At 71.9% G+C, this 57,405-nt stretch carries 50 protein-coding genes and 1 pseudogene (1 of these 51 only partly in view); 23 read left to right on the forward strand and 28 right to left on the reverse strand.

Annotated elements, in window-relative coordinates:
* Positions 1–141 precede the first annotated feature (141 nt).
* A complete protein-coding gene (locus tag ACIA3K_RS07245) occupies positions 142–1,029 on the reverse strand; it encodes an IniB N-terminal domain-containing protein (RefSeq protein ID WP_396799653.1) in 888 nt (295 codons plus the stop codon).
* A 293-nt stretch (positions 1,030–1,322) separates the two neighbouring features.
* Here ACIA3K_RS07245 and ACIA3K_RS07250 point away from each other — a divergent pair, with 293 nt between their 5' ends.
* From ACIA3K_RS07250 to ACIA3K_RS07285, 8 genes are all read left to right on the forward strand, one after another.
* Positions 1,323–2,594, forward strand: a complete 1,272-nt coding sequence (locus ACIA3K_RS07250) for an Hsp70 family protein (protein WP_396799654.1) — start codon at positions 1,323–1,325, stop codon at positions 2,592–2,594.
* A 5-nt stretch (positions 2,595–2,599) separates the two neighbouring features.
* The gene (locus tag ACIA3K_RS07255; RefSeq protein ID WP_396799655.1) at positions 2,600–5,167 is read left to right on the forward strand and encodes a LuxR C-terminal-related transcriptional regulator; all 2,568 of its coding nucleotides are present in this window, start codon (positions 2,600–2,602) and stop codon (positions 5,165–5,167) included.
* Positions 5,168–5,192: 25 nt separating this feature from the next.
* Complete coding sequence (locus ACIA3K_RS07260; RefSeq protein ID WP_396799656.1) at positions 5,193–7,169, forward strand: nitrate- and nitrite sensing domain-containing protein; 1,977 nt, start codon at positions 5,193–5,195, stop codon at positions 7,167–7,169.
* Positions 7,166–7,615 carry a roadblock/LC7 domain-containing protein gene (locus tag ACIA3K_RS07265; protein WP_396799657.1) on the forward strand — a complete coding sequence of 150 codons (450 nt, stop codon included), beginning with the start codon at positions 7,166–7,168 and terminating at the stop codon, positions 7,613–7,615. Before ACIA3K_RS07260 ends, ACIA3K_RS07265 begins: the two co-directional genes overlap by 4 nt.
* On the forward strand, positions 7,593–7,973 hold the full coding sequence (locus ACIA3K_RS07270; RefSeq protein ID WP_355050084.1) for a DUF742 domain-containing protein: 381 nt from the start codon (positions 7,593–7,595) through the stop codon (positions 7,971–7,973). Before ACIA3K_RS07265 ends, ACIA3K_RS07270 begins: the two co-directional genes overlap by 23 nt.
* Before the next feature lie 71 nt (positions 7,974–8,044).
* Positions 8,045–8,779, forward strand: coding sequence for a cellulose binding domain-containing protein (locus ACIA3K_RS07275; protein ID WP_396799658.1), 735 nt, complete (start codon positions 8,045–8,047; stop codon positions 8,777–8,779).
* A gap of 68 nt (positions 8,780–8,847) precedes the next feature.
* Positions 8,848–9,228, forward strand: a complete 381-nt coding sequence (locus ACIA3K_RS07280) for a YccF domain-containing protein (protein ID WP_355050086.1) — start codon at positions 8,848–8,850, stop codon at positions 9,226–9,228.
* Between the two features lie 108 nt (positions 9,229–9,336).
* Positions 9,337–10,134: an SAM-dependent methyltransferase gene (locus tag ACIA3K_RS07285; RefSeq protein ID WP_396799659.1), complete on the forward strand. Its 798-nt coding sequence runs from the start codon at positions 9,337–9,339 to the stop codon at positions 10,132–10,134.
* Positions 10,135–10,167: 33 nt separating this feature from the next.
* On the opposite strand, the gene ACIA3K_RS07290 is transcribed toward ACIA3K_RS07285, so the two are convergent.
* The gene (locus ACIA3K_RS07290) at positions 10,168–10,911 is read right to left on the reverse strand and encodes a cellulose binding domain-containing protein (protein WP_396799660.1); all 744 of its coding nucleotides are present in this window, start codon (positions 10,909–10,911) and stop codon (positions 10,168–10,170) included.
* Positions 10,912–11,265: 354 nt separating this feature from the next.
* On the opposite strand from ACIA3K_RS07290, the gene ACIA3K_RS07295 reads away from it, so the two are divergent.
* Positions 11,266–12,333, forward strand: coding sequence for a hypothetical protein (locus ACIA3K_RS07295; protein WP_396799661.1), 1,068 nt, complete (start codon positions 11,266–11,268; stop codon positions 12,331–12,333).
* A gap of 95 nt (positions 12,334–12,428) precedes the next feature.
* Positions 12,429–13,355 carry an acetamidase/formamidase family protein gene (locus ACIA3K_RS07300; protein ID WP_396799662.1) on the forward strand — a complete coding sequence of 309 codons (927 nt, stop codon included), beginning with the start codon at positions 12,429–12,431 and terminating at the stop codon, positions 13,353–13,355.
* Positions 13,356–13,372: 17 nt separating this feature from the next.
* Here the strand turns inward: ACIA3K_RS07300 and pdxY are convergent, their stop codons facing one another.
* The 4 genes from pdxY to ACIA3K_RS07320 all read right to left on the reverse strand — a co-directional run bounded on the left by pdxY (position 13,373) and on the right by ACIA3K_RS07320 (position 16,601).
* Positions 13,373–14,224 carry a pyridoxal kinase PdxY gene (gene pdxY / locus ACIA3K_RS07305; RefSeq protein WP_396799663.1) on the reverse strand — a complete coding sequence of 284 codons (852 nt, stop codon included), beginning with the start codon at positions 14,222–14,224 and terminating at the stop codon, positions 13,373–13,375.
* 153 nt (positions 14,225–14,377) lie between these two features.
* A complete protein-coding gene (locus ACIA3K_RS07310; RefSeq protein ID WP_396799664.1) occupies positions 14,378–15,163 on the reverse strand; it encodes a S1 family peptidase in 786 nt (261 codons plus the stop codon).
* Between the two features lie 208 nt (positions 15,164–15,371).
* Positions 15,372–15,515 (reverse strand): hypothetical protein, encoded by a 144-nt coding sequence (locus tag ACIA3K_RS07315; protein WP_396799665.1) that lies wholly within the window; start codon positions 15,513–15,515, stop codon positions 15,372–15,374.
* 144 nt (positions 15,516–15,659) lie between these two features.
* The gene (locus ACIA3K_RS07320; RefSeq protein WP_396799666.1) at positions 15,660–16,601 is read right to left on the reverse strand and encodes a hypothetical protein; all 942 of its coding nucleotides are present in this window, start codon (positions 16,599–16,601) and stop codon (positions 15,660–15,662) included.
* A 279-nt stretch (positions 16,602–16,880) separates the two neighbouring features.
* Between ACIA3K_RS07320 and ACIA3K_RS07325 the strand changes: the two genes are divergently transcribed.
* Both ACIA3K_RS07325 and ACIA3K_RS07330 read left to right on the forward strand, forming a co-directional pair.
* Positions 16,881–17,861 carry an ATP-binding cassette domain-containing protein gene (locus ACIA3K_RS07325; RefSeq protein WP_396799667.1) on the forward strand — a complete coding sequence of 327 codons (981 nt, stop codon included), beginning with the start codon at positions 16,881–16,883 and terminating at the stop codon, positions 17,859–17,861.
* Positions 17,858–18,685, forward strand: a complete 828-nt coding sequence (locus ACIA3K_RS07330) for an ABC transporter permease (protein WP_396799668.1) — start codon at positions 17,858–17,860, stop codon at positions 18,683–18,685. Before ACIA3K_RS07325 ends, ACIA3K_RS07330 begins: the two co-directional genes overlap by 4 nt.
* Here the strand turns inward: ACIA3K_RS07330 and ACIA3K_RS07335 are convergent.
* The gene (locus tag ACIA3K_RS07335) at positions 18,667–21,864 is read right to left on the reverse strand and encodes an AfsR/SARP family transcriptional regulator (RefSeq protein ID WP_396799669.1); all 3,198 of its coding nucleotides are present in this window, start codon (positions 21,862–21,864) and stop codon (positions 18,667–18,669) included. The genes ACIA3K_RS07330 and ACIA3K_RS07335 overlap by 19 nt on opposite strands.
* A 151-nt stretch (positions 21,865–22,015) precedes the next feature.
* Here ACIA3K_RS07335 and ACIA3K_RS07340 point away from each other — a divergent pair, with 151 nt between their 5' ends.
* Together ACIA3K_RS07340 and ACIA3K_RS07345 are read left to right on the forward strand one after the other, a co-directional pair.
* On the forward strand, positions 22,016–23,467 hold the full coding sequence (locus ACIA3K_RS07340) for an SDR family NAD(P)-dependent oxidoreductase (RefSeq protein ID WP_396799670.1): 1,452 nt from the start codon (positions 22,016–22,018) through the stop codon (positions 23,465–23,467).
* 17 nt (positions 23,468–23,484) lie between these two features.
* Entirely contained in the window at positions 23,485–23,961 is a 477-nt protein-coding gene (locus tag ACIA3K_RS07345; RefSeq protein ID WP_396799671.1) for a heme-degrading domain-containing protein, read from the forward strand.
* Between the two features lie 49 nt (positions 23,962–24,010).
* Here the strand turns inward: ACIA3K_RS07345 and ACIA3K_RS07350 are convergent, their stop codons facing one another.
* On the reverse strand, positions 24,011–25,387 hold the full coding sequence (locus tag ACIA3K_RS07350; protein ID WP_396799672.1) for an FAD-dependent oxidoreductase: 1,377 nt from the start codon (positions 25,385–25,387) through the stop codon (positions 24,011–24,013).
* A 228-nt stretch (positions 25,388–25,615) separates the two neighbouring features.
* On the opposite strand from ACIA3K_RS07350, the gene ACIA3K_RS07355 reads away from it, so the two are divergent.
* On the forward strand, positions 25,616–27,001 hold the full coding sequence (locus tag ACIA3K_RS07355; RefSeq protein ID WP_396799673.1) for a serine hydrolase domain-containing protein: 1,386 nt from the start codon (positions 25,616–25,618) through the stop codon (positions 26,999–27,001).
* A gap of 16 nt (positions 27,002–27,017) precedes the next feature.
* Here ACIA3K_RS07355 and ACIA3K_RS07360 read toward each other — a convergent pair whose 3' ends face one another.
* Positions 27,018–28,238: an MFS transporter gene (locus ACIA3K_RS07360; protein WP_396799674.1), complete on the reverse strand. Its 1,221-nt coding sequence runs from the start codon at positions 28,236–28,238 to the stop codon at positions 27,018–27,020.
* A gap of 41 nt (positions 28,239–28,279) precedes the next feature.
* Between ACIA3K_RS07360 and ACIA3K_RS07365 the strand changes: the two genes are divergently transcribed.
* Complete coding sequence (locus ACIA3K_RS07365) at positions 28,280–29,437, forward strand: ROK family protein (protein WP_396799675.1); 1,158 nt, start codon at positions 28,280–28,282, stop codon at positions 29,435–29,437.
* On the opposite strand, the gene ACIA3K_RS07370 is transcribed toward ACIA3K_RS07365, so the two are convergent.
* The 4 genes from ACIA3K_RS07370 to glsA all read right to left on the reverse strand — a co-directional run bounded on the left by ACIA3K_RS07370 (position 29,413) and on the right by glsA (position 34,010).
* On the reverse strand, positions 29,413–29,790 hold the full coding sequence (locus ACIA3K_RS07370; RefSeq protein ID WP_396799676.1) for a MerR family transcriptional regulator: 378 nt from the start codon (positions 29,788–29,790) through the stop codon (positions 29,413–29,415). The genes ACIA3K_RS07365 and ACIA3K_RS07370 overlap by 25 nt on opposite strands.
* Before the next feature lie 183 nt (positions 29,791–29,973).
* The gene (locus tag ACIA3K_RS07375; protein ID WP_396799677.1) at positions 29,974–31,293 is read right to left on the reverse strand and encodes an ammonium transporter; all 1,320 of its coding nucleotides are present in this window, start codon (positions 31,291–31,293) and stop codon (positions 29,974–29,976) included.
* An 80-nt stretch (positions 31,294–31,373) separates the two neighbouring features.
* Positions 31,374–32,393 (reverse strand): glutamine synthetase, encoded by a 1,020-nt coding sequence (glnII, locus tag ACIA3K_RS07380; protein ID WP_396799678.1) that lies wholly within the window; start codon positions 32,391–32,393, stop codon positions 31,374–31,376.
* 63 nt (positions 32,394–32,456) lie between these two features.
* Positions 32,457–34,010: a glutaminase A gene (gene glsA, locus ACIA3K_RS07385; RefSeq protein ID WP_396799679.1), complete on the reverse strand. Its 1,554-nt coding sequence runs from the start codon at positions 34,008–34,010 to the stop codon at positions 32,457–32,459.
* Positions 34,011–34,844: 834 nt separating this feature from the next.
* Between glsA and ACIA3K_RS07390 the strand changes: the two genes are divergently transcribed.
* A complete protein-coding gene (locus ACIA3K_RS07390; RefSeq protein WP_396799680.1) occupies positions 34,845–35,978 on the forward strand; it encodes a DUF1996 domain-containing protein in 1,134 nt (377 codons plus the stop codon).
* Positions 35,979–36,110: 132 nt separating this feature from the next.
* Here ACIA3K_RS07390 and ACIA3K_RS07395 read toward each other — a convergent pair whose 3' ends face one another.
* Positions 36,111–36,284, reverse strand: coding sequence for a hypothetical protein (locus tag ACIA3K_RS07395; protein WP_396799681.1), 174 nt, complete (start codon positions 36,282–36,284; stop codon positions 36,111–36,113).
* Positions 36,281–36,499, reverse strand: coding sequence for a hypothetical protein (locus ACIA3K_RS07400; RefSeq protein ID WP_396799783.1), 219 nt, complete (start codon positions 36,497–36,499; stop codon positions 36,281–36,283). Before ACIA3K_RS07400 ends, ACIA3K_RS07395 begins: the two co-directional genes overlap by 4 nt.
* Before the next feature lie 428 nt (positions 36,500–36,927).
* On the opposite strand from ACIA3K_RS07400, the gene ACIA3K_RS07405 reads away from it, so the two are divergent.
* Both ACIA3K_RS07405 and ACIA3K_RS07410 read left to right on the forward strand, forming a co-directional pair.
* Positions 36,928–38,055, forward strand: a complete 1,128-nt coding sequence (locus ACIA3K_RS07405) for a helix-turn-helix transcriptional regulator (protein WP_396799682.1) — start codon at positions 36,928–36,930, stop codon at positions 38,053–38,055.
* On the forward strand, positions 38,052–38,681 hold the full coding sequence (locus ACIA3K_RS07410) for an HD family hydrolase (protein WP_396799683.1): 630 nt from the start codon (positions 38,052–38,054) through the stop codon (positions 38,679–38,681). The genes ACIA3K_RS07405 and ACIA3K_RS07410 overlap by 4 nt, the downstream gene beginning before the upstream one ends.
* Positions 38,682–38,773: 92 nt before the next feature.
* On the opposite strand, the gene ACIA3K_RS07415 is transcribed toward ACIA3K_RS07410, so the two are convergent.
* From ACIA3K_RS07415 to ACIA3K_RS07455, 9 genes are all read right to left on the reverse strand, one after another.
* A complete protein-coding gene (locus ACIA3K_RS07415; protein WP_396799684.1) occupies positions 38,774–39,040 on the reverse strand; it encodes a hypothetical protein in 267 nt (88 codons plus the stop codon).
* Between the two features lie 511 nt (positions 39,041–39,551).
* The gene (locus ACIA3K_RS07420) at positions 39,552–40,763 is read right to left on the reverse strand and encodes a helix-turn-helix domain-containing protein (RefSeq protein WP_396799685.1); all 1,212 of its coding nucleotides are present in this window, start codon (positions 40,761–40,763) and stop codon (positions 39,552–39,554) included.
* Between the two features lie 204 nt (positions 40,764–40,967).
* A complete protein-coding gene (locus ACIA3K_RS07425) occupies positions 40,968–41,945 on the reverse strand; it encodes a hypothetical protein (protein ID WP_396799686.1) in 978 nt (325 codons plus the stop codon).
* A 32-nt stretch (positions 41,946–41,977) separates the two neighbouring features.
* On the reverse strand, positions 41,978–43,507 hold the full coding sequence (locus tag ACIA3K_RS07430; RefSeq protein WP_396799687.1) for an OmpL47-type beta-barrel domain-containing protein: 1,530 nt from the start codon (positions 43,505–43,507) through the stop codon (positions 41,978–41,980).
* Between the two features lie 8 nt (positions 43,508–43,515).
* Positions 43,516–47,466, reverse strand: a complete 3,951-nt coding sequence (locus ACIA3K_RS07435; RefSeq protein WP_396799688.1) for a ThuA domain-containing protein — start codon at positions 47,464–47,466, stop codon at positions 43,516–43,518.
* A 19-nt stretch (positions 47,467–47,485) separates the two neighbouring features.
* Positions 47,486–48,490 carry a multicopper oxidase domain-containing protein gene (locus ACIA3K_RS07440; RefSeq protein ID WP_396799689.1) on the reverse strand — a complete coding sequence of 335 codons (1,005 nt, stop codon included), beginning with the start codon at positions 48,488–48,490 and terminating at the stop codon, positions 47,486–47,488.
* A 231-nt stretch (positions 48,491–48,721) separates the two neighbouring features.
* A complete protein-coding gene (locus tag ACIA3K_RS07445; protein ID WP_396799690.1) occupies positions 48,722–49,558 on the reverse strand; it encodes an amino acid ABC transporter ATP-binding protein in 837 nt (278 codons plus the stop codon).
* Positions 49,559–49,563: 5 nt separating this feature from the next.
* The gene (locus ACIA3K_RS07450; protein ID WP_396799691.1) at positions 49,564–50,358 is read right to left on the reverse strand and encodes an amino acid ABC transporter permease; all 795 of its coding nucleotides are present in this window, start codon (positions 50,356–50,358) and stop codon (positions 49,564–49,566) included.
* Positions 50,359–50,436: 78 nt separating this feature from the next.
* Positions 50,437–51,255 (reverse strand): basic amino acid ABC transporter substrate-binding protein, encoded by an 819-nt coding sequence (locus ACIA3K_RS07455; RefSeq protein WP_396799692.1) that lies wholly within the window; start codon positions 51,253–51,255, stop codon positions 50,437–50,439.
* 389 nt (positions 51,256–51,644) lie between these two features.
* On the opposite strand from ACIA3K_RS07455, the pseudogene ACIA3K_RS07460 reads away from it, so the two are divergent.
* Positions 51,645–52,037: pseudogene (locus ACIA3K_RS07460) on the forward strand (multiprotein-bridging factor 1 family protein); the annotation flags it as partial.
* A 112-nt stretch (positions 52,038–52,149) separates the two neighbouring features.
* On the opposite strand, the gene ACIA3K_RS07465 reads toward ACIA3K_RS07460, so the two are convergent.
* From ACIA3K_RS07465 to ACIA3K_RS07475, 3 genes are all read right to left on the reverse strand, one after another.
* A complete protein-coding gene (locus ACIA3K_RS07465) occupies positions 52,150–53,058 on the reverse strand; it encodes a hypothetical protein (RefSeq protein ID WP_396799693.1) in 909 nt (302 codons plus the stop codon).
* Positions 53,059–53,138: 80 nt separating this feature from the next.
* Positions 53,139–53,801: a response regulator gene (locus ACIA3K_RS07470; RefSeq protein ID WP_396799694.1), complete on the reverse strand. Its 663-nt coding sequence runs from the start codon at positions 53,799–53,801 to the stop codon at positions 53,139–53,141.
* On the reverse strand, positions 53,798–54,916 hold the full coding sequence (locus ACIA3K_RS07475; protein WP_396799695.1) for a sensor histidine kinase: 1,119 nt from the start codon (positions 54,914–54,916) through the stop codon (positions 53,798–53,800). The genes ACIA3K_RS07470 and ACIA3K_RS07475 overlap by 4 nt, the downstream gene beginning before the upstream one ends.
* A gap of 216 nt (positions 54,917–55,132) precedes the next feature.
* On the opposite strand from ACIA3K_RS07475, the gene ACIA3K_RS07480 reads away from it, so the two are divergent.
* A complete protein-coding gene (locus ACIA3K_RS07480) occupies positions 55,133–55,516 on the forward strand; it encodes a DUF6223 family protein (protein ID WP_396799696.1) in 384 nt (127 codons plus the stop codon).
* A gap of 55 nt (positions 55,517–55,571) precedes the next feature.
* Here the strand turns inward: ACIA3K_RS07480 and ACIA3K_RS07485 are convergent, their stop codons facing one another.
* Positions 55,572–55,994, reverse strand: coding sequence for a DUF6069 family protein (locus ACIA3K_RS07485; protein ID WP_396799697.1), 423 nt, complete (start codon positions 55,992–55,994; stop codon positions 55,572–55,574).
* A 153-nt stretch (positions 55,995–56,147) separates the two neighbouring features.
* Between ACIA3K_RS07485 and ACIA3K_RS07490 the strand changes: the two genes are divergently transcribed.
* Positions 56,148–56,642, forward strand: coding sequence for a MarR family winged helix-turn-helix transcriptional regulator (locus ACIA3K_RS07490; RefSeq protein ID WP_396799698.1), 495 nt, complete (start codon positions 56,148–56,150; stop codon positions 56,640–56,642).
* A 23-nt stretch (positions 56,643–56,665) separates the two neighbouring features.
* A protein-coding gene (locus ACIA3K_RS07495) for a PLP-dependent aminotransferase family protein (protein ID WP_396799699.1) crosses the window boundary here: on the forward strand, positions 56,666–57,405 show its start. 772 nt of this gene lie beyond the right edge of the window; 740 of the gene's 1,512 nt are visible here — the first part of the coding sequence; it begins with the start codon at positions 56,666–56,668; the stop codon falls past the right edge of the window.

Raw genomic sequence — 57,405 nt, forward strand, 5'->3', positions numbered from 1 at the left:
TCACGCCCCCCCCAACACCCCCCACACACCCCACCATGGTGGTTTTTGCCGCAACTATACCCATCGGGGGCCGCTACCCAACCGGCCTGCGCCGTGGTGGCCCCCCGCCCCCCGGCCCCCCGCTTCCGACGGAAAATCCCGTCAGAGCAGACCGCCGGTGATGCCCAGCAACCCGTGGTCCGACGAGGCGGGCCCCCCGTCGTGCGAGTCGCCGGTCACACCGTCGGTGAGCCCACCCGTGACGCTACCGACCGTGCCGGTGACCCCGGGAAGGAGACTGTCCACGTGGTGCGTGACACCGCCCACCACGGACGGAACGTCCACCGGCGGCACCACGCCACCGACGGCGCCCTCGCCGAGGCCCAGGCCACCCAGGGTGTCGTGGACGCCGAGAGAGCCGACGATGCCGTCGACCTGACCGTGCACGCCGGAGAGGACGCCACCGGTCACGTCACCGCCGAGCACCGGGTCGGTGACGCCGAGCACGCCGGTCGGGTCCCCGACCGTGCCGGTCGCGCCGCCGAGCACCGGGTCGACGATGCCGTCGACCGGCTGCACCACGTCCGCGTCGAGCGTGTGCGCCACGTCGGCCACCCCGGTCAGGTCGGTGTCGAGGCCGCTCGGCCCGACACCCAGGCCGATACCCGGCAGCACGCTCACCCCGGCGGCGACGGTCGACGGGTCGACCGCGATGGCGCCGAGCACACCGGCCTTGACGTCCACACCGGACGGCGAGCTGGTGACGCTGATCTGCTGCGCCACGCTCTGCAACTGACCGACCACGTCGGTGGCGTCGGTCACCAGCGGGTCGAAGCCGAGCTGCCCGACCACCGGGGTCAGCGGCGCGAGGCCCGCGCCCGGCGCGTAGTCGACCACCAGCGGCACCACGTCCTGCACGTCGGCGGCGGTGATGTCGCTGAGCCCTGCGGCGTGCAGCGCGCCCTCCGGGTCGAGGTCGAACGCCGACCGCGCGTCGGGGTTGGTCAGCAGGTCGAGCACGAAGTCGTGGAGGGTCTGTTGCGAGTCCATGTGCCGGTTCTCCTCGGATTGGCATCGGCCGTCGTTCGTCGAGAGGAACGCTATGGCCGGGGGCGGCCCCGGACATCGGGGCTGCGCCCGCAACCGATCACGCCGCGTTAGGGCATTCGCCGGCTCCCCCGTTAGGGGGACTGGGGGAAACCGTCCCGGTCAGATTAGGGTGCCGACCACGCAGTGATCTCTGGTACGAACGTAGGGGCCCGCGGGTTTCGCCGGGGGTGGGTCGCCGGACAGCGCCGACGCCATCGCCATCAGCCGGCCACTCGCGGAAAGAGAAGAGACGGATGCCGTACGTCCTGGGGATAGACATCGGAAGCACCAACACCGCCGCCGCGGTCGCTCGGCGCGACGGCCGCACCTGGACGCGTCCGGAGGCTGTCCCGCTGAACGCCGGCTCGCCGCTCGTACCGTCGGTGCTGCACCTGGCCGAGGACGGCGCGCTGCACATCGGCGGGCCCGCCACCGACGACGGCAGTCGTACCACCAGGGATTTCGTTCGCCGCATCGGTGACGACGTGCCCCTGCTGCTCGGTGGCGAGGCGTGCGCGCCGCAGACGCTCACGGCGGAGTTGGCGGCGTGGGTGGTGGAACAGGTGCATGCCGCGGAAGGCGGCCGGGCCGAGGCGGTGGTGCTCAGTCACCCGGCCAGCTGGCGGCCGTACCGGCGGGAGCTGCTGCGCCGGGCGCTCGTCGACCTCGGGCTGCGCACGGTGACGCTACTCCCCCGCACGGTCACGGTCGCGGAGAGTCACGCGGCGCGTGGCTTCGCGGGCACCACGGCGGCCGTCTACGCGTTGGGCGGCGCCAGTTTCGAGGCGGCCCTGGTCCGGCGCACCCCGCGCGGCACCTACGAGAGCTTCGGCACGCCACAGGGTCTCGACCCGATCGGCGGAGCCGACTTCGACGAGCTGCTGGCCAGCCACGTCCGTACCGTGCTGTCCCGGGAGCTGGCCGCCATCGGGCGGCGGGACCACCACGCGGCCCTGCGTGGCCTTCCGGCCGAGTGTGACCGGGTCAAGCGGGCGCTGACCGTCGAGCCGGCCGCCGACGTGGTGTTGAGCCTGCCGACCGGTCCGGCGCGGATACCGGTGACCCGCGCGCAGTTCGAGGCGATGATCCGCCCCACCGTGCAGGCCACCGTGGACCTCCTGCTGCGCACCGTGCACGGTGCCGGCCTGACGCCGACGCAGCTCGACGGCGTCCTGTTGGCCGGCGGCTCGACCCGCATCCCGCTGGTCACCGAGCTGATCAGCACAGCGCTCAAGGTGCCGGTCGAGGTCGAGCCCGACGCGCAGCTCACCGCCGCCACCGGAGCGGCGAGCGCGGCCTGCCAGGTGGTGTCACCCCGACCGCGCCCTGGTCCCCCGGTCCCGGTCCGCGATCCGGCGCCGGTCCCGGGTGGCGGCCGGGCGAGCCTCCCGGCCCTGCGGCGGCCCCGGGACCACGCCACCGACCCGGGCGAACCGCCACCCCGACCGCCGGTCCGGATCCTGCCCCTTGACCTGCCGAAGGCGTCCCGCCTGGCACTGACGCTCAGCCGGGGACGCGAAGGATGACCACAATGATCATGAACGACCTCGCCGACTCCCGACTGGTGCTGGGCCGGGCGCCCAGGGCCCTGCTGGACAGGGTCGCCGACGATCCGGCCGCGCCGCTCAGCATCGGCCTGGCCGGCCCCGCCGGGCACGGCAAGACCGCCCTGCTCGTCGAGCTGACGCGCATCCAGCAACGGGCCGGCGTCACCGTGCGCACGGGCGTACCCGGGCCCGGCGAGCCCGTCGACCCGGACGACCTGATCCTGGTCGACGACGCGCACCTGCTCGACGACGAGCGGATCGGCGTGCTGCTGCGCCTGGTCGCCACCCGCCGGCACCGGCTGGTCGTCGCCCACCGCCCCTGGCCCCGGTCGGCGGCCCTCACCGAGCTGGTCGACACGCTGCGCCGCGACGGGCAGGCCGTACTGCTCGGGCCGTTCAACCGGGAGCAGACCGGGGCCTGCGTCGCCGCCGTCCCCGAGTTGACCCCGCGTGCCGAACTCGTCGACTTCGTACACACGCAGACCGGGGGCGTCCCCCGCGACGTCGAGCGGCTCACCCGCGGCCTGCGCGCGGCACCGAGCCTGACCACCGCCCCGACCGAGCCGCCCCGGACCGTCGTCCTCGAGTTCGCGCCGGAGCTGGAGATCCAGCCCACCCCCGTACGACGACTGTTGCTCGCGGTCGCGGCCGGCGTACCGCTGCCGGTGGCCATGCTCGGCCCGCTCCTGGATCAGGAGCCGGAGGCGGTCGACGAGCTGATCGCCACGACCCGGGCGGCCGGCCTGATCGGCGCGGACGGCCGGCTCACCCCGCTGGTCCGCCGGGCGGTCACCACGCTCAGCCCGGCCACCGAGCGCAGCGCCCTCTGGCGACGCCTCACCGAGTTGCAGCTCGCCCGGGGCGGCCCGGTGCTACCGCTGGTCCGCTCGCTGCTCGCGGTGGGTGTCCTCGGCGACTGTCCGGCCCCGACACTCGCCGCGGCGGCGCAGGAGGCGCTCGCCGACGAGCCGGCCTTCGCCGCCGAGCTGTTCGCCGCCGCGACCGCGGCCGGGCACCCGACCGGCGCCCGGCAGGCTCTCGCGGCCGCGCTCGCCGGTGACCTCGACGACGCGCTGCGCCTGGCGGACCGGCTGCTGACCACCGCCGACCCGGCGGTCCGCGCCGAGGCGGCCGCGGTGGCCGCGACCGCGCTGGCACACCGGGGCCACGCCGGCCGCAGCGTCGAGCTGTACCGGTGGTCGGGCACCGCCTCGTCGGTGGCGTTCGCCGCCGTGGGCGGGTTCGCCATCGGCGACCTGACCGCCGCCGGGTCGCGCGTGGACGAGCCCGCCGGCGCACCGCCCACCCTGCACGCCAGCGCCGCCCGGCTGATGGCCGACGGCGTACGCGAGGGCGTCACCGGCACGCCGAGCGCGGCGCTCTCCGCGCTCGTGCAGTCCGCCGCCCTGTTGGAGCCGGACGGTCGGGCGGTCCTGCTGCCGGACAGTCCGGCCGCGCTGGCCGCGCTGACCGCCGTGCACTGTGGCGAGCTGGACATCGCCGAGCGGGTCCTGCACCGCGCGCAGGCCGGCGGTGTGGGCGGCCCGCTGATGGCCCGTCGGCACCGGCTGTTGCAGGCCTGGATCCTCATGGTCCGAGGTCAGACGCTCGCGGCCGCCGAGCGCCTCGCCACGGTCACCGCCGACGAACGCCCGTTGGAATCCCGCGACCTGCTCTTCGCCGCCGCGCTGCGGATGGGCATCGCCCGGCGCACCAGCGACCTCGGCGCGCTCAAGCGGGGGTGGGGCCAGGCGCTGGAGGCGGTGGTCCGCCACGGGGTCGACCTGTTCACGCTGCTGCCGCTGGGCGAACTTGCCATCGCGGGCGCGCGGCTCGGTGACGTGGCCCGGTTGGCGCCCTACCTGCGGGAGGGCGCCGCGCTGCTCGACCGACTCGGCACCCCGACCCTGTGGAGCGTCCCGCTGCACTGGAGCGGCCTGCACGCCGCCATCCTGACCGGCGAGCCGACGTCCGCCGACGACCACGTCGCCGCCCTGCTCGCCGCCGCCGAGCACAGCCGCTACGCCGGTGTGGTCGCCGCGGCCGCCGAGAGCTGGGTCGAGGTGCTACGTGGTGTGGTCGACCCGGTGCGGGTCGAGGCCGCCGCCCGGGGCCTGCACGACACCGGGCTGTGCTGGGACGGCGCCCGCCTCGCCGGGCAGGCCGCGATCCGCACCGCGGACCGACGGGCGATGACCACCCTGCTCGAGTGCGCCCGGGTGCTCCAGGGGCGGCCGGCCGGCGCGACCGGTGGGCAGCGCCCGAGCGACGGCGCGACCGCCACGCCCGTCGCCGCCGCCGGCCCCACCCAGCAGGGGCTGAGCGACCGCGAGTACGAGGTGGCCGAGCTGGTGTTGGCCGGGCTGACCTACCGGGAGATCGGTGACCGGCTCTTCATCTCGGCCAAGACCGTGGAGCACCACGTGGCGCGCATGCGCAACAGGCTGCACTGCGCCAACCGGGCGGAGCTGCTGGCGTTGCTGCGGACGATGGTCGCCGACCGGGCCAGCGACGCCGCCGGGCAGCCGTGGCCGCAGCGGTCGGCCCGATGAGCCGGCGCACCGGACGGAGCGCCACGTGACACGCGCACGGCGATCGGGGGTCCGGCTCGTCGCGACGGCGGCGGTGCTGCTCACGTTGTGGTCGTACGCGGCCTGGCTCACCGGCCAGGACGCCGCCGACCTGCTGCGGGTGCGGGCCCTGGCCGACACCCTGGGTCAGCCCATCGACCGGCTGGTCCTGAGCCTGCAGACCGAGCGTCGGGCGACCGCCGAGACGCTGGCCGACGCCGCGCCCGCGCGGGCCACGCTGGCCGGGGCGCGGGCGGCGACCGACGCGGCGGCGGCGCAGGTCCGGGCCTTCGGGAACGGACACGACCTGCGCCTGCTCAGCGCGGGCGCGGTCCGCGACCGGGCCGATACCCTGATCCGGAGGCTGAACGGGCTGGGGGCGATCCGGTCCCGGGTGGACGACAGGCAGCTCGACCAGGCGGGCGCGGTCGACGGGTACGACCAGCTCGTCGACGCCGCCTTCGACGTGTACGGACCGGAGTGGGGCGCGCACGAGAGCAGGCTGGCGGTCGACACCCGCGCGGTGATCGCGCTGGCCCGTGCCCGTGAGCTGCTGGCCCGGGAGGACACCCTGGTCACGGCGGCCGTTCTGAGCGGTCGGCTGAGCGTCGAGGAGCGCCGCCGGCTGGTCGAGCTGGTGGCCGTCCAGCGGTACGCCCGGGCCGAGGCGACGGGCGGTCTGCCGGCCGGCGGCCACAGCGCGTACCAGCGGCTCGTGGCGGGCCCCGAGTTCGCGGGCCTGCTCGCCGTGGAGGACACGCTGCTGCGCACGGACCGGGCCGACGCGCTGCGCGGGGTCAGCGCGCAGGAGTGGCGCGCGGCGGCGGACCCCGCCCTCGGCGCGCTGCACGAGCTGGTGACGACGACCGCCCGCGCGAGCGTCGAACGGGCCACACCCGGCGCCGCGGTGATCGTGGGGCGGACCGGCCTGGTGGTGGGTCTCGGGCTGATCGCCGTACTCGCGGTGCTGCTGGGCTGGGCCAGGGCCGTACGCCGCGGGCCCGGGCACGATGCCCCGCCGGTCGCCGATCAGCCTCGGTCGGAACCGCCGACCGCGCCCGGCGACAATCTGGCGCCGGTTGCCGAGAACGGCGGCGATCAGCAGGGCGGCGGGCCGGCGCGGGAACGTCGCGCGACCGACCTGTTCCTGGGGATCACCCGGCGCAACCAGGCCCTGCTGCGCGACCAGCTCGACCTGCTCGACGCGATGCAGCGGCGGGAACACGACGCCGCGGAGGCCGACGAGCTGTTCCAGCTCGACCATCTCACCACCCGCATCCGCCGCAACGTGGAAAAGGTGATCACCCTCGCCGGGGCGCGGCCCGCGCGCCGCTGGCGACGCCCGGTCCCCCTGCTCGACGTGACGCGCGGCGCGGTCGCCGAGGTGCCGGAATACCACCGGGTCCTGGTGGCGCCGCACTGGCCGTGGTCGCTCGCCGGCCCCGCCGTCACGGACGTCGTGCACCTGCTCGCCGAGTTGATCGAGAACGCCCTGACCTTCTCGACCACCGACACCACGGTCCGGGTCACCGGCGAGCACCGGCCGCACGGCTGCGCGATCGTGGTGGTCGACGACGGCCCCGGCCTCGACGCCGCCGCGCTCGACGAGGCGAACCGCCTGCTCGCCAGCCCGCCGAGCGACCCCCCGAGCAACGCCGGAGGGCTGTACGCGGTCGCGCTGCTGGCCGCCCGGTGCGGCGCCCGGGTCGTCCTGCGGCCCAGCCGACGCGGCGGAACGGCGGCCATCGTGCACCTGCCGGCCGAGCTGGTCACCGTGACGGGCGGGCCGGACGCGACGTCGCCGGGGCCCGCGTACCGGCCGATGCCCGGGGCGGTCGAGGTGCCCGACGCGAGGCCGGCGGGCAGCGCCGACGGGCTGCCGATGCGGATCCGCCAATCCGGGCCGACCGTGCCCGGTCCCGGCAACGCCGGCCCCGAGACCGTCGAGCTGCCGATCACGAGAACAACGAGGAGACATCGATGACGCACGCAGTGGTCACCGAGGACAGCCTGACCGGTGCGCTGGACCGCCTGGTGGACCGGGTACGCGGTGCGGAGTTCGCCGTGGTGCTCTCCCCGGACGGGCTTCCGCTCGGCGGTTCCCAGCAGGTGGAGGCGAAGCTGGCCGAACAGATCTCCGGGATCGTCGCCGGCCTGTTGGCGCTGGGACTGGCCGCCACCCGGACCTGCGACGCGGGCGGGCTGCGTCAGATCGTGGTGCAGATGTCGCGGGCGTTCCTCTTCGTCGCCACCATCTCGAACGGGACCATCCTGACCGTGCGGATCTCCGGCGACGAGGTCGAGGTGGGCGACATGGCGTACGAGGTCGCGCTCTTCGTCGGGCAGGCCGAACGGCACCTGCCGATCCGCCTGGAGACCGCCGCCGCGGCGAGGAGCGGAGATTCTGGTGCCCAGCGCCGGATCCGCTGACGAGGCGTGGTACGACGACGACGCCGGCCCGGTCGCCCGTCCGTACACGATGACCGGTGGGCGTACGACGCCGGAGCGCGGCCGGTTCGACCTGATCTCACTGGTCGTCGCGCGGCGGTCGGCGACGTCGCCCACGTCGCTCTTCCCCGAACAGGCGCGGATCGTCGAGCTGTGTCACCATCCAGTGTCGGTGGCTGAGGTCAGCGCCGAGCTGGATCTGCCCCTCGGCACCGTTCGGGTCCTCCTCGGTGACCTGCTGGGGGCGGGGTTGGTCGAGACGCACGAACCGCCGTCGCTGTCGGAGCTGCCGTCGCAGGAGCTGCTCGAGTCGATACTCGTCGGGCTGCGCGCCCTGTGACCGCTCGGGTGCCACCGCGACCCGGCGGTCGCGGGCGGGCTTCCGGCGACGAAGTGAAGGGGAGAAAGGCAGTGCCGGCAACACCGCCGCAGCCACGGCGTACTGTGGCGATCATCCTGCTGGACCGGATCGTGGCCGCCGCCGCAGCCGTACGGCGGGTGGTCACCGGCCAGGCCGACGTGTCGCGGGCCACCTGGGTCGCCGTATTCGCGGCGCTCGGGGTGGTGGTGGCGACGGTGGTCTCGATCGTCAGCGTGGTGCGTACCCCGGAGCAGCTCGCGCCGGTGACCCTGGACGCGCCCCCGTCGGTGGACCAGTTGGGAACGCCGGGCCCCGGTACGCCCCGGGGGCAGGCACAGCCGGCCGCCACCAGCCCGACCACCGTGGGGTCGCCCTCGGCCAGCGCCGCGCGGCCACCCGTCGAGCCACCGTCCAGCGCGCCGGCCGTGACCCCGTCGTCGGCCTCGCCGACCCCGGCGGCCCTCGCCGCCGACTTCGTCATCGAGGACACGGCGCTGCTCAGCTACGGCGCGAGCGTGACGATCAACAATCCGGGGCCGGTGCCGGCGACGCGGTGGACGCTGACCATCACGCTGCCCCGGGAGTCGCTGCGGGTCAGCGCGGTCGAGGGCGCGCGGGCCAGCCAGGACGGCGCGGTGTGGACGTTCGTGCCGGACGGCAGCGTGGGGCAGGTGCCGGGCAGCGCCTCGACGCGGGTGACCTTCCGGGTCAACGGCGCTGCGGTCGGCGCGACGCCGACGGCGTGCACGATCGACGGGACCGCGTGCGGCGGCCTGTCGAACTGAGCCCCGCCCGCCGGGTCGATCCCGACGGCGGTCCGGACCCGGTGGCGAGCATCGCTCATGCTGAAGGGGTGATTCGCTTCGTCCTGAACGTCCTGTGGCTCATCTTCGGCGGTGGCCTCGTGCTGGCGATCGGCTACGGCTTCGCCGCGCTGATCTGCTTCCTGCTGGTCGTCACCATCCCGTTCGGCGTCGCCGCGCTGCGCCTCGCCGTCTACTCGCTGTGGCCCTTCGGCCGCACGCTGGTGCCCAAACCGGGCGCGGGCGTCGGCTCCGGGCTGGCGAACGTGCTCTGGGTGGTGCTGGCCGGTTGGTGGCTGGCCCTGTCCCACATCCTCGCCGGCATCGCGCTCTGCGTGACGATCATCGGGATCCCCTTCGGCATCGCCAACTTCAAGCTCGTCCCGGCCGCCTTCTGGCCGCTGGGCCGGGAGGTCGTCGAAGCGCCGTGACACGTCGGCGGGTCGCCCGTCCCGGTGGCGGGCGACCCGGTCGGGGCCAGCGGTGTCGATAGTGGACAATTCGTTTCACCCCGACGGACCCCTCGATAGGAGCCTGGCATGGCCGGCCCGGATGCCGAACTCACCGCGACGCTTCAGCCCGACGTGCCGCACGCGGCGCGGATCTGGAACTACTGGATGGGCGGCAAGGACAACTTCCAGTCCGACCGGGCGGCCGGTGACGCGGTCGCCGAGGTCTACCCGGAGATCGTCCTGATGGCGCAGCAGTCCCGCCGCTTCCTGGTCCGGGCGGTCCGTTACCTGGCCGCCGAGGCGGGCATCCGGCAGTTCCTGGACATCGGCACCGGCCTGCCGACCATGCAGAACACCCACGCGGTCGCCCAGGGCGTCACGCCCGACGCGCGGATCGTCTACGTCGACAACGACCCGATGGTTCTCGTGCACGCCCGCGCGCTGCTGGCCAGCACGACCGTCCAGGGTGTCACGACGTACATGCCGGCCGACTACCACGACCCGGAGGCCATCCTCGCCGAGGCGGCGCGGACGCTCGACTTCGACCAGCCGATTGCCGTCATGTTCATGGGCGTGCTGGGGTACGAGCCGGATCTGGAGGTGGTGCGCTCGATCGTCGATCGGACGATGGGCGCGACCGCGTCCGGCAGCCACCTGGTGCTCTGGGACGGCACCAACACCAGCCCGCAGGTCGTCTCCGGCGCGCAGCGGCTGGCCGAGAACGGCGGCGTCCCGTACATCCTGCGCAGCCCGGAGGATCTCGCCGGCTGCTTCTCCGGGCTGACGATGGTGGAGCCCGGTCTCGTGCCGATCCCGCTGTGGCGGCCGGACGAGGCCGACGCCCGGGGTATCGACGCCTACGGCGCGGTGGCCCGCAAGCCCTGACGCGACGCCGACCCCCGGGTACGTCGCCCGGGATCAGCGCGCGCAGGTCAGCGTCAGCCCGGCCGGCGGCGCGCTGGCCGTCGCGAGCAGACCGAACGTCGTCGACCCATCCGGCGCCAGCGTCCCGTTGTACGGTGCGTTGCGCACCACCACATCGGCGCCGGCCGGGTCGACGACACCGCCCCACACCGCCTGGATCCGCTCGTCGCCGGCCCAGCGCCACGACACGCGCCACTGGTCCAATGGTTGCGTGCCGACGTTGCGGACCGTCACCGTGGCGACGAATCCGGTGCCCCAGCGCGAGTCGATGGTGGCGGTCGCCCGGCAGGACGTCAGCGCGGCGGTCCGACCGCTGCCCCCGTAGTAGGGCTCCCACCGGTCTTCGGAGTCGCGGAACCCGTACCAGTACTCGCTGTCGGGGGTCAGCCGGTCGAAGGTGACGGTCCCGTCGCGCTCGGCGGAGACCAGCTCGCCCACCGGGTTCCGCCACGCGTAGGCGTCGTCGCGGCTGGCGAAGAGTCCGACCGTGATCGGCGGCCGGTAGCCGCACGGCGGGCTGAGCACGATGTAGTAGGCGATGGTCAGGCTGGTGGTGGTGGCCGCGGACACCCGACCGCCGATGGGCAGTGCCGGCGGGCAGACCGGAGTGGGTGTCGGCGCTGCCGTGACCGATGCCGTGGGTGCCGGCGCCGCCTGGGCGACGCCGGTCGTCGCGGCCCGGCCGGTCGTGGCGGTGGTCAGGGCGATGGTCGTGAGAGCCAGGACGATGCGACGCATCCGTACCTCCGAGAAGCCGTCGCCGTCGCGGCCACGGATGGGCGGCCGACCGTACGGGTCCGGACCTGCGCGGCGGCCGCCCGACGGCGATCGGCATGCGGCCGCTGACGGGGACTGCCCGGGCGCGGGTGGTGAAGCCCACCTCGCGCGTCCCCGACTCCGGAGCAGAGATCGACCACGCCGGCTCCCGAGCGCGGCCGAACCACAGCATTGCATTCGACGAGTGTCGATACAAGCGGACTGTCGCGAGCCCGTCGGACGCCCGCCGCCTTCCCGTCGCCGCGAGGACACGCGCCGGAATTCCGGATCGACGATCATCCATAGTGGTAGGTCACTTCGACGCGGGAGCACACCATGCGCGACAGGAGCAACACCAACCGACGGGTGACGAGGGCACTGACGGCGGCGGCCACCGCGCTGGCGCTGACGCTCACCCCGCTCACCACGCCGTCACCCGCAACCGCCGCGGTCAGCCGTGCCGAGCTGGCCCTGCGCTGGGCACCCATCCACTATCAGGACGTCGACGCCACCGGCACACACGCCCTGGGCGGCCAGAGCGACTACGTCACCGCCGTGGACTTCGACGGCGACCTGAACGGACGCAACAACTGGGACCGCGTCGGCACGTCCGGAACGTCGCTCGCCGCGCACGTGTACTACTCCGTCGTGGAGACGAGCACGCACTGGTACCTCACGTACCTGTTCTTCCACCCCCGGGACTGGACCGACCACCCGTTCTTCGAGACCGAGCACGAGAACGACGGCGAGGGCGTCCTCTTCGCGATCGAGCGGGACGGCTCCGCGTACGGCGTCCTGCGCGGGGCGGTCACCGTCGCGCACAGCGACTTCTACTCGTACACCCCGGTCGGCAGCACCTGGACCAGCGGCCGGGAGAGCGTCGACGGCACCCTGCAGTTCCAGTCCTCGCCGCACGACTCCTTCCCGCACCCGGTCACCGCCCAGGAGGCGCAGGGCCACGGACTGAAGGCGTACCCGCAGTACGCCATCAACGGCGACGGCCTGGTCTACTACCCGTCCACGGTGGCCGAGACGCCGGAGAGCGGCGACGACCGCAACGTCCGCTACCAGCTCGTCGACATGTTCGCCACCGGCGGCCTGTGGGCGCAGCGGACCAACACGAACCTCTTCGCCAGCCTGGGCACCTTCGCCGGGGACACCTCCGGCGACTGCGGCGTCGGCACCTGGAGCTGCTCGGCGAACTCCGCGAACGCCCCCTGGGGCTGGGACGACGGTAACGACGTACCCGCCCGTGGCGAACTGGCCAGCGACCCGGCGAAGCTGTCGGTCGAGTACTTCACCGTCCCGGCCGGGTTGGCGCGCAGCTACAGCTACAACCCGTACGCCACCGCCGCCAAGGCACTGGCCGAGGCTGCCCGCACGGCGCCGCCGACCGTCGACTGACCCGATCCGGGCAGGGTGCGCGGCCGACCCGTTCGGCCGCGCACCCACGCCCACCGGCGGTCGCGCCACACCGGATCGAGACGTAGCCTGCGCAGATGCGACACACCCTCGCACCCGACGACAAGACCCTGCACGGGCACTTCTCCCCCGACCTCGCGCCGGTGCTCACCATCGACTCCGGCGACACCGTCACCTACCGAACCCTGGACTGCTGGTGGTCGGCCGGCCCGTACCCCGGCGGCGCGAACCGGGACCGCCCCCGGGTCCCGCAGCGCCGACCCGAGGACGGGCACGCGCTCGTCGGGCCGGTCGCCGTCCGCGGCGCTCGTGCCGGCCAGACCCTCGCGGTACGCATCGACGCGATCGTCCCGGGCACGTGGGGTACGACGGTGGCGGGCGGGTGGCCGAGCGTCTTCAACGAGCGCTACGACGTCGAGTCGACACAGGTGGTGCACGCCTGGGAGCTGGACCCGGCGACGATGACCGGCCGCAACCAGCACGGCCACACGGTGGCGTTGCGTCCCTTCATGGGGGTGCTCGGCATGCCGCCGGCGGAACCGGGACGGCACTCCACCACCCCGCCGCGCGAGTGCGGCGGCAACCTGGACTGCAAGGACCTGACCGCCGGGACCACGCTGTTGCTGCCGATCACGGTCGACGGAGCCTTGTTCTCGGTCGGGGACGGGCACGCCGCCCAGGGCGACGGCGAGGTGGGCGGCACGGCGATCGAGTGCCCGATGGACGAGGTGACGCTGACCTTCGACGTCCGCGACGACTTCCCGGTCACCGGACCGGCGGCCCGTACCGCCGACGCCTGGCTGACGCTGGGCGTGGGAGCGTCCCTCGACGAGGCGACGTTCCGCGCCCTGGAGGCGATGATGACCCTGCTGCAACGGCTGCACGGCGTCAGCCGGCCGGACGCGGTGGCGCTGGCCAGCGTCGTCGTCGACGTACGGGTGACCCAGATCGTCAACCAGACCGTGGGCGCGCACGCGGTGCTGCGCGACGACGCGCTGAGCTGAGCCAACCCGGTCCGACGTCAGCGCAGCCGGCGGGCCGTGAACCGGGCCGGCGGCTCGGCGATCGCGTCCTGCGCGGCGATCAGCTGGATCTCCCGGGTGCCCGCCGCGAGGGTCGCTTCGAGGACGGTGAAGACCGAGGAGACGGTGCGCTCCAGCGCGGTGGCCGGTGAGCCGGTGGTCGACAGGTGCGCCAGGTACAGCGCCGCGGTGACGTCGCCGCCGCCGTTCGGGTTGATCGGCAGCAGCGGGGTGGTGACCGCCCAGGCGCCCTCGTCGGAGACCGCCACCACCTCCAGCGAACCCGCCGGCACGTCGTCGTGCAGCACGCTCGTCACCAGGGCGTGCCTCGGCCCGGTGGCGCGGACGACGTCGACCGCCTCCAGCACCTGGGCGAGGGTCGTGGTCGTACGGCCGGCGAGGAAGTCCAGCTCGAAGTGGTTCGGCGTGATGATGTCGGCGCGCGGCACGACGGTGTCGCGCAGGTACTCCGGGATGCCGGGCCGGACGAACATCCCCCGGCCGACGTCGCCCATCACCGGGTCGCAGCAGTACACGGCGGCCGGGTTGGCGGCCTTGACCTGGGCGACGGCGTCCAGGATCACGGCGCCCATCGCCGGGTCGCCCTGGTATCCGGACAGCACCGCGTCGGCGCTGCCGAGAACGCCCCGGTCGGCGATGCCCGCGATCACCTCGGCCACGTCGGCGGCCGCCAGCAACGGGCCGCGCCACGCGCCGTACCCGGTGTGGTTGGAGAAGTGGACGGTCAACACCGGCCACACCTCGTGCCCGAGACGCTGGAGGGGGAAGACGGCGGCCGAGTTGCCGACGTGGCCGTAGGCGACCGACGACTGGATGGACAGGATCTGCACGGACCCATCATGGCCGCCCCGTCCGCCCCGGGACGCGCGGCCACCGATTCTGTCGGCTGGCCCACTGCGGTTCGCCCGGTCCGCCGGACGCCACACGGCACTTGAGGGCGGCCCGGACCGCCGAAATCCGGGCCGCCCCCTCGTGCCGCGCGGTCAGCCGCCGAGACTCGCCGCGGCCGAGGCGATCGACGAGGCGAAGTAGCTCACCTGGGTGTAGACGCCCGGGTAGTTGGGTCGGGCGCAGCCGTTGCCCCAGCTGACGATGCCGACCTGGACCCAGGCGTTGGCGGCGTCACGACGGAACATCGGGCCGCCCGAGTCGCCCTGGCAGGTGTCCGTGCCGCCGCTGGCGTAGCCGGCGCAGATCTCCTCGGCGGGGATGAGGTCGCCTCCGTAGTTGGAGTTGCAGGTGGAGTCGCTGACGAACGGCACGGTGGCCTTGAGCAGGTACCGCTGCTGTGCGCCACCCTCGCGCGCCGCGCCCCAGCCGGCGACGGTGAAGGTGCCGCTGTCGTACGCGGTCGTGGTGGCGATCTTCAACGTGCTCAGCCCGGTGACGGGGGTGGCCAGCCGGATCAGCGCCCAGTCCTTGCCGTTGCCGTTGTAGCCGGGCGCGCGGTAGACGTAGTTGGACCGGACGGTGATCCGGCTGGACGACTGGAGGTCGACCACCCCGAGGGTCGCGGTGATGCTGGTGTTGGTGCCGGTCGCGCCCACGCAGTGCGCGGCGGTGAGCACCAGCCGGGAGCTGTAGAGGGCCCCGCCGCAGCCCATCGAGAGCCGCACCATGAACGGGAACTCGCCCTGGGCGGCGCGGGTGCCGCCGACCACGTTCGGCGTGACGGGGTTGTCGGCCGCGGCGGCAGGCGCCGCGAGGGTGAGGCTGGCCGCGGTCAGCGCGGCGGCTACCAGGCCGGTGAGGGTACGCCAGCGAACCATGCATTCCTCCGCTTCGGGACGGCACACCTTGTGGGCGCACCTGATCGATAGCGGCAATCGTATTGATGGAAATGGATGTTGCGGGTCATCCCCTCTGGGTCGTACCTCGGGGTTATGGAGCGCCAGGGCCTGTTTCATAAGGACTGGCCGGCCTGCGGCGGGCCCGGACGACGACCGGCGGCGTTGCGGTTTCGTCCGGATACAACACCTAGACGTCGCGGTCCCGCCGACGGCGACTCCCACGGGCGGCGCCGATCGCCATGAGGCTGACCACCGCGGCGGCCAGTTGCAGCACCGCGCCGAGCAGGTCGACCAGGCTGGAGAGGGCGGTAGCGTCGGGGACAAGGTCCATCGCGGCCTCCGGGTTTCGACCCCCACCATCCGCGCCTTGCGGAGGGCTTCCCCCGGGCCCACGGACATCGACGGGCGCCACCGTCATTATGGCAGCGGCCGGCGAGCGCACCAACCCCGGATTCCGAGGCGGTGAACCGACGGCTCACCGTGGGACGGACTCCTGCCCGGCCAGCACCACCAGATCGTCGGCCGGGACGGACACGGGGGCCGTCGCGCCATCGGGCCAGACGAGGTAGCCCACCGGTGGCCCCGCCGACCCCCACCGCGCCCCGACGATCGTGGCGAGGCGCGCGTCGTCCGCCCCCGCGACACGTCGTACCCGGGTGCCCGGGGCATGCCCGTCGTCGGCCACGATGAGCAGCGCGTCGAGGATCTGTCCCACGCCGGCGGCCGGCAGTCCCGGCACGTACAGCTCGGCCGCGGAGCCGAGGCGCGGCGTCATCATCGTGCGTAGCAGCGCGGCCTGGCGGACCGCCGCGTGGCGGAGCTGCCCGTCGCCGCCGGCCTCGACGACGGCCAACGCCTCCTCGATCGCCGACCAGAGCCGCGTCGGCGTCTCCTCGAGCAGCCGGCGGGCCTCCCGGTCGACATCGGCGCACGCCGTGTCGACCGCCGTGTCCTCGCCCAGCTCCGCGATCCAGGCGACGTCCCCCACCTCGGGCAGCAGTCCCGGCGACTCGGCCGCGACCACGAGGTACAGCATGGCGAGCAACTCCTGCCGACCCTCGCCGTGGTAGAGCCGACCGACGCCGGAGCCGGCTGGCCCGCGGCTGGGCGGGAAACGTTCGACGAGGTGCGCGGCGCGGCCCTCCGGCAGCGTCGCCGCGCGGCGCGTGTCGGCCACCCGCTCGGCGAACGAGCGCCGTTCGCGGTGGTCGACGAGGGCCTGACGGTACGGGTCGACGCTGGTCGGATAGATCGTCCGGCCGTACGTGGCGAGGGTTTTGCCGGGCTTCAGACCGGCCGAGTCGAGTTGCCGGGCAGCCACCGCGCAGCCGACGCCGGTGCGGGCCGCCTGCTCCCGGATGGCGCGCCGGCGGGCGCGGCCCGCGACGGGGGAACGGCGGGACGGGTGATCGGACATGACGCCTCCGGTGCAGCCCCACGCGCTCCACGGAGCGGGCGACGTGACCGGCACGCCGAGAATCGACACGACCGCGCGGAGTCGGTGACTCTTGGCCCCAGGTATGTGGTCGGGCGTGGGCCACCACATCGGGCGCGGGCAGGCGCTCTGCCGCCGCCAGCATATCGCGACGCCCGCGCCCACGGCCGCCCTCGCGACGGCACCGGTGTCAGCCCGCGTCGGCGGGGCTGTCAGCGGCGTGTCGGAGCCGTGTCAGGTGCGCCGCGCACGCTGGTCGGCATGACAAGCGATCTGGTGATCGAGGCCGAGGGCCTCGTCAAGACCTTCGGAAAGACGAGGGCGCTGCAGGGCGTGGACCTCGCCGTACCCCGGGGGACGGTGCTCGGGGTGCTCGGCCCCAACGGCGCCGGCAAGACCACGGCCGTCCGCATCCTCTCCACCCTGCTGACCCCGGACGCCGGAAGCGCCCGCATCGGCGGCTTCGACGTCGTCCGCGACGCCGGGCGGGTCCGGCAGCGGATCGGCCTCACCGGCCAGTACGCCTCGGTCGACGAGGACCTGACCGGGCGGCAGAACCTGGAGCTGTTCGGCACCCTGCTGGACCTCGGTCGCGCCGGTGCCCGGCGGCGGGCCACCGAACTGCTCGAGTGGTTCGACCTGACCGACGCCGCGAACCGGCCCGCCAAGACGTACTCCGGGGGTATGCGGCGACGGCTCGACCTGGCCGCGAGCCTCGTGGGCTCGCCGGAAGTGATCTTCCTGGACGAGCCGACGACCGGGCTGGACCCGGCCAAACGCGAGGACATGTGGGACGTGGTCCGATCGCTGGTGACCAACGGCTCGACGGTGCTGCTCACCACGCAGTACCTGGAGGAGGCCGACGCGCTGGCCGACGCGATCACGGTGATCGACCACGGCCGGGTCATCGCGCACGACACGCCCGACGGGCTCAAGCGGATCGTCGGCGGGCAGACCCTCGAGGTCCGGCCGACCGACCCGGGGCAGCTCCCCCGAACCGCGGCGATCCTGACCGAGGTCGGCTCGGGCGGGCAGGCCGACGAGATCCGCAGGGGCGTCCTCGCCGTGCCGGTCACCGACGACACGGCGCTGACCGAGAGCGTCGCGCGCCTGGCCTCCGCCGGCATCGCCGTCACCGAACTCTCCCTGCACCTGCCCAGCCTCGACGAGGTGTTCTTCACCCTCACCGGGCGTACGGCATCCGAGGACGACACCACTTCGCGTACGGAGGTAGCGGCATGAGCACCCTGTTGGGCGCACCACCCACGACGGGTCCGGCGCTGTCGACGGCAGCGGTGAACCCGCGACCGTTCCGACTGGTGCGGCACTCGCTGGCGCTCGCCAAGCGCAGCCTCATCAAGACCTGGCGTACGCCCGAGGCGCTGATCGACGTCACGCTGCAACCGGTGCTGTTCCTGGTCATCTTCGTCTACATCTTCGGCGGGGCGGTCGCCGGCTCCACCCATGACTACCTGCAGTTCCTGCTGCCGGGCATCCTGGCGCAGACCATCGCGACCGGGGCGATCGCGATCGGCGTGAACCTCAACACCGACATCGCCAAGGGCATCTTCGACCGGTTCCGGTCACTGCCGGTCCCCCGCTCCGCACCGCTTGTCGGCGCGGTCCTCGGCGACGTCGTCCGGTACGTCATCGTCACGGTCTCGACCCTCGCGATCGGCTACCTGATGGGCTTCCGGATCGACACCGACCCGTTCCGGGCGATCGCCGGCTGCGTGCTCGCGGTGCTGTTCGCGCTCTGCCTGAGCTGGCTGCCGGTCTGGGTGTCGATGAAGGTGCGTACCCCGGGTGCCGTGCAGGGCCTGATGTTCGCCCTGATCATGCCGCTGAGCTTCGGGTCGAACGTGTTCGTCGGCACCGACACCCTGCCCGGCTGGATGCAGGCCTTCGTGAAGGTCAACCCGATGACCCACCTGGTGGCCTCGGTCCGCGGACTGTTCCTCGGCACCCCGCTCGACGCGCACGTGTGGTGGACCCTCGCCTGGTGCGCCGGCTTCGTGGCGGTGTTCATGCCGATGGCGCTGCGCGCCTACCGCCGCAAGGTCTGACCCAGGTCGTCCATCAGCTCGGCGATCCGGTTGACGGCGGCGGCCACCGGCCGGGCGCGCCACGCGGCCAGCGACGACTCGCGCTGCTCCTCGTCCCCGAGGGCGGTGTCGAGTCGTTCCGCGCGTCCGGCCGGGAAGAATGTCTCCATGTGCGTGCCGAGCCGTCGCGCGAGGGCGAACAGCTCGCGGGCTGCGCCAACCTCGTCCCGGTACGCGGCGAGTTCCGCGCCGCCCGACGCCCATGACCCGATCACCGGAAGATCCCGCGAGCTCAACGCGTCGTCGCGGGAGAGCGCGAGCAACGCGGCGGCCTGGGCGACGGCCACGGCGGCGTCGCCCGGCGCCCGCCGCGCGTCGGCCACCCGCAGATGCAGCACGGCCACCGAGGACCGGATCATCACGCGCGGCTGCGGCGGTGGCCCCGTCCATCCGACGAGCGTGCGGATCACCTCGTCGGCGAGCGCGAGCGCCTCGTCGTAGCGTCCACGCTGCCAGGCGAGATGCGCCAGACCGAGCAGCGCCTGCGCGACATCCACCTGCTCGGCCTGGCCCAGTCCGGCCGTCTCGCCGAGTCGCCGCTCCGCGTCCGCGTCACCGGCGATGGCGAGCTGCACGTCCAGCCGGACCCGGATCGAGCGGGCGTCCTGCTGGGCGCCGATCAACTCCATGTGGCGGACGCTGCGCGCCAGCCACTCGGCCGAGCGGGCGTCCCCGCCAGGAAGCAGGAGCTGCCCGACGGCGCCCGCCGCCATCGCCATGGCCCAGTGGTCGCCGGCCAGCTCGAAACGGTGGTACGCCTGCTCGGCGTCGTCGGCCAACACCGGTCCCAGGCCGTTGTTCTCCCGGACCGCCCCGCGCGCGAACAGCCCGAACCCCTGCACGTACGGGTCGGGGTGCGCGATCATCTCGGCCGCGCTCTTCAGGCTCCGCTCGGGGTCGGAGTCGTCGAAGCCGGGCAGGGCCGAGGCCAGCGCGGCCAGCCGTGGCGAGACCTCGGCGGACCGCTGGGCCAGCAGCGTCCGCAGGGCCCGCCGAGCGAGCACGGCGAGTCGCAGATCGGCGCTGATGCCGGCGTTCACCCCGATCAGCAGGCACGTCCAGGCGAGCCGGTCGCCGTCGGGCAGCGGGCGGCCGCTGGCCGGGCCACGCAGGATCGCCGACCGCTGCCGCCGCCGGGGCTCGTCGACGTGCAGCAGCGGGCGCGCCCACGCGAGGACCTCCAGGTGCAGGCCGCGCACCGTCCAGAGGTGCATGAGCGCGGTGGCGACGTCGACGACGGCCGGCTCGTCGTCCTGACCCAGCGCCCACCGCAGGCCCGCGACCAGGTTGTCCTGCTCGGCGGCGCAACGATCGAGCGCCTCCACCTGGTCGGGGCCGACGAAACGGTCGCTGAGCGCCACGGCCTCGTTCCGGCACCACCCCGCCAGGCCGGCCATCGCCGCGTCCCGGTCGCCGGACGCGCCGAGTCGGGCCTCGCCGTACTCGCGGACGGTCTCCAGCATCCGGTAGCGGGGTGGCCCGTCGGCCTCGACCAGGGTCAGCAGGGACTGTTCGACGAGCGTGGCGAGGCCACGACGGACGTCCGGCGTCCCGGCAACCGCGGCGGCGAGGTCGGCGGTGAACGGCGCGGGGATGACCGCGACCCGTTGCAGCAGCGCCCGGTCGTCGGGCGCGAGCAGCTCGCGGCTCCAGTCGACCATGGCCCACAGGCTCGCGTGGCGCTCCGGCAGACCCCGCAGCGCGTCGTCGAGCAGGGCGAACCGGTCGGTCAGCCCGGCGAGCACGTCGTCGATCGGCATGTGCCGCAGCCGCGCGGCGGCCAGTTCGAGGGCCAACGGCAGGTTGTCGAGCCGGTTGCACAGCGCGAGAGCCCGGGCGGTGTCCCAGGTCGGCACCGCGCCGCCGGCCCGTGCCCGGGACTCGACCAGCCCGAGCGCGTCGGAGTCCGGCAGGGCGGTCAGTCGGTGGACCCGCTCACCGGCCAGGCCCAGCGGGGCGCGACTGGTCGCGAGCACCGCCACCTCCGGGGAGACCACCGCGAGCAGATCGGCGACGACGGTGGCAACCGCGTCGAGGACGTGCTCGCAGTTGTCCAGCACGACCAGCCCGTCGAGGTCCGGCGCCAGAGCGCGCAACCGCTCCTCGGGGCTGAGCACCCGGCGTTCGAGGCCCAGGTTGCCGCCGGTGGACGAGGTGTCGGCGCCGCCGAGCGCCGCGAGCACGGTGGGCAGCACCTCGTCGGGCGAGCGCAGACCGGCCAGCTCGACCACCCGTACCCCCTGCCCGGCCGCCGCCGCGCGACGGGTGACCTCGGCGGCGAGGCGGGTCTTGCCCGCGCCGCCGGAGGCCACGATCGTCACCAGGGCCGACTCGTCGAGCGCCTCGTCCAGGGCCGCGACGTCCCGCTCGCGGCCCAGCAGGGCGGTCATCGGCCGACGCCACGCGGCGGGCAGGACGACGCGTGCCGGCGGACGGGGTGGCGCGACGACGGCCGGCTGGTTGAGTTCGCCGCGCAGCAGCGCGAGGTGGGCCTGTGTGACCACCGGGGACGGGTCGGTGCCGTAGCGGTCGGCAAGCTCGTCGCGGAGACGTTCGACCACCTCCAACGCCTCCGCCTCCCGCCCCTGTGCGGCAAGCACCCGGACCAGCAGGGCGGCGGACGGCTCGTCCGGGGGCGTCCGCGCGGCCAGCCGACGCAGGTCGGCCTCGTCGTACGGGCCCGCGCCGGCGAGCGCCGCCTCGGCGCGCAGCGCGGCGACGTCGGCGAACAGGCGCGCGTCGTCCGCGCCGGCGATCTCCGGCACCTCGGGAAACAGGGCGCGAGCCCGGTCCGCCGCGTCGCGGGCCGCGCGCGCGTCACCGGCCCGCAGCGCGACCCGACCGCTCTCGACGAGCGCCCGTGCCTCGACCGCGTCGACGGTCACCTCCTCGGCCGGCAGGCGGTAACCCCCCGGCACGGCCAACACGGGCAGCCCGAGACGACGTACGCGGGACACGAGCGCCTGCACCGCGCCGGTCGCGTCGTCCGGCGGGGCGCCATCCCAGACCGCGTCCACGAGCAGGCTGGTGGAGACCGCCCGACCGCGCGCGTCGACGAGCGCGCGGAGCACCGCGGCCAACCGCTCGCCCCGGACCGGCCGGCCGTCGACGGCGAGGGGACCGAGGATGGTGATCTGCACGGGACCAGCATCCCTCACGCGCACCACAGAGCCGTGCAGGGTGCCCGACGGCGCGAGGTGCGGCCGGGACGCCGCGGTGCGTACAGTTTCGGGTCGGACTTGGGGTGGGCCGGCGAAATCCGGCACAGGAAACGGGACGAGACAACGACGCATGACGGTGGACAACATTCCCGACAACGCCCAGGGCGGCATCGACCGGAACCGGCTGGAGACCTGCCTGAGCGTCTTCGAGGCGTTGGAGGCCCTTCCTCCCGACCACCCCGACGTGGTGCGGGTGCAGCGGGCCACCGCGAAGCTCTACAAGGTGATCAAGCAGCGGCGACGTGAGGAGCGGCGCGACGCCATCCTGGCGGCCGACCGCGCGGTGACGGAGGCCACGGCCACCGGCGCCCCGGGTCGGATCGACGACGAAACCCAGGGCATCCCGCTCGCCTCCCCCACCAGCGGCACGACGGCGGGGCTCCTGCACAACCCGCGCGGCTGCTACATCTGCAAGCAGCGCTACCGCGAGGTGGACGCCTTCTACCACCAGCTCTGCCCGTCCTGCGCCGCGCTGAACCGGGAGCGCCGGGACGCCCGTACCGACCTGACCGGTCGGCGCGCGCTGCTCACCGGCGGGCGCGCGAAGATCGGCATGTACATCGCGCTGCGGCTGCTACGTGACGGCGCGCACACGACGGTGACGACGCGGTTCCCGCACGACGCGGTCCGCCGGTTCGCCGCGATGCCCGACAGCGCGGACTGGCTGCACCGCCTGCGGATCGTCGGCATCGACCTGCGCGACCCGGCGCAGGTGATCGCCCTCGCCGACTCGGTCAGCAGCCAGGGCCCCCTCGACATCCTGATCAACAACGCGGCGCAGACGGTCCGCCGCTCGCCCGGGGCGTACGCCCAGCTCGTCGCCGCGGAGGCCGCGGCCCTGCCGGACGGTCCCCTGCCGGAGCTGATCACGTTCACCAAGCCGGCCGGCGCGGGTGGCGCGCTCACCACCGGCTCGGAGTCGCCGGCCCTCACCCCACACGCGCTCACCGCACTGGCGTTGACCAGTCGTTCCGCCTCGCCGGAGCGGATCGCGGCGTCCACCGCCATCGACGCCGGCGGTCTCGTGCCGGACCTCGACCCGGTCAACAGCTGGGTGCAGCGGGTGCAGGAGGTCGACCCGGTCGAGCTGCTGGAAGTGCAGTTGTGCAACGTGACCGCGCCGTTCGTGCTGGTCAGCCGGCTACGTCCGGCGATGGCCGCCGCGCCGGCCCGCCGCAAGTACGTGGTGAACGTCTCGGCGATGGAGGGGCAGTTCGGTCGCGGCTACAAGGGTCCGGGGCACCCGCACACCAACATGGCCAAGGCCGCGTTGAACATGCTGACCCGCACCAGCGCCCAGGAGATGCTGACCGACGGCATCCTGATGACCAGCGTCGACACGGGTTGGATCACCGACGAGCGGCCGCACCCGACGAAGATGCGCCTGGCTGACGAGGGGTTCCACGCCCCACTGGACCTGGTCGACGGCGCGGCCCGGGTGTACGACCCGATCGTCCGCGGCGAGCAGGGCGAGGACCTGTACGGCTGCTTCCTGAAGGACTACGCGCCGTGCGCCTGGTGAACGACGAGGAGAAACCGATGCCATCCGACCACGATTCCTGGCCGACCCTGGACGAGCTGCTCCGCGAGGAGGCGGAGCTGGAACGTACCGGCCTGTCCGAGACGGACGCGTACGAGCTGGGCATGCGCGCCGTGGCCGCCGCGAGCGAGCGGGCGCTGCCGGTCGCGGTGGGCGTGTGGCGGGCCGGGCGTCAGCTGTTCCACTGTGGCCTGCCCGGCTCCACGCAGGACAACGACGCCTGGCTGCGCCGCAAGGGCCGGGTGGTGATGCGCTTCGAGCACTCGTCGCTCTACGTGGCCCGGCTCTGCCAGGACAAGAACGTGACGCTGACCGAGCGCTACGGGCTGCCGGCCTCCCGGTACGCCGCCGCCGGGGGCGCGCTGCCGCTGCGGGTGCGCGGCACCGGCGTGGTGGGCTGGATGGGCGTCTCGGGGCTTCCGCAGTTGGACGACCACCGCTTCGTCGTCGACATCCTGCGGTCAGCCGCGCAGTAGTCGGCGAACCCGCCGCCCGTCAGACGCTGGACGGGCGGCGGGGTGTCCGTCAGCGCGCCCGACGGTTGGCGCGCACGGCGCCCAGGATCACGCCCGGGGTGGCCAGTGACAGCGGGTGCTCGCGCATGGAGACGACCTCGTTGAACCGGCGCGCGATCGCCACGTCCGTCACGGTCGCCGTGAGGATCTGCCGGCTCACCCAGCTGGAGACCCGGTAGCCGCGCGGGTAGGGGCCACTGACGTGCGGCAGCGCCAGGTCGGCGGATGTCGACGTCGACCACGCGGCGTCGACCACGACCTTCTGCAGGTCGAGGAAGTGGCGGGCCGGCACGCTCAGGTCCGGGCCGGGGCGCAGGTACGCCGACAGGCAGGCCGCGTGCAGGGCCGCGGCCGTCATCCCCTGCCCGTACACCGGGTTGAACGACGCGACGGCGTCGCCCACGCTGACGAGCCGGGCCGGGAAGCGCCGCAGCGCGTGGAAGTCCCGACGCCGACTGTCGGCGTGGTGGTAGGTCTGCACGTCACCGATCATCTCCTGGTCGGCGACCTCGCCGAACTCGGGCGGGAACTGCTCGCGCAACCGTCGGACGAAGTCCTGCGCGGTGCGTCCCGGCCGGTCGTCGCCGTAGCCGGCCATCATGGCCATCCACCGGCCGTCCTCGATGGCGAAGAAGGCGGCGCCGGCGACGTCCGTCATGGTCCCTGGGGTGTGCAGGGCCATGACGACGCGCGTCTGAGGGGTCTGTTCCGGGCGTCGGAACAGCGCGGTGGCGTAGTTGAGGTGCACCGGCATCCGGCGGGTGGCGGGCCGCTCCCAACCGGCCTGTTCCAGCCAGTCGGAGAGCCGGCTGGACCGGCCCATGGCGTCCACCACCAGGTCGCCGCCCTCGACGCCGGCCACCCCGTTGACCTCGCAGCGCACACCGGTGACCGCGTCGCCCTCGATCACGAGCCCGGTGGCGCGGGCGGTGAGGGTCTTGACGTTGGGGAGTCGGAGCACCTGCTGGCGGATCAGCCCTTCCAGCAGCGGTCGACTGCCGGCGAGGCTGTCGTCGTCGTCGGGTACGACCACCTTGCGTCGACCGTCGAGGTAGCTGCGTCGGGTGGTGGGTGGCGCCTCGACCGCGCCGTGGGCCAGCGCCTGCTGGCGGAAACCGGGGAACAACTGCTCCAGTTGCAGAAGACCGCCGGGCAGCAGCGCGTGCAGTTGGGTGCCCTGGGGCACGCCGGGCCGTGCGCCGCTGACCTGCGGGTCGTCCCGGTCGATGAGGATCACGCTCTCGGCGTGGTCGGACAGGACCCGGGCGGCCAGCAGGCCGGCGACACTGCCGCCGACCACCACCGCCTTGCCCAGGACCGGGGTTGGCTGCTCGGGAGGTCGCACGGCGTTCAACGCGGCGAAAACCCGAACCGGGGAGAGGGACATGGTGCTCTCCAAAGGAGTACGAGGCAGGGCACCCTCCCCCGGGTCTGCCGCGCGGACAGACCGGCGGCGCCGGCCGTTCGACAGGATGCCTGACGATCGTTGCACAGGCGGTGACGGTCGCCCGTACGGCCCGCACGGGTGTCGGAAACCGGCCAGAACGCTGGACGAGGTGAGCGTACGGCTGATCGGGCTTGGCGCACACGATTCGGATCTGTCAACATCACCGGCATGCCTGTCGCCCGTCGTACCCTGCTCGGGGTTGGCCTGGCCGCTGCGACCTCCGCTCTCACCGGCTGCGGCGACAGCGGCGGTGAGTCGGCGGGTGGGGCCGACCCGGGCGGCTCGGTGACGGCCACCGACGCGGCGGGGAACAGGGTGGGATTCGGCGCGGCTGGGAAGCCCACGGCCCCTTCGTCGGGTACGCCGAGCGCCTCCCCCACGGCCGGCGCGGGCGCGCCGGGCAACCAGGCCCGGTACGCCGCGGACGTGACCGCGTTGCTGCGGCGACACCTGCCCGCCTCGGCGCAGACCGTCACGCACCACGGCTTTCCCGGTGCGGTCGCCCTCGTGCTGGTCAACGGGAAGATGACCGTGCACACCGCGGTCGGGGAGGCCCTGCGCTACGCGGCCGGCCCGAAACTGCTCGCGGCGAAGAGCCGGGTCGCCATGCGCCCGGACTCCATCTTCGACCTCGCCTCGATCACCAAGGTCTACACCGCCATCCTGCTGCTGCAGCAGGTCGACAGGGGCCGCGTCGACCTGGGCGCGCCGGTGCGCGACTACCTGCCGGGGTTCACCGGCACGGGCAAGGATCGCGTCACCGTCGAGATGCTGCTCACCCACACCAGCGGCCTCCCGGTCGGCGCCAAGGTCACCGGTCTGCCGGACAACGCCGCCCGGTGGAACGCGGTCCTGGCCACCCCGCTGGTCTCGGGCGCAGTGCCCGGGGACACGTTCCGCTACTCCAGCGTCGGCCTCATGGTCGCCGGCAAGATCGTCGAGAAGCTCACCGGCAAACGCCTCGACCAGGCGCTCAAGGCGAACCTCACCGGTCCACTCGGCCTGCGCGACACCGGCTTCACCCCCACCACCTGGCTGTCGCCCAGCGAGAGGGCGGCCCGGATGGTCGCCACCGATGCTCGCTCGTCGCGCGGCCTGCTCCGTGGCACCGTGCACGACGACGTCGCCAACAACCTCGGGGGCGTCGCCGGTCACGCGGGGGTGTTCGCCAGCGCCAGCGATCTCGCGGCCGTCGGCCAGATGCTCCTCGACGGTGGCACCTACCAGGGCCGACGGGTCCTCGCCGCCGACACCGTGCGCCGGATGCTGACCAACCACAACGCGGGAAAGCCGGCCGTCGACCCGGAGCGGCCGCACCGTACGGCCGCCCACGGTCTCGGCGTCGTGCTCAACCAGCAGTGGTTCATGGGCCGGCTCGCCTCGGGTCGCACCTTCGGCCACACCGGGTTCGCCGGTCCCTCGCTGCTGGTCGACCCGGGCCGCAAGCTGGTGCTCGCCCTGCTCACGAACCGGGCCCACCCGAACTGGTCCTGGGCGAATCCCGATCCGGTCCGCGCGGCCGTCGGCGACCTCCTCGCCTCGTCGGTCACCTGACCGACGCCGGCGGCGGTCAGCCCGCCACGGCGGCCGGCTCCCGGTCCCGACGACGCCCCGCGTAGCTGACGATTCCCAGGCCCAGCCCGACGACCGCCAGGACCAGGCCCACCCGGGCCGGCGCGAGGTAGCCGAGCCCGGCGGCGATGCCGACGCTGCCCAGCGCCGCGCCCAGGCTGTTCGCGATGTTCATGGCGGACTGGTTCAGCGCCGCGCCCATCAACTGTGCGCCGGGGGCGACCGTGATGAGGCGTGCCTGCAGGACCGGACCGAGGTAGAGACTCGTCGCGCCGACGCCGAACGCGCCCACGAAGAGACCCACCGGGTGCGACGCGACGAGACTGAACACGCCGATGCTGGCGATCATCGCCACGAAGCCGATCATCTGGCTGCGACGCAGGTCCCGGTCGGCGAGCCAGCCGCCCAGGGCGTTGCCGACGGTCATGCCGAGACCCACCGCGACCAGCACCCACGGCACCGTCGCGGCGGAGAGGCCGGCGACGTCGGTGGTGACCGGCGCGATGTACGAGTCGACCGCGAAGAACCCGGCGAAGCCGATCGCCCCGGTAGCCGCGACCAGCCAGACCTGCGAGGTCCGCAGGGCCCGCAGCTCGGCGGCCGGCGAGCCGTCCGCCGCCGCGGCGACCTCCGGCACGACCGCCAGCACGGCCAGCAGCGTGAGCAGGAAGACCCCGGCGATGACCAGGTACGCCGTACGCCAGCCGGCCTCCTGTCCGAGCCGGGTGATCAGCGGTACGCCCACCACGTTGCTCACGGTCAGGCCTCCGAGCACGGTGGCGAAGCCCCGGGCCTCGTTGCCGGGCCCCATCAGGGTCGCGGCGAGCAGGCCGGCCGCGCCGAAGTACGCGCCGTGCGGCAGCGCGGCGACGAACCGAGCGACCAGCACCAGCTCGAAGTTCGGGGCGGTCGCCGAGGCGATCGTGCCGGCGGCGAAGAGGACGAGCAGTCCGAGGACGAGCTTGCGGCGGGGCAGGCGGGCGCTGAGCGCGGCGATCAGGGGAGCGCCCACGACGACGCCCAGCGCGTACGCCGTGATCATCCAACCGGCCCGGGCGACGGCGTCCGACGAGGATCGGGCGTAGTCCTGGGCGAGCAGGTCGCGAGCCATCTCGGGGAGCAGGCCCATGGCCACGAACTCCGTCAGACCGACCGCCACGCCGCCCAGTGCCAGGGCGGCGAGCGCCGCGAGCCGTTGACCTCTGCTCAGTGCGTTCACCGAGCGAATTTAGCAACAGCGTTGCGTAATAGAGTGGCGAGATGACGCGTACCACAGCGGACGTGACGTTCCTGCGCGGCTACAACCAGGCGCAGGTGCTGGCCGTGGGGCGTACGGCACGGACGTTCGAACGGTCGACGGTCGTCGCCGCCACCGGCCTGACCCCGCAGGCCGTCTCCAAGGTCATCGCGCGCCTGAGCGCCGACGGTCTGATCCGCCCCGCCGGTGTCCGCCGCCCGGGCATCGGCAAACCCGCGGTCGTCTACGAGCTGGTCCCGGACAGCCGGTACGCGATCGGCGCGCACGTCGCCCGGCGCACGCTGCGACTGGTCCTGGTCGACCTGGCCGGCGCCGTGCGCCACTCGACGGTCAGACCGCTGCCCGCGGACTTCACTCCGGAACAGCTCCTCGACGCCCTGTGCGTCGGCATCGGGACGATCACCGCGGACCCCGCGCTACGGGACCGGCTGACCGGCGTAGGCCTCGGCATGATCGGCCCCCTGGACCACGCCAACGGCCTCGTTCGGGACGCGCACGGCCTACGGCACTGGCACGACGTACCGCTGCGCGAACTGGCCGCGGCGCGCCTTCGTCTGCCGGTGCACCTGGACAAGGACGTGACCGCCGGTGTCACCGCCGAGGCGTGGCGGCACGGCGCGACGTTCGGCGACGCGGCGCTCATCATGGTCGAATCCGGCATCGGGGGCGGTTTCTGGCTGGGCGGCGCGGCCCATCGGGGGGCGCACACCAATGCCGGCGAGTTCGGCCACACGGTCGTCGACCTGGACGGGCCCGTCTGCGTCTGCGGACGCCACGGCTGCCTGGAGGTCGTCCACCTCCGTGCCGCCGAGGCGGGGGACGTCCCGCGTGCCGCCCGGGTCCTGGCGATCGGCGTCGTCAACCTGCTCCAGACCCTCGACCTGGCCCACGTGGTCCTCGCCGGCGCGGATCTGCTGCGCCACGCCGAGGTCTACCGCGCCGCCGTGGAGCAGGCCGTCCGTACCGACGTGCGGCGTGCGGACTGGCTGGCCCCGAGCGTGACCCTCTCCAGCCTCGGCGCGGACGTGATCGCCGCCGGGGCCGCGATCCAGGTCCTCGACCAGCTCTACGGCATCCCCGACCTCACCCCCGGCGCCCCGCCCGCGACCGTGCGACAGCACCGGCCCACGGGCGACTATCGCGGGGTCTCGTCGGCGTAGCCGCAGCCGCTGGCCGGGTCCTCGCTGGCGCTGATCACCGCGTCGAGGCGATCCCGGACCTGGACGAGCTGGTCGATCTGGTGGGTGACGCGGTCCCGTTCGGCGTTCAGCAGGGCGCGGGACTGCGGGGTGTTGACCTGCGCGTCGACGCAGGGCAGCAGATCCAGGATCGTCCGGCTGGACAGACCTGCGGCGTACAGCGTCTGGATGAGCTGAACGCGGTCGACCGCTTTATCGCCGTACTGGCGCTGGCCGCCGCCGCTGCGCTCGGGGATCAGCAGCGACTGCTCCTCGTAGTAGCGCAGGGCGCGCACCGACACTCCCGTGCTGGTGGCGAGTTCTCCGATCCGCACGGCCCCTCCCCTCACGTGATGACGCCGACAACACGTACCTCTGACGTCAGCGTCAGATTCTAGCGTCGTCCACGCCACGGCTGCCAGTGCGACGGCTCCCGTCGACGCGCGGGCCGTACGCCAGCGGACCGGGAGGGTTGGCGCACCCCTCCCGGTCCGGACCACGGCGATCGTCGCCGTCGGTCAGCGCGTGTACGGGCCGTTGACGACGTCCATGATCGGATGCTGGGCGGTCCTGTCCTGCGCCCGGCCGCCGGTCGAGCCGACCGGGTCGGCCCGCCCCTCGCTCACCTCGAAGTCGTAGGCGCTCTCCGCGTGCAGGACCTGGTCGATGCCGGCGACCTCGTCCGATCGCGGCACCCGGAAGCCGACCGTCATATCAATGATCTTGACGAGTAGCCAGGTCAGCGCCACCGAATACGCGGCGACGGCGAAGGCGCCCACCGCCTGCTTCCCGAGTTGCCCGGCACCGGCGCCGGCGACGAGGCCGTCGGTGGTGTCGAACACTCCGATGAGCAGCGTGCCGACGAAACCACCGACCGCGTGAACCGCCACGACGTCCAGCGAGTCGTCGTAGCCGAAGCGGTCCTTGAGGCCGACGGCCAAGGCGCAGACGACACCGGCGATGACACCGATGGCGATCGCACCCCAGGTGTTCACGACCGCGCACGCGGGGGTGATGGCCACCAGGCCGGCGACCGCGCCCGACGCGGCGCCCAGGGAGGTGAAGCCACCCTTGCGTACGCGCTCCCAGACGAGCCATCCGATCATGCCGGCACCGGCCGCCACCTGGGTGTTCATGAAGGCGACGCTGGCGGTGCCATTGGCGGCGAGGGCCGATCCGGCGTTGAACCCGAACCACCCGAACCACAGCAGGCCGGAGCCGAGCATCACGAGCGGCAAGCTGTGCGCCCGCACCGACTCACGCCGGAAGCCGACCCGGTTGCCGAGGACGAGGAGTGCGCCGAGGGCGGCCATGCCGGCGTTGATGTGGACCGCCGTGCCTCCGGCGAAGTCCTTCACGCCGAGCTTGAAGATCCAACCGTCGGCCTGCCACACCCAGTGGGCCACCGGGAAATACACCACGGTCACCCAGAGCGCGACGAACAGCATCCACGCGCCGAACTTGGCACGGTCGGCGATCGCCCCGCTGATCAGGGCCGGCGTGATGACGGCGAACATCATCTGGAAGACCGCGAACGCGAGCACCGGAATGCTGCCCGTCAACGTGGTGTCCGAGATTCCGCTCAGGCCCACGTTGCTCAGGTCGCCGACGAGTCCGCGTCCACCGACGTCGTCGCCGAAGGCGAGCGAGTATCCGTAGGCCACCCAGAGCACGCTGACGATGCCCAGGCTGATGAAACTCATCAGCAGCATGTTGAGAACGCTCTTCACGCGAACCATGCCGCCGTAGAAGAACGCCAGGCCCGGGGTCATCAGCATGACCAACGCGGCACTGATCAGAACGAATGCGGTATCCCCCGCGTCGAAGCCGTCTGGCATCGAGATTCACTCCATGTCGTGGTAGCTGCCGCAGCACTGCGGCGTGGTGAATGTCGTAGGCGGAGCGTGGGCCGCGTGCCTCACACGAGGTCGGCGGCCTCCAGGGCGCTGCAGCAGGTGTCGACGATGAGGCGGGTGACGGTGTACGGGTCGACATTGGCGTTGGGCCGGCGGTCCTCGATGTAGCCCTTCTTGTCGATCTCCACCTGCCACGGGATGCGGACGGAGGCACCGCGGTCGGAGACGCCGTAGCTGTACTCGTTCCAGGGCGCCGTCTCGTGCGCGCCGGTCAGGCGGGCCTCGACGCCGGCGCCGTAGTTGCGGATGTGCTCGGCGGGCTTGTCGCCCCGGCCGAGGGCCTCGCAGGCCTCGATGATCGCCGAATAGTTCTCGCGCATGGCGCGCGTCGAGAAGTTGGTGTGCGCGCCGGCGCCGTTCCAGTCACCCCGCGCGGGCTTCGGCTCCAGGGTCGCGGAGATGCCGAAGTCCTCGGCCGTGCGGTGCAGGAGCCAGCGGGCGATCCACAGCTGGTCGGCGACCTCCAGCGGGGACAGCGGACCGACCTGGAACTCCCACTGGCCGGGCATGACCTCGGCGTTGATGCCGGAGAGGGACAGGCCTGCCGCGAGGCAGTTGTCCAGGTGCTTCTCGACCACGGCACGGCCGTAGATCTCGTCCGCGCCGACGCCGCAGTAGTAGCCACCCTGCGGAGCCGGGTAGCCGCCGTCCGGGAAGCCCAGCGGGCGGGAGCCCTTGAAGAACGTGTACTCCTGCTCGATGCCGAACAGCGACTCCTGGCCGGCGAACTGCTCGGCCACCGGGCGCAGCAGCGCCCGCGTGTTGGACTCGTGCGGGGTGCCGTCGGTGTTGAACACCTCGCAGAGCACCAGCAGGTGCGCCCCGCCACGGATGGGGTCGGCGTAGGTGGCGACCGGCTCGAGGACGCGGTCGGAGCTGCTGCCCTCGGCCTGGTTGGTGCTGGAGCCGTCGAAGCCCCAGGTGCCCGGCGTGACGCCGTCCTCGATGATCTTCGTCTTCGACCGGAGCTTCGCGGTCGGCGCGGTGCCGTCGATCCAGATGTATTCAGCCTTGTACGCCATGGGTCTCTTCTCCTGTGATCGGGCCGGATGGCCCACGAAATCGTGATCGGTGGAACGGACGGTTCAGACCGCCGCGAGCGGCGCGTCGGTTCGCACGAGGGTGGCTGACGCCGGGCCTTCGCCCAGCGTCGACGTGAGCAGCGCGACAACGTTGTCATGCGCTCCGCGTTCGGCATCGGAGAGCGCGGTGCCTCCCCAGCGGTCCCGCAGAGTTGGATCGGCTCCCCGGTCCAGGAGGTACTGGACCACGTCGAGGTTTCCGTCGGAGGAGGCCAGGTGCAGCGCCGTCCGCCGGTCGTAGTCGGCGGAGTTCGGATCCTTCCCCGCGGCCAGCGCGAGCCGGACGTACTCCAGATCGCCATGACTGGCGGCCCACAGCAACCGCGTGGTCGACGCCACCTCGTCCTCGTTCCTGCCACGTCGCGGATCGCGTTTGCCGGAGTCCTCCCCAGCGGCCAACGAGTCGTAGACGTGGAAGTTGAACCGGTTGATGAGCTCCTTGCAGAACGCGACTCCCCGGACGGAGTTGCCGAGCGCGTCGAGGCGGGGCGACCAGACGCAGACGCCCATCACGCCGGGAACCACGATCATGAGTCCGCCGGAGACCCCGCTCTTCGCCGGCAGACCGATCGTGAAGGCGAACTCGCCCGAATAGTCGTACATCCCGCACGACGACATCAGCGACAGGCACTTGCGTGCGGTGTCAGCGGAGAAGATCCGCTCCCGGGTGAGGGGGTTGACGCCGCCGTTGGCGAGCGAGGCGGCAACGACCGAGAGCGACCGCGCGTCGACCTCGATGGAACAGCACTGGAAGTAGAACTCCAATGTCTCGGTGAGGTCGGTGCCGTCCGGAAACGCCCGGTGCTCACGCATGAAGTAACCGAGAGCGAAGTTCCGATCCGCCGTACGCCGTTCCGAGAGATAGACGGCATTGTTGAAGCCGACCGTCCCGCCACCGGCCAAGCTGCGCCACGTTTCGGCGACGTGGTCGAAACGGTCGGCCATCTCCCATCTCGGGCGCAGCAGCGAGCAGCACATGATCGCCCCGGAATTGATCATCGGGTTGTGCGGGAGGCCTTCGTTGTTCAATGTCAGCTCGTTGAACCCGCGACCGCTGGGTTCCCGCCCCACGTGCCGGTGGACCTGTTCGGCACCGTGCTGCTCCAGCGCGAGACAATAGTTGATCGGCTTGCAGACCGACTGGACGCAGAACGGGGTCTCGGCGTCCCCCAGGGCGAAGCGCTGGCCGTCGGTCGTGCACAACGCGATCCCGAAATTTTCCGGATCGACGCGGCCGAGCTGCGGGATGTAATCGGCGACTTGCCCCCCATCGACACCCCGGAGGCCCTCGTAGATCGAGAAGATCTCCGTCTGCAAGGCGGCGAAGTCCGGAATGACGAGGTCTCCGCGAAGGGACCTCTCGATGACACCGCCACCCGTCCTGCACCAGGCGATGAAGCGGGATATGTCGATGCGGCCCGGACCGTCGCCGCTGGTGGCGGACCGCACCTCGGCCAGGCGCGGGTCCGTCTCCGAGATGCCGGCGGCGCGCAGCCGGCCGACGAGTTCCGTCACCGCGACCGTTCCGTCGGCGTCGACCGTGAAGGACCCGAACAACTTCCCGTACTCCGCGGCTGCAAAATCGTCGAAGCCGGACGGCTCGAGACCGTGGGACCACGCCTGATCGGGGCGACGTGGCACGGCTCTGGTTTTCCTGGTCGCGGGCATAGCGGGTTTCAACTACTCCGTAATTAATGGTGACAACGCGGTGGCGACGCCATCTAACGGCAGTCGCGCTCCGGTGACGGTCGACCCACCGACCTTACGAAGACTAGGAGGGGCCGGTGTACGACCGCTTGATTTCCTCTTACCGGCGACTGCCGCACCATCGGGGGTGCGGGACACGCGAGTGAATAGGGGGCAGCGGTGCGCCTCCGCTACCGACACGGTGATTTCCCGCACACCTTTGAACGGCTTGTGTGAATCCCGTTGGGCGCACTCAACCGCAGACGCGCCACTCGCCGTGTGCTCCTTGACCAGAGCCCAACGGCTGAACGGCTCGCGCACCGGTGGCCTCCTGGACCGCCTCGACGGTGGCGGTGGCGGTCAGCCGGCCGTTGACGGTAGAGCCGACCCGCTCGTCGATACGGACACGACCCGGAACCCGGCGTCTGTCGCGACATCCTCGCGCGGCCGACGGGCACCGGGGCGGACGACCCCGTGGGATGCTGGCGACATCGCCGGCACCAGCGCGACAGCGGGGATGGACTGCCGAGGGAGTCGCGGATTACGTCTTTTCGAAAATCGATATCCAATCGACAGGACAGACCGTCGCGCAGAGCTGACAGGGCAATCCCGGAGCGATATTTAAGGCATATTTAATCGGCGCGGCCGGATAGCCGCAGGGGGTCGACTCGTACTCTTTCTTCTCGGAAGGAAGGTGCACCCCCGTTGACATATCTGCGACCCACCCCTCGACACCGTCATGCCCTGACCGCCCTGCTGGTGGTGGGCCTGGCGTTCACCGGCGGATGCAAGGAGGCTCCGGGCACGCCCGGCGCGTCCGGCCCGTCCAGCGACACCGGCATCGGCTCGTCCGGGCCCGCGACGCCGACCGCCCCGGCGGGCGACGCGGCGACCACGCCGAGCGCCCCGGGCACCCCGACCAGCCCGTCCGCGCCGGCCAAGCCGGGCACCTCGTCCACGAGCGCCGCTCCGCCGACCACGTCGGGTGGCTGGATCACCGTCGACGCCGCCGCGCAGGCCGCCGCGACGAGGGCGTTCTTCGCGCGCAAGCCGAAGCCGGTGACCGGCAACCCGGTGAAGGTTGCCGAGTTCAACGTCGGCTGCACGGTCAGCCACCACAACGGTGACGACCCGATCGTCCTGCCCAAGCTGGTCGGCGCCTCGCACAACCACACCTTCTGGGGCAACAAGTCGACCGACGCCAACTCGACCGCGGAGTCGCTGCGGGCGTCAAAGGCGACCACCTGCAACTCGCCGGACGACCAGTCGGCCTACTGGGTGCCGACCATGTACCAGAACGGCAAGGTCGTCGACCCGACCGAGGTGACCGTCTACTACGGATCCCGCCTGAAGGACCCGAGCAAGACCCAGCCCTTCCCGTTCGGTCTGCGAATGATCACCGGCAATGCCAAGAACCAGGTGGACACCCCGGACAAGCAGGGCAACCACTTCTGGTGCGCCGGCATCGGCGGCGAGGTCGGCCGCAGCGCCGACAAGACCTTCCCGGTCTGCGCCAAGACCGCGCACGTCGTCCGGCAGATCACCTTCCCGGACTGCTGGGACGGCAAGCACCTGGACAGCCCCGACCACAAGGCACACATGGCCAACGGCGACCACACCGGAGCCTGCCCGAAGAGCCACCCGGTGCCCGTCCCGTCGGTTTCCTTCGTGATCTCATACCCGTTGAGCGCGAACACGGACGGCATCAGCCTCGCGTCCGGCACCTCGTTCTCGATGCACGCGGACTTCTTCAACGCCTGGAAGGACGAGGCGCTGGCGGCAAGGGTCCGCAACTGCCTAGACCAGAAGGTGAAGTGCAACTCCGCCGGTAATTTCTAGAGCGGTCGTCGATCTGAGCTGGCCCGCGGTTCGTCGCGGGCCAGCGATCGACATGCGGCGAGGTCTCCGGCGGACGCTCAGCAACCGCAGGAACTTGAAGACCGGAGACCTCGTGTAGTCGGAGGCCTGGCATCAGACGAGACGCTGGACCCGCACCTTCGGGTGCGCGTTCCTCAGGTGGCCATGCTTGTGTTGGCGGACCTGTTCGTCCCAGATCTCTTGGTCGTAGTCCGGATCTGGCGGCACCCACTTGTGGGAGCCGTCGCTGTAGTGGAACTTCTCGTCGCCGGATCGCAGGATACTCACCGAAGCCAGCCAAAAAAGCGTCTGTGCAGCGTCCCCGCCGGCACCCAGGTCAGGTCTTCGGAGGCCCGCACCAGTTGGGCACCCAGGTAGAAGGCCAGGGAGAGCGGAGCGTCGTCGAACTCTGCACGTAGCTCGCGCTGCCGCGTGCGGCAGGGCCAGGGCGCGTCGCAGCCGCCGCAACTCCAGATCGGCAGCACCGGATCGTGCATGGTCATGCTCGGCAGCGCTTGGTTGCTCACTGCTCCTCCTCGGCGGGCCAGTGGCCCCGACCGATCGGGATTCGGTGTCGGCTACGGCAGGGCAGGTCGCCCCCACAGCGACAGATCCACCCCCACTTCGGCCACGACCAGGCCGGGCGGTGTCGCCGCGCCAGGGTCATCGCGACGGCGATCAGGTACTGGTCGTAGGTGACTCGTCGCCCTGGTGGTGTCCTGTTCCGCATCGCTGGCTCCCTCCACCGCGCAGCACGTCGTGGCCGACCCCGAACCACGGGACCGGATCTGGAACGTTCGGTAACTGCGACGCTACGATCACGACGACGGCGGTTCGACTCACCCGCAGTACGACTGAACAGGCGAGATGGGCTTCCGCAGCATTCGTTTCACAGCGGAACGTCGACCACGGGTCAATGTAGGGATGACGCATGCAGGGTCGCGGACGATCAGCGCCACATCGCGGCGAGATAACCGGCTACCTGTTGAAGCTGATCCGGGAATCCATCCCGCTCACGCAGGAGCAGCTTGCCGTCGAGTTGGAGGTCGATCGCGTGACCGTGCAGAGCTGGGAATCCGGGCGAAGACCATTCACCGCAGTACCGCTCGGACAGGCGATCACCGTCCGAGGCAGGCTCGGACGGCTCGGCGCGAACACACTCCTCCTCGCCGCGCTCGACGATGCCGCCGAAGCGGATCTCATCCTCGCCGCAGTCCTCAACGAGCATGTGGACCGCTGCGACATCGCCGAACAGCCGCTGGGCTGGTCCGTACTCACCCACCGTTTGACCGATCTGATCCTCTGGGCCGTCCTCCGGCAGCCACCGACAATCACCAGAGGACTACCTCTCGCCCATCCCCGCCGAGGTCCAGTAGCGTCCGGGCCCGCCCTGCCCGTCGACGAGCAACGTGCGTTCTTCGCTCATCTTCACGTGCTCGCCGAACGGGCCGCCGCCGGCCGGCATCGCAACGTGCTGCTACACCGGCAAGCCTGCTTCCTCGCCGGCATGGACCCCACCAAGGCAGCAACAGACTGGCTCACCCAGACCACCACCCGAGCACACCAAGCGACGGCCTTTCGCACCTGGTCACCGCTTTGGCCGGACGCCCGCTCCGTCGTCACGTCCCTCGCCAAGCAGGGAGACCCGGAGCCGTTGCGGGATTTCATCGCTCGGGCGCATCCCGACGACACCTGCGAGCGAGCGGCCCTCAACTACTCGGCCTACTGGGTAGGCGAGATCCCGTACCGCCACCGCGACGACTCCTTCATGCCCGAACCGCTCGCGGACTGGCACGGCTCAACCCTCCTTCGGCACCTGGTTCATCGCCTCGAACCAGGGCACCCCTTCGTGGATCTCAACATCCACAACATCTGGGCTCTGCTGACGGCACGACGCGGAATCGCTCTTGACAATCCCGCCGCAACTCGGGCGCTCCTCGACCGCAGCGTCCCGCTCCTGGACAGTGACCGGATCTCCGCACAGTCGCGACAGGAACTAACCTCTATCGCCTACCGCCTGCGGGCGGACGGACTCACCGGCACAGGGACGGGCAGATGACCGACGACCACGACGCCGCCGCAGCGATGAGCTTCATCTTCGAAGCCGGCGTCCTCAAACGCGCCGCCCGCACCGGTTGGTGGTTCGTCGGCGTCAAGCAACCCGAGTCCATCGCCGAACACTCGTTCCGGACCGCGCTCATCGGAATGATGCTCGCCGCCATGGAGGGCGCCGACCCAGCCCGCGTGTCGATGCTCTGCACCCTGCACGACACCCAGGAGACGCGGATCACCGACATCCCCCACATCGCCAAGCGCTACCTCACCGCCGCACCCAACACTGCCGTCACCGCCGACCAGGTCGCCGCCTGCCCACCGGCCGTCGCCGACGTCATCACCGCCGCAGTCGCCGAATACGAAGCCGGCGAGACACTCGAAGCCATCGTCGCCCGCGACGCCGACAAGTTGGAATGCCTCGTCCAAGCCGTCGAGTACCGCCACCAGGGCATCGGCAACGTGCAGCGTTGGATCGACAGCTCACGAGCGGCGCTCAAGACCGCCAGCGCCCTCCGCCTCGCCGAAGCCGCTCTCACCGGACAACCACTCGCCTGGCTCACTCCCCCGCAAGAGCTGGCGGACCAGCCGACACCGACTCGTCCGCACCGGGCGCCGACCAGCGACCTCTGACACAATCCGGGATGCCGCCGACGCTGGCACGCAAGCGCGGGCTGGGCGGCGGCGAGACGGCCCGGCCAGGGTGCCGGTCAACTAGGGCTTGCTCAGGCGGGATGGCTCGGTTGCGGTACTGACGGCTTTGGCAGCTCGGTATCCCTGGTCCATCCGAGGAATCGGCGGTGCAGCACACCGGCCGGTGTCCAGTGCATGTCCTCGGTCGCCTGTACGAGATAGGACCCGAGGTAGAGGGCCAACGACACCGGAGCGTCCCCATACTCCGCGCGCAACTCGCGCTTGCGGGTCACGCAGGGCCAGGGCAGGCCGCAGCCACCGCAGCTCCAGATCGGCATGACCGGGCCGTGGGCGGTCACCGTGCACCAGCCAGGAGGCAGGCAATCATCGCCGGCGTCTGCCGCCTGGTCGCCCATCCGCCCTGCCAGCAGGGGTACGACGTGAGCCGCGTCCACGACGTCCGGCAGCCGTTACACCTGTCGTACGAGCCCCGGATGTGAACCGTGACGTTCGCCTCTCGCCGCCCACTGCTCACTGCTCACCCTCCTGGGGCCAATGGCCACGACTGATCGGGATCCGGTGCCGGGCACGGCAGGGCAGGTCTGCTCCGCAGCGGCAGACGTGTCGCCAGAGCCGCCACGACCAGACCGGTCGATGCCTGCGGGCGAGCGTCAGCGCGGTGGCCGACAGGTACTCCTCATAAGAAACGCGCCGCACCGACCTCTCCCTCGTTCGAGCACGAGGAGGGCTCCCTGGCCTCGAAGCTGAGGGACGCGGCGACCAGGCGATACCCGCACCGCCCGCCGCATCCCGTGAGCAAGAAGCTACGGTGGGTCGCGGAACGGAATGGGTAGAGTTCCTACCTCTGGATTACGAGATAAGCCCGACCTTGACGGCGAGTTCACGGGCGTCCTCACGAGTGGAACGCGGCCCGTCGAGCAGGTCCATGGTGATCTGGCGGGCGTACCCGTTGAAGCGGATGGTCTCCGGTGCCGACTCGTACGCCTGCCGGAGGGTCGACACGGCCGCTTCCTTGTCGTTCTTGCCGTGATGCGCCCGCGCGACCTCGATGATATGGCGTGCCCGGCGCGGCCTCGACGGGATCGCCGCGGAGTCATGACGGCGCGCCTGTCTCACCGCCTCACCGGACTTCTGCAATTCCACCGCTACGGTCACCGCATGAGCGCCCATGATGACCTTCGAGAACGATGTCTGCGGCTGATAGAAACCCGTTGGCAGGCGCTGCGCCACCCGATCCGCGCGATCCCAGTACCGCCAGGCCCTACCTTCCTCACCAGCACGGGCGGCGGTGTAGGCAGCCTCGAAGTTCAACGCACCCCAGAGCGCCAACAAGTTCGTGTTCCCCTCGGCCGCACGGGATTCCAGCGCCGACAGGAGGTTCACGGTCACCGCCATCGCGGTGTCCCAGTCACCGGCATCCCGATGCACCTGGCACAGGAACCACCCCGCGCACGCCACCGCCTCCGGGTCGCCAGACTCCTGCCCCGCCACCATCGCCCGGTCGGCGACCCGCCACAACAACTCGGCGGCGGGCTGATAGGCGAGGAACATCTGCGCCAGCCCGAACGTCTCCGCCAACAGTGACTGAGCCTGCCGACGCTCGTCACCCTCGTACGCCAATGCAGCACGCTGCACGTCACGTAGCAACCCCGGCAACAATCCGCCCAACACCGTACGGTGATCCGACGCCTGATGACGCGCACGCCAGGCCATCGCGAGCCGGTCCCTCAGTCTCGTCAACGACTCCGGCGGGATCTCGTCGAAAGCCTCGAAGCGGTTCACCGCGTCCCGCACCGACGCCAGCGCGGGGTGCTCCGGCCCATTGACAGCAGCAGACCGCGCCCCCAACTCGCCGGCAAGGACGGACACTTCGACTTTCAGAGCACGCGCGATCCGGTCCAGCATGTGAATACGGGGCGGCAGGATCCGGTCGGTCTCCACCGCCTTGACCCACTCGGCACTGCGACCGACCAACCCACCGAGCACCGCGCGGGTTTTGCCGGACCGCTCGCGGTAAGCCTTCAACTGCTGCCCGAAAGTCAGTTCCGGCGCGAGATCCATCCCGAACCTCCTCGTAGCGCGACAACACCGGCCGTATCCAGGGCCGACGTTGCCTCAACGCTACCGAGCGGCCAAGTCCCTCATAACCCCCTCGCTGGCGAGTTCTGGGCGCTCCGGCCCCCACCCGCGGCTACGATCCGTCCCGATACGACGATGGCGGCCGGTCACCCCGGAAGGTGACCGGCCGCCATCGTGAGCGGTACGTCAGAGCTTCGCCGCTCCCGCCTCGGTGGCCTCCTGGACCGCCGACGTACGACGAACCTCGGCCCGCTCGTCGCCCGCGTCCGCCCGATCCGGGGCGGTCATCCGGGCCGCCCGGTTGGCGGTCGGCGCGGCCTGGTCGCCCGTCACGCCGCCCCGGATGCGGTTGTTCGCCGCCACCTGCGCGGCCGGGTCGTTGCCCGTCACGGTCAACTGGCCGTTGATGATGTTGTCGTCGACGGTGACGCCACCGGTGGTGTTGGTGACGCTGACGTCCGTGCCCCAGTAGCCGCCCGAGGCGCAACTGTCCAGGGTTCCGTTCGGGCCGAGCTGGACGCCGCCGAGGTTGCCGGCGAAGGTGGCCTTGCCCCGGACGGCGCTGCCGCACACGACACTGCCGGTGGCGCTGTTGAGCACCGAGAGGGTGCCGTCGACGAACGAGTCGTGCACGTCGGTGTAGTACGTGCCGGTGCTGCTGACGTTGCGGGTCACCTGGGTGCCCCCGTCGAGCCGTACCTCACCGGCGCCGACGGTGACGTTCCCGCCGATCGTCGACGCCTCGGCGAACAGGAAGCTGTCGATGGTCGCCGAGCCCTTCGGCCGGACGGTCAACGCGCCGGTCCGGGCGTCGGACAGGAAGACGCCGTAGCCCCCGGCGGCCAGCACGACCTGGCCGTCGACGGTCGTCTCGGTGGCGTCGAGGTAGCCGTCGGCGGCGACCCGCACCTCTCCGCTGACCCGGCCGCCGGTGACCACCAGGTTGGCGCCGGCGGCGACGGTGACGTTGCCGGTGATCGTGGTGCCGGTCAGCGCGCAGGACTCACCGGCCGGGACGAGCAGGTCGTTGGGCACGGTCACCGCACCGCCGGTGCCAATGCAGTGGGTGACCAGGTCGGCGTGGGCGGTGGGCGCCACGGCCAGCACCGAGGCGGCGATGACGGCGCTCACGGTGGCCAGCTTGGCGACGGTACGTCCGGGCATCGTGGTTCTCCCTCTGAATGAGATGCGGGGGCTCATGCGCCGACGTCCGATCGGGCCGCGGCCCGGACGATGGCGCCCTGCTGGCGCTTGCTGAGCGTTCCGGCGTTCACCAGCGTGGTGGTGACCGCCTCGACGTGCCGGACGAAGTCGGCGTGGCCGGGATAGTCGGCGTGTTCGTCGATCAGATCGTTGATGGTGCAGCCGTTCCCGGTGTCGACGTTCGCCACTGCCGTGTCGACGCCGTCGATGACCACCGTGTCCCGCGTGTCGGAGGCGGGGCAGGCGTCGGTGCCGTCGGCCACGACGGTGAACGTCGCCGACTGCTCGGGAGCGGTGTTGCCGGCGGTGTCCGTCGCCCGGTAGCGCAGGGTGTGCGCCCCGACGGTGCGGACGACGACCGGCGCGGTGTACGCGGTCCACGCTCCGCTGTCGAGGGCGTACTCGGTCCGCGCCACGCCCGAATCGGCGTCGGTGGCCGTGACGGTCACGGTCGCGCCGCCGACGTACGCGCCATCGCCGTTGCGGTCACCGGCCACCGTGGCCGTCACGGTCGGTGGGGTGGTGTCCTCGGCCGGCGGCGCGACGACGGTGAAGTGGGCCATCTGCTCGGCCGAGGTGTTACCGGCGACGTCGGTGGCCCGGTAGTGCAGCATGTGCATCCCGGTGGCGGTCACCACGACAGGACTCGTGTACGCCGTGAAGGCGGCCCCGTCGAGGGCGTACTCGATGGTGGCGACCCCCGACCCGGCGTCGGTGGCGGTCAGCGTGGCGGTGGCCGTACCGATGTAGTTGCCGTCGCCGTCGCGGTCGCCGGTCAGCGCGGCCGTGACCACCGGCGCGGTGGTGTCCTCCTCGCTCGGCTCGACGACCCGGAACGACACCGAGCCGACCGCGCTGGTGTTACCGGCCTCGTCGGTGGCGCGGAACTGGACCGAGTGGTCGCCGACCGCGCTGACCCGCACCGGCTCGGTGTACGGCTGGAAGCTGGTGTCGTCGACCTGATATTCGACGGTGTCCACACCGGAACCCGCGTCGGTGGCCGTGACGGTCACCGTCGCCGCGCCCACGTAGTTGCCGTCGCCGTCGCGGTCACCGGACACGGCGGCGGTGACGGTCGGTGGCGTGGTGTCGCCCCCTCCCCCGCCGTCGGTGACCACCAGCTCGCCAACCATCTGGCTGTGGCCGGGAATCGAGCAGAAGTAGCGGTAGCGGCCCGGCGTCAGCGTGACGGTCGCCTCGTGGCGGCCGTTGTTGGCGTCGAACGGACTGGCCAGGATGTTGAGGGTGACGTCGTGGTTGTAGCCCTCCGTGGACGTGTCGAAGGTCAGCGTGTGCGGCATTCCGGTGGTGTTGCCGGTGGCCGCGCTGTTCTCCCAGATGATCGTCGTCGCGCCGGCCACCGCGGTGGTGGGGACGGACTTGTAGCGGGTGATGTTGTCGTCGGCCGTCCAGGTGAGCACCTGGTCCGCAGCGGCACGCGGGGCGGCGGAGGCGGGTGGCGCGGCCAACGGCGCGACCGTGAGCAGGACCGCCGCCAGCGCGGCCGTGAGTCGTCGGATCATCGTCTCTCCTAGAGCTCGCGCACGCGGATGTTGCGGAACTCGGTCAGGTCGTTGTCACCGTGGTTCTGCAGGCCGATGAAGCCGCGCAGGAACTGCCGCAGGTCGGTCGGCGGGTCGCCGGCCCGGGATGACTGCTTGCCCGGCGTGTTGTCGAACTCGTTGATCACCACGCCGTTGCGGATCATCGTGTAGTGCTGCCCGACCACGCGGATCTCGTAGTCGTTCCACACGTTCTTCGGGGTGACGCCGGCCTGGGCGAGCGGCACCGGGTCGAAGTTGTAGACCGAGCCGGTCTTCTGCGGCTCGCCGCTCTCGCCGTCGTAGATCTGGATCTCGTGTCCGCAGTAGATCGCCATCCAGGCGGTCGAGGTCCGGGCCGACCCGATGGTGCCGCAGCTGCCCGGTGGCCGCTGCTCCAGCGGCACCCGCAGGTCCGGGAAGCGGATGAAGACACCGGTGTTGGCCCGGTTGGTGCCCGGCGCGATGTCCTTGAACTGCACCTTCAGCGAGAAGTCGCCCAACTCCCTGGTGTGCCAGAGCATGCCGAGGCCGCCGCTGGAGCGCAGCGCCCCGTCGGGCTGGATGCTGAACGAGCCCGTCGGGGCCTGCTCCCAACCGCGTAGCGACTCGGCGGTACCGTCGTAGAGCGGCTCGTACCCGGTGCGACCGTCCCGGCCGATGTCGGAGGCGGCGGCCAGGCGGGTGAGCGTGCCCGCCTCACGGGTGTTGAGCAGACCGTCGTCCTGCAACGCGCGGGTCACCGCGCTGACGTGCCGGACGAAGGCGTTGTGGTCGGGCCAGGTGCTCTCGTCGTCGATGAGGTCGTTGATCGTGCAGCCCTGCCCGACCGTCCGACTGGGCACGCCGGTGTCGGTGTCGCCGAACCAGACCGTGGCCCGGGCGTCGGGCACCGCGCATCCGACCGTGACGGTGGTCCGCACGGTCGCCGTCTCGCCGTCGGCGTACGTGACGGTGAGCTTCGCGGTGTAGGTGCCCACCTTGGCGTACGTGTGTCGGGGGTCCGCCTCGGTCGACGTGCCGCCGTCGCCGAACTCCCACCGGTGGCTCACGCCGCCGGACTTCGAGCCGGTGAAGGCGATCGTCAACGGCTTGTTCTGCACGGCCACCGAGGTCGCTGCGGGTGCCGGGGTCGGCGCGCCACCGGTGTAGGTGACCCGGATCAGCTTCTGGTTGGGGTGCAGGCTGAAGAACCCGCCTCCGTAGTCGAGCAGGTAGAGCGCGCCGTCCGGGCCGAACTTGGCGTCCATCCAGCTCTGCAACCGGTTGTCGCCGTTGCCGCTGGGAATGATGGCCCGCAGCGACTCGGCGTACACCGGCGGGGCGGCCTGCGGCACGCCGGCCTCGTCGACGGTGACCGCGACCCGGTTGACCGGGTTCGACTGGTCGCCGATCAACCACTTGCCGTCCCAGTGTTCCGGCCACGCGACGCCGCTGCCGGTGTCGACGAGGCTGCGGTGGTAGGTGGGGCCGGACATGATGGCCTGTCCGCCGCCGCGCAGGTACGGCTGCGTGTAGGTGGCGTCGGCCGCGACGTAGGTCGGGAGGCCGCTGCCGTCGGTCCGCTTCGGGAAGACCGGGCCGCCGCCGTCCGGCGAGTACCAGATCATGTTGTCCCGGGCCGCCGGGATGTCCTCCAGTCCGGTGTTGCGCGGCGAGGTGTTCTTCAGGTTGTCGCAGTCGTACCAGCCGGTGAGCACGCTGGCGTCGGTGTTGCTGCGGTCCCGGTACGGCTGCCGGTTACCCATGCAGTACGGCCAGCCCTGGTTGCCGGCCGAGGTGATGATGGTGGCCGTCTCGTACTTCGCCGGACCGAGGGTCGGGCTGGGCGACGAGGCGTCCGGGCCGACCCAGCCGGCGGTCAGCCACTGGTGTACCGGGTCGATCTGGAGGCGGGCGATGTTGCGCACGCCCATCACGTAGATCTCCGGCCGGGTCTTCTCGGTGCCCGGCGGAAAGAGGTTGCCCGGCGGGATGGTGTACGTGCCGTCCGCCTCCGGATGGATCCGGATGATCTTCCCGGCGAGGTCGTTGGTGTTGCCCGACGTGCGGCGGGCGTCCTGGAACGAGATCCCCTGGTACTCCTCGGTCCAGTTGTTGCCGGAGTAGCCCTGCGACCCCTCGGAGGAGTTGTTGTCGCCGGAGCCGACGTAGAGGTTGCCCTTGGCGTCGAACGCCATGCCACCTCCCGCGTGGCAGCAGCTGTGGATCTGCACCGGGAACTGCAACAGGTCCTTGCGGGTGCCCTGGTCGATCGTCTGGGTCGCCCGGTCGTACGTGAAGCGGGAGACGGTGCGCTGCCCGACCCGCTTGACCCGGTCGATCGACTCGTGCGGCATCCAGTAGACGTAGAGCCAGCCGTTCTCGGCGAACTTCGGGTCGGGCACGATGCCGAGCAGGCCCTCCTCGTTCTTCACCAGCTCCGAGCCGCTGCCCCGGTTGCCCATCACCTTCAGGGTGGTGAGCAGTTTGACCTGCTTGCTGCGCGGGTCGAAGGAGTGGATGGTGCCGCAGCCCAGGCCGACCTTCTCATCGTTCCAGTCCGCGATCGGGCCGCTCGGGCAGGCCGCCTTGCCGACGTAGAAGACGGTGCCGTCGGGGGCGATGGTGAGCCCGTGCGGCTCGCCGATCTGGTCGAGCTGCCCGGTCTGGTTCGCGGCGGTCAGCCGCTCGACCTTGTAGTTCGCGGCGATCGTCGCCTGGCAGTCACCGCGTACGCGGCCGGTGGTCCAGTTCAGCGCCCCGGTCAGGTGCGCGCGGAACGCCTCCTCGCCGTAGCTGCCCTCGGTGTGGCCCATGCCGGTGTAGAACGACCGCCCGCCGTCGTAGTCCCGGCACCAGGACACCGGGTGGAACGGGCCGTTCGCGCCCGGACCCGGGTCGTAGTGCCGTTCCTCGACCTGGGCGAGGGTGTGCACCGCGCCGATCGGGTTCGTCTCCCAGTTGTCCCAGCGGTCCGACCGGGTGAGGGTCAGCGGCAGCGACGCGGTGGCCGGGTGCTTGCGGTCCAGGATGTCGACCACCGCCCGGTTCACCGGGGTCGGCGGCGGCGCGGTGGCCGTGCCGGTGAACAGGCGCAGGTCGGCGAGCTGGATCAGCGGCTCACCGCTGTTGGCGGTGATGTTCAGCCGATAGCGGCTGAACTCCTGCGGCGAGGCGATGTCGAACCGCCGGGTCTGGAACCGTTCGGCGAACGTCTGGTTGGTGCGCTGGTCCAGATCGGTCCAGCTCTGGCCGTCCGTGGAGCCCTGCAGGGTCCAGTCCTTCGGGTCCCGCCCGACGAAGTCGTTGGCCGACGTCAGCGCGTACCCGGTGATCCTCTTCGGCGCGGCCAGCTCGTAGGTCACCCAGGCCGTGGGCGTGCGGACCAGCCACTTCGTATTGGCGTCGCCGTCGGTCAGCTTCTCCTTGGTCTCGGTGGGCGGGTTCTCGCCGCTGGCGGTCACCCGGGCCACCGGCTCGGCCACCGGGATCGCGCCGGCCGGGCGGGCGCCGATCAGGCCGGTGAACCAGGTCGAGTCGACCTGCGCGCGGGCGGCGTCGGCGATGCCGACGAAGCCGCCGCCGGCCTTCATGTAGGCCTGGAGCGCCGACTCCTGGTCGCGGTTGAGCGCGGCGCCCGTCGCCGAGAGAAACACCACGCTGCGGTACGCGGACAGCTTGGTCGCAGTGAACACACCCGGGTCCGTGGTGGCCATGACATCGATGTCATGACTGGCCGCAAGTTGTCGGATGGTGTCCACCGCGCGCGCCACCGGGTCCTGCTGCTCGGCCACCGGCCCGTGGAACACGAGCACCGCCGTCCCGCTCTGCTGCGTCGGCGCTGGCGCCGCGGTCGCCGCTCGCGGCGCGGCTGCCGCCGCCGATGCCGTGGTCGTGGCCGGGATCAGCGTGGCGAAGGCCGCTATCGCGGCGAGGGTTCGTCGTAGGTCTCTGGTCATCCCCGTCCCCACCTTTCGGTCAGCTTCCGTGCGTGTGGGTGTGGCCCTGGAACCGGTGGATCGCCTCCTCGGCGCCGGGGGGCATGCTGCCGTCGGCGTTGCGCACCAGGAAGATCCCGGCCATGCCGCCGTCGGAGTGGTTCTGCACGTGGCAGTGGTACATCCACGCGCCGGGCCCGACGCCCTCCCCGGCCAGCACCTGGAACCCGAACGAGCTGCCCGGGTTGAGGTCCTTGTTGTCGACGACCAGGCTCGGGTCGGCCGGCCCTTCGAGCATCCCGGTGCGGTTGTCCGCCCAGCGGTGGGCGTGCAGGTGGAAGGTGTGGAACAGGTTGCCGTGCCCGATGGCGAGCCACTCCACCCGCTGGCCCAGGTTCGCCTCGAACATGGGTGTGTTCGGGGCCATCCGGTTGTTGATCGTCATGTCGTGGAACACGACCGTGAACTGCTTCTCCGGCAGGATGTCGCCCCGCCGCCGGACGATCAGCGCGCCGTACAGTCCCTTCGCGACGCCGGCCGTGCCGTGGTCGGTGCCCATGGCGTGGTCGTGGTAGTGCCAGTAGCCGGCGCTGCCGGGCATGTACCGGCGGCCCGACGCGGCGACCATCTCGTGTGAGCGCCACACGTACGTCCGTGTCTCGCCGGGGTCGTTGAAGGAGTCGTTGAACGGACTACCGTCCGATTCGGTGCTGTAGTCCACGCCGTGCGGGTGGATGGACAGCCGCTGGTCGGTGGTGTTGACCAGGGTGATCTCCAGGGTGTCGCCCTCGTAGATCTCCAGCACCGGCCCGGGCACGGTGGCCTGGCCCGGTGCGAGGCCGTAGCCGTACAGCCCGCCGGGCAACTGCTCGGCGTAGATGGTGACCTTCCTGGTCACTCCGGCGGCGGCCTGCGCGGGGCTGCCCCCGAAGGCGCTCCCGAGCGTGGGGGCGGACGCGCCCAACGCTCCGGCTGCGAGCGCCCCGGTGGCGATCAGTGATCGGCGGGACAGGTGGCGATGGGAGCCAACGGCGTGATCGTCCATGGGTCTCCGTTCCCGACCGGGCGAAGACGCGACGAGCGCAGGGTGCATCGACCGCCGAGCACAAGGCGGCAGCACGACTGGGGTGAGGATCGTCGCGGACTTCGCTCGGAAGACTCAGAACTTTCGATGGATGAACCCAACTTATGTAATCCATCGACGAAAGTACAGGTCTGATTGCAGGAAGATTACCGCGACATCACAACGGCCATCGATCGGCCGGAGCTGGTGGTGTCAGAGACCGTGGCGGTCGTCGGCCGGCAGGCTGGGGGCCTGGGGCGGCGCGGGCGACTGCTCGGGCTGGCCGAGCCGCGCGTGGGTCGGGTCGAGGACGCGGGCGAGGAACGCGCGGGTCCGTTCGTGCTTCGGCGCGCCCAGCACCTCCTGCGGCGGCCCCTGCTCGACGACGACGCCACCGTCCATGAACACGACCCGGTCGGCGACGTCCCGGGCGAACGCCATCTCGTGGGTGACCACCATCATCGTCATGCCGTCCTCGGCGAGCCCCCGCATGACGGTGAGCACGTCACCGACCAACTCCGGGTCGAGCGCCGAGGTCGGCTCGTCGAAGAGCATCAGCTTCGGGTCCATCGAGAGCGACCGGGCGATCGCGACCCGCTGCTGCTGCCCGCCGGAAAGCTGCGCGGGGAACGCGTCGGCCTTGTCGGTGAGGCCGACCCGCTCCAGGTTGGCCCGCGCGATCCGCTCGGCCTCGGCGCGGGAGCGGCGCAGCACCTTGCGCTGCGCGACGGTGAGGTTGCGGAGCACGGTCAGGTGCGGGAACAGGTTGAACGACTGGAACACCATGCCGATGCCCCGGCGGACCGCGTCGATCTCGACGTCCGGGTCGGTCATCTCCACGCCGTTCACCCAGATCGTGCCGGCGGTGGGTTCCTCCAACAGGTCGACACAGCGCAGCAGGGTCGACTTGCCGGACCCGGACGGCCCGATCACACAGACGACCTCGCCCTGGCCGACCTCGAAGTCGATGCCCTTGAGCACCTCGATCGACCCGAACGACTTGTGCAGGTCACGGATCTCGACGGCGGGACGGGAGGGGGTGGTCGTCATGCGGGTCACCGGGCCTTGGCGTAGCGGAGTTCGAGGCGGCGTACCACCTGGGACAGCGGCAGGGTGATGACCAGGTAGGCGAGGCCGGCCACCAGCAGCGGGGTGGCGTTCACCCGGTCGTTGAGCATGTCCCGGCCGAACTTGGTGACCTCGATGGTCTGTGCCGTCACGCCCAGCACGTACGCCAACGACGAGTCCTTGGTGAGCAGGATGAGCTCGTTCGTCAGCGGCGGGATGACGATCCGGAACGCCTGCGGGATGACGATCGTGCGCATGGCGGTGAAGTGCGACATGCCGAGGGTACGGGCGGCCTCCATCTGCCCCTTCGGCACGGCCTGGATGCCGGCGCGGATGGTCTCGGCCATGTACGCCGCGGCAGTCAACCCGAGACCGATAGCGATCGAGCCGAACACGCCGCCGGGGATCTCCCGCTCCGGGAAGGCGATGGGGATGCCGTACCCGACGAGGAAGAGCACCAGCAGCGCCGGCAGCCCCCGGAACAGCTCGATGTAGGCGGTCGCCAGCCAGCGGTACGGCGCCACCCGGGACAGCCGCATGAGCGCGAGGACGGTCCCGAACACGAGGCCGAAGGCGAACGCGCCCAACGTGTAGAGGATCGTGTTGCGCAGCGCCACCGTGATGATCGTCGGGAACATCGACTCGATGATGTCGACGCGGAAGAACGCGTCGGCGAGTCGGCCCCAGTCCGCGGCGAGGAGCACCGCGGCGATGATCGCGACGAAGACCAGGTACTGGATACCGAGGGACAGTCGTTCCCGCTGGCGGCGGCGCAGCTTCACGTTGGCTCGTTGCCTTCCCGGATTGTGCCGACGGGGTAGGGCACGCGGTCCGCGCGCCCTACCCCTTTGGAGCGTCGATCAGGCGTTCGGCTTCTTGCCGATCCACTTGGAGTAGATCGTGTCGTACGAGCCGTCCTGCTTGGCCTTGGCCAGCGTCTCGTTGATCTTCTTGAGCAGTTCCGGGTTGCCGTCCTTCTTCACCGAGAACCCGTACTGCTCGCCCGTGTCGAACTCGGCGGTCACCGCGAACCCACCCGGGTTCTTGCGCAGGTACTCGGTCCACACCGGCAGGTCGTTGACGGCGGCCTCGACCTGACCGTTCGCGACGGCCTGCTGGAGGGCGGCGAGATCCTCGAACTCGACGAGCTGGAGGCCCTTCTCCTTCTCGAACTTGCGGGCGTAGTCGCGGCCGGTGGTGGCCGCCTGCACGCCGAGCTTCTTGCCCCGCAGGTCGTCGAGCGACTTGTACGGCTTGCCGGTCTTGACGAGCATCGCCTGCGTGGCGTCGAAGTACGGGTCGGAGAAGTTCATCACCTTCTGCCGCTCGGCGGTGATGGTCATGCCGGCGGCGGCCGCGTCGCACTTGCCGGTGTTCAGGTCCTGGCCGGACTTGATGCCCTCGAAGGGCGTGTCGATGATCGTCTGCTCGACGCCCAACTCCTTGGCCACGAGGTCCATCACGTCGACGTCGAACCCGGTGACCTTGCCGCTGGCGTCCTTGGACTGGAACGGCGGGTACGGCAGGTGGGTGCAGACGGTCAGCTTGCCGCCCTGGACCAGCTTGACCCCGCTGGCCTGGACCTCGCTGTCGTCCTTCTTGGCACATCCCGCGGTCACCGCCAGAGCGGCGATCGCCACGACGAGGCCGGCCTGACGGACTGCGCTACGGACCCTCACGAGTGTGTCCCTCCGGTTCGGCTCCCCGTTGTGCGGGCAGCCAGCTTGGTACAGAAGACGGTGTGACAGGGGACGGTACCTGATTCGACGAACGGTAACTCAGGTCACGCGTTGTAGTCGCAGTGCTGCGGCGACCATCACAGTCCGTGAACGGGACAGTCGACGCCGAAGGGGACGGCGAACCGGACCAGCCCACCCGTTCGCCCTGGCGGACCGCGTTCGCGGCCGCCGATCCGCCGCCACGGCCGGCATTTGAGTATCCGTACCACCCCGAAGGAGTAGGCCACCGCCCCGAGCGCCGCTGCGCCGCCGCAGAAGCTGATAGACGATCAGTGGTACCGCCGTCACCGCAGGGCAGATCAACCCGGATGGGAGGGCAGGACCTGAGGATGGACACCTACCCCACGACACCTCAGATGGCCTTCGCGCAGTTCGTCCGCCAGGCCGTCGACGACGCCCGCGAGGAACACGGCTGGACCGTCGGCGACATCGCCCACCACACCGGGGTGAGCCGCTCGACGCTGTTCCGCTGGCTCGCCGGAGACTGGCAGCGCTACCCCGAGCTGGCGAAGGTGCGGAGCCTCTGCGCCACCCTCGACCTCTCCATCGCCGCCGCGATCCGGCCGCTCGCGATGCCGAACGCGGCCGTGATGCCCCGGGCGCTCGCGGAGGTCGAGACGGACATGGGCACCATCCGCCGACGGTTGCTGGACGACAGCGTCTCGGCCGCGGACAAGCGCCAGATCCGCGACCTGCTCCGCCGCCTCGCCGGCCGGGACCTTCCGGTCGAGTCGGCGTCGTCGACCGGCGCCGGGGTCACCCGCCGACCCCGTCGCGGGTGGGAACATCGCGCCGGTGAGCCGAGCGCGCGGACGCCGTAGGACCCCGCCGACGTCAGGTGGCGGCGCGTCCCTGCCGGCGGGAGCCGCCGTCGGGGCGGCGGGACCCGATCCGGGGTGCCCGCACCACCGGCGAGCTGCCGGCACCGGGGCGGTGGTCGCGCGCTGCGGCGGCCACCATCTCGTCGGGGTCGTTCTCGAGCGCCTGCCGCACGTGCGACGGGATGAGCTCGGACGTGGCCATGGCGAGGCGTACCTGCACCGCACGGTCGTCGACCAGAACCGCCAGATCCGCCTCGCCCAACTCCAACGCGCGGACCAGGGCCGCCCGCACGTCCACTGCCGGGTCCCTGGCCAGCGCGCTGCGCTGCGCGGCGGTGGTCTGCGGGTTGCGGGCGAGCCCCTTGCGCACGCGGACGGTGCGGTCGGCCAACAGGGCGACGACGACCTCGGGGTCGTGGGTGTGGGTGGCGAGTCGTTCGCGTACCTCGGGTGAGGCGTCCTCGACCAGCTCGGCGGCGAGGTGGGGCTCCAAATCGCGGGTCTCGGCGAGCAGGCCCCGAAGCTCCTTGTCGGGCGTGGCGACCATCACCCGGCGGACCGACTCGTCGCAGGCCGGATTGCCGGCGACGGCCCACCGGACCCACCGGTCGGCGTCCTTGACGAGACGCAGGAGGTTGCCGATCGACGTGGCGGGATTGCGCGCCACCGCCTCCCGGACCTGACGATCGTGGTCCCGGGTCAACGTCCGCAGGGCCTGCGCGGGCGCGTCCGGCCGCGCGGCGACCGCCTTGCGCACCGTGACCGACGCGTCCGACGCCAGGTCGATGAGGGTCATCTGTGGCGTTGCCGGGTCCTGTGCGAGGGCGAGTCGCGCGTCCGCCCCGCCGTCGGTCGAACGGTCGGCCGTGGTTCCCGACCCGCTGTGCCGGTCGGCCTCGCCGACGTGCTGCTGCTTGCCCATGGGCGCAATCATGGCACGGGTCGACCGGGGCGCCGCGCGGCAAGCCCGCACGCCGTCCCTGGTCCGGCGGCCTGCCGACCTCAGTGCTGACGCGGGGCCACCAGCCCGGACTCGTACGCGACGACGACGAGTTGGGCGCGGTCGCGGGCGTGCAGCTTGGCCATGGCCCGGTTGATGTGGGTCTTGGCGGTCAGCGGGCTGATCACCATTCGTGCCGCGACCTCGTCGTTCGACAGGCCCTGGGCGACCAGGACGACGGCCTCGCGTTCCCGGCTGGTCAGCTCCCGCAGCCCGGTCGGTACCCGCAGGTGCTGTGGTTCGGCGACGTACCGGTCGATGAGGCGGCGGGTGATCGACGGCGCGAGCAGCGCGTCCCCCCGGGCGGCGACGCGTACGGCGTGCAGGAAGTCTTCCGGCTCGATGTCCTTGACGAGGAAACCGGCGGCGCCGGCGCGGAGCGCGTGGAAGACGTGCTCGTCGAGGCCGTAGTTGGTCAGGATGACGACGTGCACGCCGGCCAGCGCCGGGTCGGCGGCGATGAGCCGGGTCGCCTCGATACCGTCCAGCACCGGCATCTGGATGTCGATGAGCGCGATGTCCGGCAGGTGACGTCGGGCGAGGGCCACCCCCTGGAGGCCGTCGGCCGCCTCGGCCACCACCTCGATGTCGTCCTCGATGTCCAGGAGCGCGCGGAAGCCGCTGCGCAGCAGCGCCTGGTCGTCGACCAGCAGGACGCGGATCACGCGGACGGCCCGACGGGAAGTTCGGCGTGGACGGTGAAGCCGCCCTCGTCGCGGGGCGCCGCGTGCAGGCGACCGCCCAGGGCGGTGACCCGTTCGCGCATCCCGAGCAGCCCGACGCCCGGCGCCGGGGCGGCGGCCGGCGTGGCGGCGCCGTCGTCGTCGACCCGGATCGCGAGGGCGTCCGGACGGTAGTCGACGTGGACCGACGCGGTGGCCGCGGCGGCGTGCCGTGCGACGTTGGTGAGGGACTCCTGGACGATGCGGTAGGCGGTCCGGTCCACGGCCACCGGCACGGCCTGTCGCCGCCCCTGCACCGTCAACGTCGCGTCCAGCCCGGCCAGCCGAGCCCGCTGCACCAGCTCCGGCAGGTGGTCGATGCCACGCGGCGGGTTCCGGCTGTCGTCCCGCAGCGCCTCCAGGGTCGCGCGCAGCTCGCGGCTGGCCTCCCGGCCGGCCTCCCGGATCGCCAGCAACGCCTCCGGCACCGCCTCGCCACGCCGACGGGCCAGGTGGACGGCCACCTCCGCCTGCACCTTGATGATCGAGATCTGGTGGGTCAGCGAGTCGTGCAGCTCCCGCGCGATGTGCAGCCGCTCCTCGTCGGCCCGTCGGCGCGCGGTCTCCTCCCGGGTGCGCTCGGCCTCGTCGGCCCGCCGCTCGGCCTGCCGCAACGCCTCCCCCGCCGCGCCGGCGGCGATCAGCCACGCCACCTCCAGCGCGCCCCGGGCCCGCGCGAGCGCGTCGCCCAGCGGCAGGTCCTGGGGTGGGGCGAGCGCGGTGAGCGGCAACGCGACGAGCATCAGCACGGCGGCGACGACCGTGACGACGCGGTGGCCCGCCCGCACACCGGTGTACACCGCGAACAGGAAGGCGACGGCCGGCACGTCGAAACCGACCGCCTGGTAGCCCACCGCGCACAGCCCGGTGACGGCCAGGACGGCGACCGGAGCGCGGCGACGCGCCGCCAACACCAGACCACCGGCGGCCAGCAGCGCATAGCCCAGCAGGTCGGAGTCCATCGTGGAAGAGCCCATGGATCGCCCGGCGACCAGCAGCACCACCGCCACGCCGACGGCGATGGCCCAGTCCCGGACAACGGCACGCCCTGTGCTCATGCGCGCACCCTAGCCCGGGGCGCGCGCCGGGCGACTCCTGCGCGCGGACGACCGTCGACTACCGCGTCCGTGGTAGTCGACCGGCGGGTGCGTCGTATGCGGCAGCCGCCTGCGCCCGCCGCGGCAGGACGAAGAGCCTCCGGTTGCCGGACGACCGGCGGCCGGCGCGGCGACACGATCGAACGGCACACCACGACGTACGAGAAGGAGAAACACATGTCGGTGTTCACCGCTGCCACGTCCGCCCTGCTCGAGGGGTTCGCCGCCCCGGACCAGCCGTTGGCGGCCAGCGTCACCACCATGAGCGCCGGTCGACTCGGGGCGAGCGTGGGCGGCCTGCTGGGCCTGGCGGGGGTGATCGTCGGCGCGCTGGCCCTGGCCCGGCCGACCAGTCGCGTCGGCACCGGCAGCGGGATGCTCGGCGCGACCGTGGCCCTGGCGTCCGGACTGCTCGCCGTGGGCCTCGGCGCTCTGGTGGTGGCGACCTCCGACAGCGGGATCGGCACCGGCAACGGGCGGGGCGGGGCGTACGTGGCCCTGGTGGTGGGGTTGGCCGCCCTGGGCCTCGGCGGTCTGGCGCTGCGCCGTTCCCGCGCCTGAAACGGTGGTGCCTCTCCTGCTCCACGGGGGCAGGAGAGGCGACGGGCAGCGACCGTCAGGCGCGCCGCGCGCCCCGGCGGAAGCCCACGATCACGACCGCGCCCACCACCAGGTGCATCAGGACGAGGGCGACCCGGGTCCCGGCCGAGGCGTCGACCAGGGAGGCCGGCACGAGCGACAGCACGAGGACGGCGAGAGCGATCGCCGTCCAGATCGTGATGGCGCTCGCCCGGAAGCGTTCGAGCACCGCGAGCAGGCCCCAGCCGAGCAGCGCCGCGATCGCGGAGTTCAGGACGACGGCGAGCACCGTGACATCCCGCGGGCCGGTGCCCTGGTCGACGGTGAGCTGCGCGCCCGCGAGGGTCGCGATCGACCACACGGCCACGGCGGCGAGCACGGCGACCGCGACGGCGATGGCCCGGTCTCGCACCCGCGAGGCGCTGGCCCGGGCACGGGGAACAGAGGCTTCGGCAGACATCAGGGATTGCTCCTCAGTGGAGGGGACGCGCTGTCGAGATCGAACCGTATCAGAAGGTTCCGTTCTTTACTATCTTGTTCTTAACTGCTTTCCCGGCTGCGATGCTCCGCTACGAGATAGTTCGAATCACGAACCAGTTGCTACGCTGCCGCCATGACCACCGGAACCTCCGGGCCCGATGCCGCGACACCAGACCTGATGTTCCTGATGTCCTGGGCCACCCACGCGCTGGCTCAGGAACACGCCGCCGCCCTCTCCGGCCTGAGCATCTCGACGCGGGCCTACTGCGTGCTCGATCGCGGTCTCACCGGCGAGTTCACCCAGAGCCAGCTCGGCGAGATGTGCGGCATCGACAAGACGACGATGGTCGTCACCCTCGACGAGCTGGAACGTGCCGGCCTGGTCGGGCGTCGCACCTCGACGACCGACCGACGCGCCCGCATCGTCACCGTCACGCCCGACGGCGAGCGGCTGGTCGCCGAGGCGCGGCAGATCGTCGCGGAGTTGCAGGCCGACATCCTCGCCACGGTTCCGTCGCGCGAGCGCGCGGTCTTCCTGGACGTGCTCGGTCGGCTGGTGCAGGGCCGACTGTCGACATTCGTGCAGACCGACCGTCCCGCCCGCAGGCGATCCTCCCGGGCAGCCTGACCTCGATCGGGGAGCATGCCCAGGTGAGTTCGGACCAGCTCCTCGTCACGCTGGACCGCGCCAGCGCGGTGCCGTTGCAGCAGCAACTCTGCGACCAGATCAGCTCATCCGTACGCGCCGGCCGGCTGCGCCCCGGCGACGCGGTGCCGCCCAGCCGCGAACTGGCACACCAGCTCGGGGTCTCCCGGACGGTGGTGACCCGTGCCTACGAGTTGCTGCGGGCCAACGGGGTGCTCACGTCCCGGCGGGGTTCCGGCACCCGGGTCAGCGCCGCCCCGGCCGCCGCGCCACCGCCGGTCCCCCGCGCCGCCCGCGCGCACCTGCGACCCGAGCCCCCACTGCCCACCGACGCCGGAAGTCCCCTCTGGAAGCCCTGGGAACCGGCGCCGATGCACCGACCGGACGGCACGTACGACTTCCGGCACGGCACCCCGGCGCTGGCCAGCTTCCCGGTGACCCGGTGGCGGCAGTCGCTCGCCGACGCGGTGAGCCGGGCCGACGCGGTGGCGTTGGGCTACGGCCCGGCCGAGGGTGCACCGTCGTTGCGTACCCAGATCACCGCGCTGCTGCGACGCAGCCGAGCGCTGGACGCCCGCCGCGAGGACACGGTCGTGACCAGCGGCGCGACCCAGGCCATGGACATCCTGGTCCGGCTGCTCGTCGGCCCGGACGACGTGGTCGTCATCGAGGATCCGAGCCACACCGTGCTGCGGCAGATCTTCGGCTACTCGCGGGCGGCCGTGGTGCCGGTCCCGGTCGACGA

This window comes from Micromonospora sp. NPDC051543, from assembly GCF_044454415.1.
GTDB lineage: Bacteria > Actinomycetota > Actinomycetes > Mycobacteriales > Micromonosporaceae > Micromonospora.

Bases quoted from the DNA above. Each gene is read 5' to 3' on its own strand.
- ACIA3K_RS07255 (WP_396799655.1), top strand. From the start codon at position 2,600: ATGATCATGAACGACCTCGCCGACTCCCGACTGGTGCTGGGCCGGGCG.
- ACIA3K_RS07440 (WP_396799689.1), bottom strand. From the start codon at position 48,490: ATGGACGATCACGCCGTTGGCTCCCATCGCCACCTGTCCCGCCGATCA.
- ACIA3K_RS07290 (WP_396799660.1), bottom strand. From the start codon at position 10,911: ATGCGTCGCATCGTCCTGGCTCTCACGACCATCGCCCTGACCACCGCC.
- ACIA3K_RS07345 (WP_396799671.1), top strand. From the start codon at position 23,485: ATGCCATCCGACCACGATTCCTGGCCGACCCTGGACGAGCTGCTCCGC.
- ACIA3K_RS07485 (WP_396799697.1), bottom strand. From the start codon at position 55,994: ATGTCTGCCGAAGCCTCTGTTCCCCGTGCCCGGGCCAGCGCCTCGCGG.
- ACIA3K_RS07295 (WP_396799661.1), top strand. From the start codon at position 11,266: ATGCGCGACAGGAGCAACACCAACCGACGGGTGACGAGGGCACTGACG.
- ACIA3K_RS07355 (WP_396799673.1), top strand. From the start codon at position 25,616: ATGCCTGTCGCCCGTCGTACCCTGCTCGGGGTTGGCCTGGCCGCTGCG.
- ACIA3K_RS07475 (WP_396799695.1), bottom strand. From the start codon at position 54,916: ATGAGCACAGGGCGTGCCGTTGTCCGGGACTGGGCCATCGCCGTCGGC.
- ACIA3K_RS07375 (WP_396799677.1), bottom strand. From the start codon at position 31,293: ATGCCAGACGGCTTCGACGCGGGGGATACCGCATTCGTTCTGATCAGT.
- ACIA3K_RS07310 (WP_396799664.1), bottom strand. From the start codon at position 15,163: ATGGTTCGCTGGCGTACCCTCACCGGCCTGGTAGCCGCCGCGCTGACC.
- ACIA3K_RS07400 (WP_396799783.1), bottom strand. From the start codon at position 36,499: ATGACCATGCACGATCCGGTGCTGCCGATCTGGAGTTGCGGCGGCTGC.
- ACIA3K_RS07325 (WP_396799667.1), top strand. From the start codon at position 16,881: ATGACAAGCGATCTGGTGATCGAGGCCGAGGGCCTCGTCAAGACCTTC.
- ACIA3K_RS07425 (WP_396799686.1), bottom strand. From the start codon at position 41,945: ATGCCCGGACGTACCGTCGCCAAGCTGGCCACCGTGAGCGCCGTCATC.
- ACIA3K_RS07465 (WP_396799693.1), bottom strand. From the start codon at position 53,058: ATGGGCAAGCAGCAGCACGTCGGCGAGGCCGACCGGCACAGCGGGTCG.
- ACIA3K_RS07365 (WP_396799675.1), top strand. From the start codon at position 28,280: ATGACGCGTACCACAGCGGACGTGACGTTCCTGCGCGGCTACAACCAG.
- ACIA3K_RS07430 (WP_396799687.1), bottom strand. From the start codon at position 43,507: ATGATCCGACGACTCACGGCCGCGCTGGCGGCGGTCCTGCTCACGGTC.
- glnII (WP_396799678.1), bottom strand. From the start codon at position 32,393: ATGGCGTACAAGGCTGAATACATCTGGATCGACGGCACCGCGCCGACC.
- ACIA3K_RS07480 (WP_396799696.1), top strand. From the start codon at position 55,133: ATGTCGGTGTTCACCGCTGCCACGTCCGCCCTGCTCGAGGGGTTCGCC.
- ACIA3K_RS07405 (WP_396799682.1), top strand. From the start codon at position 36,928: ATGCAGGGTCGCGGACGATCAGCGCCACATCGCGGCGAGATAACCGGC.
- ACIA3K_RS07315 (WP_396799665.1), bottom strand. From the start codon at position 15,515: ATGGACCTTGTCCCCGACGCTACCGCCCTCTCCAGCCTGGTCGACCTG.
- ACIA3K_RS07285 (WP_396799659.1), top strand. From the start codon at position 9,337: ATGGCCGGCCCGGATGCCGAACTCACCGCGACGCTTCAGCCCGACGTG.
- ACIA3K_RS07250 (WP_396799654.1), top strand. From the start codon at position 1,323: ATGCCGTACGTCCTGGGGATAGACATCGGAAGCACCAACACCGCCGCC.
- ACIA3K_RS07410 (WP_396799683.1), top strand. From the start codon at position 38,052: ATGACCGACGACCACGACGCCGCCGCAGCGATGAGCTTCATCTTCGAA.
- ACIA3K_RS07445 (WP_396799690.1), bottom strand. From the start codon at position 49,558: ATGACGACCACCCCCTCCCGTCCCGCCGTCGAGATCCGTGACCTGCAC.
- ACIA3K_RS07245 (WP_396799653.1), bottom strand. From the start codon at position 1,029: ATGGACTCGCAACAGACCCTCCACGACTTCGTGCTCGACCTGCTGACC.
- ACIA3K_RS07490 (WP_396799698.1), top strand. From the start codon at position 56,148: ATGACCACCGGAACCTCCGGGCCCGATGCCGCGACACCAGACCTGATG.
- ACIA3K_RS07330 (WP_396799668.1), top strand. From the start codon at position 17,858: ATGAGCACCCTGTTGGGCGCACCACCCACGACGGGTCCGGCGCTGTCG.
- ACIA3K_RS07320 (WP_396799666.1), bottom strand. From the start codon at position 16,601: ATGTCCGATCACCCGTCCCGCCGTTCCCCCGTCGCGGGCCGCGCCCGC.
- ACIA3K_RS07340 (WP_396799670.1), top strand. From the start codon at position 22,016: ATGACGGTGGACAACATTCCCGACAACGCCCAGGGCGGCATCGACCGG.
- ACIA3K_RS07265 (WP_396799657.1), top strand. From the start codon at position 7,166: ATGACGCACGCAGTGGTCACCGAGGACAGCCTGACCGGTGCGCTGGAC.
- ACIA3K_RS07420 (WP_396799685.1), bottom strand. From the start codon at position 40,763: ATGGATCTCGCGCCGGAACTGACTTTCGGGCAGCAGTTGAAGGCTTAC.
- ACIA3K_RS07350 (WP_396799672.1), bottom strand. From the start codon at position 25,387: ATGTCCCTCTCCCCGGTTCGGGTTTTCGCCGCGTTGAACGCCGTGCGA.
- ACIA3K_RS07300 (WP_396799662.1), top strand. From the start codon at position 12,429: ATGCGACACACCCTCGCACCCGACGACAAGACCCTGCACGGGCACTTC.
- ACIA3K_RS07435 (WP_396799688.1), bottom strand. From the start codon at position 47,466: ATGACCAGAGACCTACGACGAACCCTCGCCGCGATAGCGGCCTTCGCC.